The 56,883-nt window shown below is 73.9% G+C and carries 47 protein-coding genes and 3 pseudogenes (1 of these 50 cut by a window edge); 21 read left to right on the plus strand and 29 right to left on the minus strand.

Annotation, left to right across the window (positions count from 1 at the left end; genetic code table 11):
• Positions 1-86: 86 nt before the first annotated feature.
• The 5 genes from ACZ58X_RS33025 to ACZ58X_RS33045 form a co-directional block, all read right to left on the minus strand.
• Positions 87-500: a VOC family protein gene (locus ACZ58X_RS33025; RefSeq protein WP_350503315.1), complete on the minus strand. Its 414-nt coding sequence runs from the start codon at positions 498-500 to the stop codon at positions 87-89.
• 216 nt (positions 501-716) lie between these two features.
• Positions 717-1,460 carry a class I SAM-dependent methyltransferase gene (locus ACZ58X_RS33030; protein ID WP_470337263.1) on the minus strand — a complete coding sequence of 248 codons (744 nt, stop codon included), beginning with the start codon at positions 1,458-1,460 and terminating at the stop codon, positions 717-719.
• A gap of 88 nt (positions 1,461-1,548) precedes the next feature.
• A complete protein-coding gene (locus ACZ58X_RS33035; protein ID WP_470337264.1) occupies positions 1,549-2,319 on the minus strand; it encodes a class I SAM-dependent methyltransferase in 771 nt (256 codons plus the stop codon).
• Positions 2,312-2,815: an N-acetyltransferase gene (locus ACZ58X_RS33040; protein ID WP_470337265.1), complete on the minus strand. Its 504-nt coding sequence runs from the start codon at positions 2,813-2,815 to the stop codon at positions 2,312-2,314. Before ACZ58X_RS33040 ends, ACZ58X_RS33035 begins: the two co-directional genes overlap by 8 nt.
• A 120-nt stretch (positions 2,816-2,935) precedes the next feature.
• The gene (locus tag ACZ58X_RS33045; RefSeq protein WP_470337266.1) at positions 2,936-3,442 is read right to left on the minus strand and encodes a nuclear transport factor 2 family protein; all 507 of its coding nucleotides are present in this window, start codon (positions 3,440-3,442) and stop codon (positions 2,936-2,938) included.
• Positions 3,443-3,569: 127 nt separating this feature from the next.
• Between ACZ58X_RS33045 and ACZ58X_RS33050 the strand changes: the two genes are divergently transcribed.
• On the plus strand, positions 3,570-4,475 hold the full coding sequence (locus ACZ58X_RS33050; protein WP_470337267.1) for a LysR family transcriptional regulator: 906 nt from the start codon (positions 3,570-3,572) through the stop codon (positions 4,473-4,475).
• Positions 4,476-4,719: 244 nt separating this feature from the next.
• On the plus strand, positions 4,720-9,729 hold the full coding sequence (locus tag ACZ58X_RS33055; protein ID WP_470337268.1) for a glycosyl hydrolase family 18 protein: 5,010 nt from the start codon (positions 4,720-4,722) through the stop codon (positions 9,727-9,729).
• Between the two features lie 72 nt (positions 9,730-9,801).
• Here ACZ58X_RS33055 and ACZ58X_RS33060 read toward each other — a convergent pair.
• Positions 9,802-9,927: pseudogene (locus ACZ58X_RS33060) on the minus strand (IS30 family transposase); the annotation flags it as partial.
• 193 nt (positions 9,928-10,120) lie between these two features.
• Between ACZ58X_RS33060 and ACZ58X_RS33065 the strand changes: the two are divergent.
• The gene (locus tag ACZ58X_RS33065) at positions 10,121-11,788 is read left to right on the plus strand and encodes an eCIS core domain-containing protein (protein ID WP_470337269.1); all 1,668 of its coding nucleotides are present in this window, start codon (positions 10,121-10,123) and stop codon (positions 11,786-11,788) included.
• 104 nt (positions 11,789-11,892) lie between these two features.
• Here ACZ58X_RS33065 and ACZ58X_RS33070 read toward each other — a convergent pair whose 3' ends face one another.
• Complete coding sequence (locus ACZ58X_RS33070; RefSeq protein WP_470337270.1) at positions 11,893-12,786, minus strand: carbon-nitrogen hydrolase family protein; 894 nt, start codon at positions 12,784-12,786, stop codon at positions 11,893-11,895.
• Between the two features lie 380 nt (positions 12,787-13,166).
• On the opposite strand from ACZ58X_RS33070, the gene ACZ58X_RS33075 reads away from it, so the two are divergent.
• From ACZ58X_RS33075 to ACZ58X_RS33090, 4 genes are read left to right on the plus strand one after another with little or no spacing between them, the layout of a single operon-like run.
• Positions 13,167-14,879 (plus strand): acyclic terpene utilization AtuA family protein, encoded by a 1,713-nt coding sequence (locus ACZ58X_RS33075; RefSeq protein WP_470337271.1) that lies wholly within the window; start codon positions 13,167-13,169, stop codon positions 14,877-14,879.
• A complete protein-coding gene (locus ACZ58X_RS33080) occupies positions 14,876-16,474 on the plus strand; it encodes an acyl-CoA carboxylase subunit beta (protein ID WP_470337272.1) in 1,599 nt (532 codons plus the stop codon). Before ACZ58X_RS33075 ends, ACZ58X_RS33080 begins: the two co-directional genes overlap by 4 nt.
• 8 nt (positions 16,475-16,482) lie before the next feature.
• Positions 16,483-18,429 carry an acetyl/propionyl/methylcrotonyl-CoA carboxylase subunit alpha gene (locus ACZ58X_RS33085; RefSeq protein ID WP_470337273.1) on the plus strand — a complete coding sequence of 649 codons (1,947 nt, stop codon included), beginning with the start codon at positions 16,483-16,485 and terminating at the stop codon, positions 18,427-18,429.
• A gap of 37 nt (positions 18,430-18,466) precedes the next feature.
• Positions 18,467-19,639, plus strand: a complete 1,173-nt coding sequence (locus ACZ58X_RS33090) for an acyl-CoA dehydrogenase family protein (RefSeq protein ID WP_470337274.1) — start codon at positions 18,467-18,469, stop codon at positions 19,637-19,639.
• A gap of 72 nt (positions 19,640-19,711) precedes the next feature.
• On the opposite strand, the gene ACZ58X_RS33095 is transcribed toward ACZ58X_RS33090, so the two are convergent.
• Together ACZ58X_RS33095 and ACZ58X_RS33100 are read right to left on the minus strand one after the other, a co-directional pair.
• Entirely contained in the window at positions 19,712-20,404 is a 693-nt protein-coding gene (locus tag ACZ58X_RS33095; RefSeq protein WP_470337275.1) for a class F sortase, read from the minus strand.
• Positions 20,391-21,107, minus strand: coding sequence for a hypothetical protein (locus ACZ58X_RS33100; protein WP_470337276.1), 717 nt, complete (start codon positions 21,105-21,107; stop codon positions 20,391-20,393). The genes ACZ58X_RS33095 and ACZ58X_RS33100 overlap by 14 nt, the downstream gene beginning before the upstream one ends.
• A gap of 221 nt (positions 21,108-21,328) precedes the next feature.
• Between ACZ58X_RS33100 and ACZ58X_RS33105 the strand changes: the two genes are divergently transcribed.
• The 3 genes from ACZ58X_RS33105 to ACZ58X_RS33115 all read left to right on the plus strand — a co-directional run bounded on the left by ACZ58X_RS33105 (position 21,329) and on the right by ACZ58X_RS33115 (position 26,272).
• Complete coding sequence (locus ACZ58X_RS33105) at positions 21,329-22,915, plus strand: 4-coumarate--CoA ligase family protein (protein WP_470337277.1); 1,587 nt, start codon at positions 21,329-21,331, stop codon at positions 22,913-22,915.
• A gap of 125 nt (positions 22,916-23,040) precedes the next feature.
• The gene (locus ACZ58X_RS33110; protein WP_470337278.1) at positions 23,041-23,661 is read left to right on the plus strand and encodes a TetR/AcrR family transcriptional regulator; all 621 of its coding nucleotides are present in this window, start codon (positions 23,041-23,043) and stop codon (positions 23,659-23,661) included.
• Positions 23,662-23,806: 145 nt separating this feature from the next.
• Positions 23,807-26,272, plus strand: coding sequence for a SpoIIE family protein phosphatase (locus ACZ58X_RS33115; protein WP_470337279.1), 2,466 nt, complete (start codon positions 23,807-23,809; stop codon positions 26,270-26,272).
• Positions 26,273-26,334: 62 nt separating this feature from the next.
• On the opposite strand, the gene ACZ58X_RS33120 is transcribed toward ACZ58X_RS33115, so the two are convergent.
• The 4 genes from ACZ58X_RS33120 to ACZ58X_RS33135 form a co-directional block, all read right to left on the minus strand.
• The gene (locus tag ACZ58X_RS33120; RefSeq protein WP_470337280.1) at positions 26,335-27,975 is read right to left on the minus strand and encodes an MFS transporter; all 1,641 of its coding nucleotides are present in this window, start codon (positions 27,973-27,975) and stop codon (positions 26,335-26,337) included.
• Positions 27,972-28,613, minus strand: coding sequence for a TetR/AcrR family transcriptional regulator (locus ACZ58X_RS33125; protein ID WP_470337281.1), 642 nt, complete (start codon positions 28,611-28,613; stop codon positions 27,972-27,974). Before ACZ58X_RS33125 ends, ACZ58X_RS33120 begins: the two co-directional genes overlap by 4 nt.
• A 162-nt stretch (positions 28,614-28,775) precedes the next feature.
• A complete protein-coding gene (locus tag ACZ58X_RS33130; protein WP_470337282.1) occupies positions 28,776-29,168 on the minus strand; it encodes a cell division protein SepF in 393 nt (130 codons plus the stop codon).
• Between the two features lie 269 nt (positions 29,169-29,437).
• Positions 29,438-29,953, minus strand: a complete 516-nt coding sequence (locus tag ACZ58X_RS33135; protein WP_470337283.1) for a DinB family protein — start codon at positions 29,951-29,953, stop codon at positions 29,438-29,440.
• Between the two features lie 257 nt (positions 29,954-30,210).
• On the opposite strand from ACZ58X_RS33135, the gene ACZ58X_RS33140 reads away from it, so the two are divergent.
• Positions 30,211-31,743 (plus strand): TolB family protein, encoded by a 1,533-nt coding sequence (locus tag ACZ58X_RS33140; RefSeq protein ID WP_470337284.1) that lies wholly within the window; start codon positions 30,211-30,213, stop codon positions 31,741-31,743.
• A gap of 486 nt (positions 31,744-32,229) precedes the next feature.
• Here the strand turns inward: ACZ58X_RS33140 and ACZ58X_RS33145 are convergent, their stop codons facing one another.
• The 4 genes from ACZ58X_RS33145 to ACZ58X_RS33160 all read right to left on the minus strand — a co-directional run bounded on the left by ACZ58X_RS33145 (position 32,230) and on the right by ACZ58X_RS33160 (position 35,393).
• Complete coding sequence (locus ACZ58X_RS33145; RefSeq protein WP_470337285.1) at positions 32,230-32,481, minus strand: hypothetical protein; 252 nt, start codon at positions 32,479-32,481, stop codon at positions 32,230-32,232.
• Positions 32,482-32,702: 221 nt separating this feature from the next.
• Positions 32,703-33,461 (minus strand): TVP38/TMEM64 family protein, encoded by a 759-nt coding sequence (locus ACZ58X_RS33150; protein WP_470337286.1) that lies wholly within the window; start codon positions 33,459-33,461, stop codon positions 32,703-32,705.
• A 9-nt stretch (positions 33,462-33,470) separates the two neighbouring features.
• On the minus strand, positions 33,471-34,022 hold the full coding sequence (locus tag ACZ58X_RS33155; protein WP_470337287.1) for a HEAT repeat domain-containing protein: 552 nt from the start codon (positions 34,020-34,022) through the stop codon (positions 33,471-33,473).
• A 138-nt stretch (positions 34,023-34,160) separates the two neighbouring features.
• Positions 34,161-35,393, minus strand: coding sequence for an MFS transporter (locus ACZ58X_RS33160; protein WP_470337288.1), 1,233 nt, complete (start codon positions 35,391-35,393; stop codon positions 34,161-34,163).
• Positions 35,394-35,476: 83 nt separating this feature from the next.
• On the opposite strand from ACZ58X_RS33160, the gene ACZ58X_RS33165 reads away from it, so the two are divergent.
• The 9 genes from ACZ58X_RS33165 (at position 35,477) to ACZ58X_RS33205 (ending at position 44,473) form a co-directional block, all read left to right on the plus strand.
• Complete coding sequence (locus ACZ58X_RS33165; RefSeq protein WP_470337289.1) at positions 35,477-36,661, plus strand: ROK family transcriptional regulator; 1,185 nt, start codon at positions 35,477-35,479, stop codon at positions 36,659-36,661.
• A gap of 111 nt (positions 36,662-36,772) precedes the next feature.
• Positions 36,773-37,189, plus strand: a complete 417-nt coding sequence (locus ACZ58X_RS33170) for a TOBE domain-containing protein (RefSeq protein ID WP_470337290.1) — start codon at positions 36,773-36,775, stop codon at positions 37,187-37,189.
• 54 nt (positions 37,190-37,243) lie between these two features.
• Positions 37,244-37,681 carry a hypothetical protein gene (locus ACZ58X_RS33175; RefSeq protein WP_470337291.1) on the plus strand — a complete coding sequence of 146 codons (438 nt, stop codon included), beginning with the start codon at positions 37,244-37,246 and terminating at the stop codon, positions 37,679-37,681.
• A complete protein-coding gene (locus ACZ58X_RS33180) occupies positions 37,678-38,433 on the plus strand; it encodes a glycerophosphodiester phosphodiesterase (protein WP_470337292.1) in 756 nt (251 codons plus the stop codon). The genes ACZ58X_RS33175 and ACZ58X_RS33180 overlap by 4 nt, the downstream gene beginning before the upstream one ends.
• Positions 38,430-39,641: a winged helix DNA-binding domain-containing protein gene (locus ACZ58X_RS33185; protein WP_470337293.1), complete on the plus strand. Its 1,212-nt coding sequence runs from the start codon at positions 38,430-38,432 to the stop codon at positions 39,639-39,641. Before ACZ58X_RS33180 ends, ACZ58X_RS33185 begins: the two co-directional genes overlap by 4 nt.
• A gap of 89 nt (positions 39,642-39,730) precedes the next feature.
• Complete coding sequence (locus ACZ58X_RS33190; protein WP_470337294.1) at positions 39,731-40,813, plus strand: AI-2E family transporter; 1,083 nt, start codon at positions 39,731-39,733, stop codon at positions 40,811-40,813.
• Between the two features lie 78 nt (positions 40,814-40,891).
• Positions 40,892-41,764: a Vgb family protein gene (locus tag ACZ58X_RS33195; RefSeq protein ID WP_470337295.1), complete on the plus strand. Its 873-nt coding sequence runs from the start codon at positions 40,892-40,894 to the stop codon at positions 41,762-41,764.
• 287 nt (positions 41,765-42,051) lie between these two features.
• Positions 42,052-43,788 (plus strand): aa3-type cytochrome oxidase subunit I, encoded by a 1,737-nt coding sequence (gene ctaD / locus ACZ58X_RS33200; protein WP_470337324.1) that lies wholly within the window; start codon positions 42,052-42,054, stop codon positions 43,786-43,788.
• 151 nt (positions 43,789-43,939) lie between these two features.
• Positions 43,940-44,473: a hypothetical protein gene (locus ACZ58X_RS33205; protein WP_470337296.1), complete on the plus strand. Its 534-nt coding sequence runs from the start codon at positions 43,940-43,942 to the stop codon at positions 44,471-44,473.
• 83 nt (positions 44,474-44,556) lie between these two features.
• On the opposite strand, the gene ACZ58X_RS33210 is transcribed toward ACZ58X_RS33205, so the two are convergent.
• The gene (locus ACZ58X_RS33210) at positions 44,557-44,937 is read right to left on the minus strand and encodes a peptidoglycan-binding domain-containing protein (RefSeq protein WP_470337297.1); all 381 of its coding nucleotides are present in this window, start codon (positions 44,935-44,937) and stop codon (positions 44,557-44,559) included.
• Positions 44,938-45,166: 229 nt separating this feature from the next.
• On the opposite strand from ACZ58X_RS33210, the gene ACZ58X_RS33215 reads away from it, so the two are divergent.
• Positions 45,167-45,883, plus strand: coding sequence for a response regulator (locus ACZ58X_RS33215; RefSeq protein ID WP_470337298.1), 717 nt, complete (start codon positions 45,167-45,169; stop codon positions 45,881-45,883).
• Positions 45,884-46,067: 184 nt separating this feature from the next.
• Here the strand turns inward: ACZ58X_RS33215 and ACZ58X_RS33220 are convergent, their stop codons facing one another.
• The 11 genes and pseudogenes from ACZ58X_RS33220 to ACZ58X_RS33270 all read right to left on the minus strand — a co-directional run.
• Complete coding sequence (locus ACZ58X_RS33220; RefSeq protein WP_470337299.1) at positions 46,068-47,327, minus strand: FAD-dependent monooxygenase; 1,260 nt, start codon at positions 47,325-47,327, stop codon at positions 46,068-46,070.
• A 181-nt stretch (positions 47,328-47,508) separates the two neighbouring features.
• Positions 47,509-48,768 (minus strand): phenylacetate--CoA ligase family protein, encoded by a 1,260-nt coding sequence (locus ACZ58X_RS33225; protein ID WP_470337300.1) that lies wholly within the window; start codon positions 48,766-48,768, stop codon positions 47,509-47,511.
• Positions 48,769-48,817: 49 nt separating this feature from the next.
• The gene (locus ACZ58X_RS33230; protein WP_470337301.1) at positions 48,818-49,708 is read right to left on the minus strand and encodes an SDR family NAD(P)-dependent oxidoreductase; all 891 of its coding nucleotides are present in this window, start codon (positions 49,706-49,708) and stop codon (positions 48,818-48,820) included.
• Complete coding sequence (locus tag ACZ58X_RS33235; RefSeq protein WP_470337302.1) at positions 49,705-51,039, minus strand: MFS transporter; 1,335 nt, start codon at positions 51,037-51,039, stop codon at positions 49,705-49,707. Before ACZ58X_RS33235 ends, ACZ58X_RS33230 begins: the two co-directional genes overlap by 4 nt.
• On the minus strand, positions 51,036-52,262 hold the full coding sequence (locus tag ACZ58X_RS33240) for an AMP-binding protein (RefSeq protein WP_470337303.1): 1,227 nt from the start codon (positions 52,260-52,262) through the stop codon (positions 51,036-51,038). The genes ACZ58X_RS33235 and ACZ58X_RS33240 overlap by 4 nt, the downstream gene beginning before the upstream one ends.
• Positions 52,259-53,530, minus strand: coding sequence for an ATP-grasp domain-containing protein (locus ACZ58X_RS33245; RefSeq protein ID WP_470337304.1), 1,272 nt, complete (start codon positions 53,528-53,530; stop codon positions 52,259-52,261). The genes ACZ58X_RS33240 and ACZ58X_RS33245 overlap by 4 nt, the downstream gene beginning before the upstream one ends.
• Before the next feature lie 6 nt (positions 53,531-53,536).
• Complete coding sequence (locus ACZ58X_RS33250; protein ID WP_470337305.1) at positions 53,537-55,243, minus strand: class I adenylate-forming enzyme family protein; 1,707 nt, start codon at positions 55,241-55,243, stop codon at positions 53,537-53,539.
• Positions 55,244-55,378: 135 nt separating this feature from the next.
• On the minus strand, positions 55,379-55,630 hold the full coding sequence (locus ACZ58X_RS33255) for a hypothetical protein (protein WP_470337306.1): 252 nt from the start codon (positions 55,628-55,630) through the stop codon (positions 55,379-55,381).
• Positions 55,627-55,899, minus strand: coding sequence for a phosphopantetheine-binding protein (locus ACZ58X_RS33260; protein WP_470337307.1), 273 nt, complete (start codon positions 55,897-55,899; stop codon positions 55,627-55,629). The genes ACZ58X_RS33255 and ACZ58X_RS33260 overlap by 4 nt, the downstream gene beginning before the upstream one ends.
• Positions 55,889-56,443: pseudogene (locus tag ACZ58X_RS33265) on the minus strand (AMP-binding protein); the annotation flags it as partial. The pseudogene ACZ58X_RS33265 and the gene ACZ58X_RS33260, both read right to left, overlap by 11 nt.
• A gap of 64 nt (positions 56,444-56,507) precedes the next feature.
• Positions 56,508-56,883: pseudogene (locus ACZ58X_RS33270) on the minus strand (AMP-binding protein) (its annotated part continues 161 nt past the right edge of the window); the annotation flags it as partial.

Genomic DNA, 56,883 nt, shown 5'->3' on the forward strand with positions numbered 1-56,883 from the left:
TTTTTGTTTTGTTCTTTTTTTTCTTCCTCCCTCCCCCCCCCCCCCCCCCCCCTCCCCCCCCCCCCCCCCCCCCCCCCCGGGACGGCTCAGCGCACTTCGTTGAAGCGGACCATGTTGCCCGCCGGGTCGCGGAAGGCGCAGTCGCGGACGCCGTACGGCTGCAGGGTCGGCTCCTGGACGAGCTCGGCGCCGCCGGACTTCAACCGGTCGAACACCCCGTCCAGGTCGGCGGTGGCGAGCACCACCCGGGCGTAGGTCCCCTTGGCCATCATCTCGGTGATGGTACGCCGCTCGTCCTCGGTGATGCCCGGGTCCGCGAACGGCGGCTCCAGCACCAGCGAGACGCCGGGCTGGCCGGCGGGCCCGACGGTGATCCACCGCATCGGGCCGCCGCCGACGTCCTGGCGGACCTCGAAGCCGAGCAGGTCGCGGTAGAAGGCGAGCGAGGCCTCCGGGTCGGTGTGGGGGAGGAAGGTCCAGTGAATGCTGATGTCGTTCATGACTGCAACGCTAGGCGCGGCCCCCGGGCGGGCGCTTCTCGAAAACTGATCGCCTTCCCGGCCCGGACGGCCCGGACGGCCCGGACGGCCCGGGCGGCCGGGACGGATCGGACAGCCCGGCGGCGCGGACAGTCCGACGGCCCGACCCCCGTGCGGACCGGGGTCCGGGTCCGGGGGCCGGGCCGTCGGGCTCGGTCGTGCGGCTCGCGCGGCTGCTCAGGCGCGGCAGCGCAGCATCTCCAGCGGCGGGTGGGCGAGCACGTCCGCCCAGAACTCCTCGCCGTACTCGCGCAGGCCCTCCGCGGAGATCCCGAGCGGCACCCACTCCAGATCGGAGAACCCGGCCCCGCGCAGCGCATCCTCGTAGACCTCGCGGCGCGGGACGGTCCCGAGGATGCTGATCGGCTGCGGGTCGAGCAGCGCGGTGACCCGCACCCGCGGCCCGGTCTCGACGTGATCCCCGGTCGGCTCGCAGCGGAAGCCGTACTGCTCCAGGGTGGGACAGTCGAAGGCGTAGTCCGGCTTCTGGGCGAAGACGAAGAGCTCCCCACCCGGCACCAGGCTGCGGTGGATGTTGCGGCACATCCGGTCCAGCGACGCGCGGTCCTCCGCGTAGTTGAGGCACTGCACCGCCAGTGCCACATCGAACTTCCGCTCCAGGGTGCGAAGTTCGGCCACGTCGCCGACCTCGTAGCGCACCCCCAGCGGGTCGCGCTGCTCGAACGACTCGGCGGCGGCGATCATCTCGGTGGAGATGTCGACCCCGAGCACCGCCGCGGCGCCGCGCCGACGGACCTCGCGACTGTAGAAGCCCGTCCCGCACGCCAGGTCGAGGACGGCCTTGCCGTGGACGTCCCCGACCATCGCGAGGAAGCTCGGCACCTCCCCGAACCGCGTCAGCGGCAGGGCCTTGAAGCCCTCGAACGCCTCGCCGATCCCGTCGTACTGCTGCACGCCCATCGTGTCGTCCTCCCGTGTGCGCAGCCCTGTGCTGTGCTGGGAAGTCTGGCGCAGCCTGACGCACCGTCGTACTGGCGGAAGCCACGAATCAGCGGCGCCGTGCGAGGTGGGCGGTGATGTCCGCCTCCAGTCCGACGCGCTCCGGCAGTACCGCGAGGATCCGGCGGAACACCTCCGCCCGGGTGTCCTCCGGCAGCAGCAGATAGGCCGAGACCGTCGACAGATGGCCGAGGTACTCCTCCGCACTCATCGTCAACCGCCTTGGCAGCGTCCGCTGTTGCACCCGGTCGAAGCGCTCGGAGCGCTGCAGCTCGGTGCCCGGCCACTGCAGCTCCCGCTCCGGCGGCGTACCGTCCGGGGACGGCACGTCCTCGCTCGCCAGGAACGGCGCCCGCACCACCCTTACGGCCTCGGCCAGTTCGGGGTCGGCCAGCTGGACGGGCCCGCCGAAACACGCGAACACGCCGCCCGGGCGCAGCAGTTCGGCCACCCGCCGCCAGCGGCCCGCCGGGTCGGTCCAGTGCAGTGCCGCCGCCGCGTACACCAGGTCGTACGGCCCGTCCGGCGGCAGTTCCTCGAACGCGGCCCGCACCGTCCGGACGTTCCCCGGGGCGTGCCGCCGGAGCTCGGCGAGCATGGCGGCATCCGGCTCGGTCGCGGTCACGGCGACGCCGCGCCCGGCGAACAGCCGGGTGGCCTTGCCCGTCCCGGCCCCGATCTCCAGCGCCGTCCGCAGCGGCCCGCCCGCGTGCTCCGCCACGTACTCGGCGACCAGGTCGAAGAGCTCCGCCGGATACCCCGGCCGGTACCGCTCGTAGGCCTTCGCCACCGTACCGAAACTCAGCGCGCGCTCAGGCACCCGGAGCCTCCGGCAGGGCCAGCCACTCCTCCCAGCTGAGGTCGCGCCCCAGGAACCGCGGCTGCCGGAACGGCCACTCCGCGGCGATCCACCGCGGCACCAGCGCGTCGAAGGCCCGCTCCACCGCACTGCCGACCAGGCCGTCCACCACCCACCAGGAGACCTCGCCGTCCGCCCCGGCCCGCTCCGGCGGATCGATGTACACGCACCCGTGCACGGCCGTCTCCGCGGCGTCCAGCAGCACGTAGTTGAACGACTGGTGCGCGGCGATCTCCCGCTCGTGCCGGGCGAGGTCCACCCGGTTCGCCTCGGCCGTGATCGTCTCCGCCGGCCACCCCCAGGCCGGGCCGAAGATCCCGAACAGCCGCTCCCGCGACCCCATCACCGCCGGATAGTCCATCGGCGCGTCCGCCTCCCGGATCGGCCGCAGGTGGTACGCCCCGTCCAGCAGCGGCACGTGGACGGGGTGGACGAAATCAACAGGAAGCCAGGTCATGCCGCCGAGGCTATCCATCGCCACCCCGCGCCCGCACCGAATATCCGGCCCCACCGGAGCGCCGCCCGCCCGGGCGCCCCCAGGACCCCTGACCCGCCGCCGCTCATGACCCGCCACCGCTCAGCCGAAGATCGCCCGGGGCTCACCGGTGAGCCACACGTTGTCGATCCGCACCCGGTGCAGCAGCCAGCGCCCGCCGTCGCGGTGCAGCTCGACGTCGTAGCGGTTCTTCAGCAGTGCGTGCGTCGCGGGGGCGGCCGTCAGCAGGTGCTGCGCCTCGACGAGGGCGGTGAGCCGGGCGCGGTCGCCGTCCACGGTGATGCGGGGGTTGGTGACCTGGTGGGTAGTGGTCACCCGCCCGGCGAACATGCCGAGGATGGTCGTCACGATGTGGTCCCGCCCGGTCATCAGGGGCGGTTCGGCGCCCCACGCGGCGGCTGCGGGCCGGAAGTCCAGTTCGGCGTCCGGGGTGAAGGAGGAGGCGAAGAGCTCGCGGTCGTGGAGGTCCTGACCGAGGCCGAAGCGGAGCAGGGCGTCCAGGATCTCGGTCCGGTCGCGCAACTCGGCGACGACGGCGGCCGGGTCGGTGGCCGGTGCGGTGAGGGCGCGGTCGGTGGTGATGTACATGGCGGAACTCCTGGTCGGGTGGCTGTCGGTCGGTGACTCGTCCACCCTCCCGCCGGAACGGCCGGACGATCAACGGGTGACTGTGCAACGATCGTGAAGCGACACTTAACGAAGTGGCTGGGGAGAGGTGGCAAGGGTGCTGGAGCGGCACGAGATCGAGGCGTTCCTGGCGCTCACCGAGGAACTGCACTTCGGGCGGACGGCCGAGCGGCTGCACGTCTCCACCGCACGGATCAGCCAGACCGTACGGAAGCTGGAACGCCGGGTCGGCGCACCGCTGTTCGTCCGGACGAGCCGCCGGGTGGAGCCGACCGCGCTCGGCGCCCAGCTGGCTCAGGAGCTGCGGCCCGCGTGGGAGGCGGTCGGCGCCGCCCTCCGGCGGGTCGCCGACGCCGGGCACGGTCGCATCGGAACGCTGCGGGTGGCGTTCGCGGGCCCGGCGGCGGGGCAGCTGCTGGTCGGCGTCGCGGAGCGCTTCCGGGAGCGGCTGCCGGGCTGGGACGCGACCCTCCGGGAGGCCGAACTCGTCGACCGAATCGGCCTGTTGCGTGCGGGCGAGGTGGACCTGGTGTTCGCGGAGTACCCGCTGCGCGAGCCCGACCTGGTGCCGGGTCCGGTCCTGGTGAGCGAGCCCCGGATGATCGCCCTGCCCGCCGGCCACCCGCTCGCGCGGCAGGACGCCGTCACGCTGGAGGAGCTGGCCGGGATCCCGCTCGTCCGACTGCCCGCCGCCGTGCCGGAGTCCTTCCGCGCCGACCGCACCCCGGCGCGGACACCGGCCGGGCGGCCGATCCCGTCCGGCCCGGAGGGCGGCACCCTGAACGAGATCCTCACCCTGGTGGGCGCCGGCCGGGCCGCCTTCCCGCTCGGCGCCCAGGCCCGCCGCTACCACCCCCGCCCCGACATCACCTACCGCCCGCTGACCGACGCACCCCCGGTCCGGTGGGGCCTGCTCCACCACCGCGACCGTGCCACCCGCGCCACGGAGGCGTTCCACCGCGCGGCCCAGGACCTCCTCGGCGCCGAGGGCTGACCACCCCTGCCCGGACAGTCCCTTCCGGTCGGCCCACTGTGCTCGCGCACCACGGCGCCCTCGCCGGCGCCCTGTCCGCCGGTGACCACCCCTCAGCAGCGCTCTGGCCGGCCGCCGCACCCGATGTGAAAGCCCGACGGCACGATCCGCACCGGGCTCGCGGCCGGCCGACGGGCCGTTGATCGGGTGTCTACCGCCTTCGGTGATGCTGCTCCCTCCAAGGTTCGTCCACAGGAGGGATGGCATGAACACCACGCGCCCGCAGCGTCCAGGACCCGCACCGATCGCGGCGAGACTCCTCCCGGCGCTGCTGGTCCTCACCCTGCTCGCCGAACTGCTGGCCGTGGTGGCGGCAAAGCCCGCCAAGGCGGCGGTGCGGGAGTTCCGGCCTGCGACATGGAACATGCAGGCCACCGGGAGGCGCTGGAGGGACGTCATACCGCGGTTGCTGGCGACAGGCGAGAACGTGTTGGCCCTTCAGGAGCATCCCGACACGGACCCCGGGGTGGGCACCTGGGACGATCCCCATCAGCGCCCGGACGACTTCACGCTGCTCGGTCATGACTTCCTGCGGCCGGGAACGGAGACCCGCCCCGGTGCCCCGTGGGATCCCGATGCGGTCGAGGGCCAGACCCTCAACCGGTTCCGCTGGGCCGTGCCCGACCGCGCGAACCCCCGCACCTACTACGTCGCCCAGACCACCAACGACATGGCGAACCGCGCTCTGGCCTTCGTCACCGAGCAGGAGCCCGAGGCCTACCTCCTCCTGCACCCGCCGGGGAGTGAGCGCCCCGTCCTGGGAGTCCGGTTCCGTGACACCTGGTTCTTCAACGTCCACGCGAACAACGAGCAGGGCGGTCGCAACGACACCGGTCGGATCCTCCAGGCGGTGGCCACGGCACCGGCCGTGCAGGGCCGGAGCTGGGCGGTGATGGGGGACTTCAACACCCCGCCCGCGACCACGATGCGCCAGGCCCGGGAGGCGATGGGCGACGCGGCGGGCGACCTGCACCTGGTCCGCACGAACGAGGCCACCCAGGTGCAGGGCCGCGAACTCGACTACATGGTCACCAACGACGAGGCCATGGTCCTGGCCATCGGGCAGGAGGTCACCGGCTGGATGACCGACGGCACCAGACGGGACCACGACGCGGTGTTCTTCTCTCCCATGGTCGCGGGGGGCGAGCGCGCTCCGATCCATTCGCTCCAGCACCGGGGCGACGGGCGGCTCGTCGTGCCCGTGTACGAGAACCAGACGTACTCGCGGTTCCGGGAGAATCCCGACAACGAGATGACCATGTCGGGCCTGTTCGTGGAGCTCTCGCCGTTCCGCGAGTCGGACGGCCTGCTGTACACGGGGCTGATGGATCTCCACTCGAAAATGTGCCTGTCCGCGACGGCCCCGGACGAGACCGGGCCCTCGGACCGTCCGGAACTCGTCCAGACGCGCTGCGCGCAGGGGAAGCCCCCGAAGGAACAGCTCTGGCGGTTCGACGCCAACGGGACCCCGTGGAACGCCACGGACCGCGCCGTGTTCACCGATCACCTCAGTGCCGTCCTCCACCTGGGACCGGAGGGCACCGAGCCGCCCTCCGACCAGTGGCGGCACTGCGCGTGGAAGCTCCACAGCCGCGCGCCGGATGCGGTGCTGTTCGACGAGGTGTCCTGCAACGTGGACGGCCCGCGCGAGCCGACGCAGTTGACGCTGCGGTCGTCGTCCGGCATCGACGCCGCGGTCTCCCTGGACAGCCGCGGCTCCGGTCTGGCGAGCGTGGAACTGCAGAAGGGCAACCTCACCACGACGATGACCTTCGGCCCGGGCCGGCATCAGGAGGCCGAAGCCGGGGCCACGTCGATCGCCTCGGGCGAGATCCCCGGCGGGGCTTCCGACGCCCTGACGACGCTGCCCAGCAGCGGGGGGACGGTCCTGGGCTTCACGCTCCCGTCGTACTCCACCAAACTGCCGAGCTACTGGCGCTTCAAACCCGTGGACGGCCTGCGCAAGGTGGAGCGGGTGGTGCAGCCGCAACCGGTCGAGGACGCGTTCCTGCCCTTGGCCGGGCCGCAGTTCGCGGCGTTCCGCTCCAAGGTCGACGCGGTGCTTCCGGTCCCGGGCACCCGCGACGAGATGTACATGTTCAGCGGGGACAGCTACCTGCGCATGAAGGTCGCCATCGACGGGACGAAGGACCAGGTCGTCAACGGGCCCAAGCCCATCCGCGACAACTTCGGCGAACTCGCCCAGAAGGCAACCGCGTTCACCGAGAACATCGACGCCGCGTTCAGTCTCCCGCGCGATCCGGGGACGGCCTACCTGTTCAAGGGCAACGAGTACGTGAAGCTCGCCCTGGACCCGGGTGGCACCCACGACCGCGTCCTCGAAGGACCGGAGCGGATCTGCGCCGGCTGGCAGGGGCTTTGCGGGACGGTCTTCGACGGTGAGGTGCCGACCAGCACCGCCGCCGCCGAGTTCTCCGTCCTGGCCTCCGACGGGGGGAACGCCACCGCGGCCGCGGACGCCGGCTCGCCCGTCGACACCGCGCCGGACGACCGCGGTACCAAGCCCGCGTCCAGCGGGGACTGCCGCCCGGACGGCCTCACCCCGGTGGACGGCACCAGCCCGCGCTACTGCGACGTCTACGACGGATCGGGCCGGGAGTGGGTCGGCCAGGGCCGCAGCCGCCGGACGGTCGGTTACTTCACCGGCTGGCGCACCGGTGCCGACGGCTCCGCGCCGTACCTGGTGAAGAACATTCCCTGGTCCAAGGTCAGTCACGTCAACTACGCGTTCGCGCACGTCGAGAACGACCGGATCTCCGTCGGCGACACCGCCGACCCGAGGAACCCCGCCACCGGGATGACCTGGCCCGGCGTGGCCGGGGCCGAGATGGACCCCGCCCTGCCCTACCAGGGCCACTTCAACCTCCTCACCCGCTACAAGCGGGAGCATCCGGCGGTCAAGACCCTGATCTCGATCGGCGGCTGGGCGGAATCCTCCGGCTTCTACACCCTGACGACCCGCGCCGACGGCTCGGTGAACCAGCCCGCCATCGACACCTTCGCGGCCTCCGTGGCGGAGTTCCTCGACCGGTACGGCTTCGACGGCGCGGACATCGACTACGAGTACCCCACCGCGCTCCCGCAGGCCGGCAACCCCCAGGACTGGCCGGTCGCCGACGCCCGCCGCAAGGGGCTCGGCGCCGGATACGAGGCGCTGATGAAGGCCCTGCGCGGCGCCCTCGACCGGGCCGGCACCGCCAAGGGCCGCTACTACCAGCTCACCTCCGCGGTCTCCGGCTCCGGCTACCTCGTCCGCGGCCAGGAGGCCCAGGCCGCGCTCAAGTACCAGGACTTCGTCAACGTCATGACCTACGACCTGCACGGCTCCTGGAACGACTTCGTCGGCCCGCAGGCCCCCCTCTACGACGACGGACGGGACGCCGAACTCGCGGCCGCCGGCATCTACGACGACCAGGCCCCCAATACCAAGGACTTCCAGAAGCACGGCTACTTCAACACCGACTGGGCCTACCACTACTACCGCGGCGCACTGCCCCCGTCCCGGATCAACCTCGGCATCCCCTACTACACCCGCGGCTGGCAGGACGTCACCGGCGGCACCGACGGGCTGTGGGGCCGCGCCACGATGGCCGACCAGCAGGCCTGCCCGCCGGGCACCGGCGGCAAGGGCAACGGAGCCCAGGGCAGCGGCGCGAGCGCGCCCTGCGGCGAGGGGGCCATCGGCATCGACAACCTCTGGCACGACACCGACAACGGCCGCGAGGTGCCGGCCGGCTCCAACCCGCTGTGGCACGCGAAGAACCTCCAGGACGGCCGCACCCCCGGCTACCTCGCCGCGTACGGACTCGACACCACCCGGGCGTCCGTCCAGCTGCGCGGCACCTACCAGGAGAAGTACAGCGACGCACTGGAGTCCTCCTGGCTGTGGAACCCCGACAAGAAGGTCTTCCTCTCCACTGAGAACGACCGCTCCATCCGGGCCAAGGCCCAGTACATCGGTGACCAGGGCATCGGCGGCGCCATGATCTGGGAACTCGCCGGGGACTACGCCAAGCGCCCCTCCGGCGAGTGGGGCATGGGATACGACCTCACCACCACCCTGGACACGGCGCTGCGCCAGGCCGGCCCCGCTAAGGCCGAACGAGCCGACACCGCACTGCCGCAGCAGGTCCTCGACGTGACCGCCGAACTCGTCGACTACCCCACGGACGTCAAGGACATGTGGCCGATCCAGCCGAAGCTGCGGATCACCAACAACACCGCCGCCACGCTGCCCGCGGGCACCCGGATCTCCTTCGACATCCCCACCTCGACGACGCCCCTGCTCAAGGACGAGGCCTGGAAGGAGCTGACCGACGCCGTCCATCCGGGCCGCACCGGCCCGAACGCCGGCGGGCTGAAGGCCGACTTCCACCGCGTCACCCTGACCCTCGGCACCTGTGAGGAACTCCCGCCGGGCAAGGCACGCGACATCGGCGTCAAGTACTACCTGCCGATCACCGGCCCGGCGAACTTCACCATCACGCTCAACGGGACGGAGTACGGCCTGACCCAGGACCACCGCCGCGGCACCACGGCCGCCGAGGCCCCGCAGGGCAACGGCGCCCGCTGCCAGGCCGACGCCTGGAACCCCGCGAACACCTACAACCCGGCGTGGGCCCCGTTCACCCTGTGGCAGACCGGGGACCGGTACAAGGTCGAGGACGTCAACAGCGGCAACCTCCTCGACCACCCCGGCGGCTGGGACACCGCGCACCTGGTCGAGAAGCAGGCCGACAACCCCAACCAGCTGTGGACCGTCGCCGCGGAGTGGCCCGCCTTCCCGGGCTGGTACCGGATCAAGAGCACCACCAGCGGCCACGAGCAGTGCCTCGACGCCCGCGCCCCCCAGGCCGCCCTGAGCGTGCGCGACTGCGACATGTCGGCGGGCCAGTGGTGGCACCTGCGCGACGACAAGGGCCACGTCGTCACCTCGATCACCCACGGCGCCTCGTACGGCCTGGAGTCCTTCGCCCCCGGCAGTGACTACGGCAAGGCGGACTACGTCGCCGAGCCCCGCAACAGCGGCACCGCACCCGGCACCCCGGTCGTCGCGGGCGATCCCGGCGGCAGCACGCGGACGGTCGTCTCGTACGGCGGCTACTACTGGAGGGCCAAGTACTGGACCAAGGGCGACACGCCGAACGCGTCCGACCCGAAGAACCCGTGGACCCGCCTGGGCCCCACGGCCTGAGCCGCTGACCGCCGAGCCCCGGTCCGGCAGGGCGGTTTCCAGGGGTCGTTGCAACACGTGGTCGGTTGTCCAGGCCGCGACGAGTTCGTGCAGGCGCTCGGCCGGGGTCTCCCAGCCGAGCGTTCTGCGCGGGCGGCCGTTGAGGTCGGCGGCGACGGCGGCCGGGCGCTCCGGGGCGTGGACGGTGAGGTCGGTGCCGGTCCGGCCTGGTGGTTCCCGCCGATCGCGCCGGGGTGGTTCCTCCGCACCCTGCTGCCGTGCCTCCTGTACGGAAGTGCCGCGGGAGACCGTCACTCGGACCCCCGAGCTCTGCCCTGACGTACCTTCCGCCGCGCCGTGGCCATCGGGTTGAGTGGGACGTTGCCGATGATCCCAGAAGGGGCGGAGCCCGATGCGCAAGCGGGAGAACGAGGAAGCCACCGCGGCCAAGGCCGGCCGGGAGGCGAGGCACGCGCCCGCCCAGGCCGGGCACCCGCGGTCACCACTGCTCGCCCTCCAGGGCACCGTGGGCAACGCGGCGGTCGTCCAGATGCTCCGCCGGGCCGGCCACGGCCTGGACGAGGAGGAGCACCGGCACGGGGGCGGCTGCGGTCACGAGGGCTTCGATGGCCCCGCCGTCCAGCGTGCCGCGGCCCCGGCCGTTCAGCGCTCCTCCGTCCACGATGTCCTGCGCGGCCCCGGCCGGCCCCTGGACCAGGCCACCCGTACGGACATGGAGTCCCGCCTCGGCGCGGACTTCTCCGACGTACGCATCCACACCGGCGACGCCGCGAAGGCCTCCGCCGCCGAGGTCGGCGCGCGTGCGTACACCTCCGGCAACCACGTCGTCATCGGTGAGGGCGGGGGCGGCGCGCACACCCTCGCCCACGAGCTCACCCATGTCATCCAGCAGCGCCGGGGACCGGTCAGCGGTACCGACAACGGCAACGGGCTGAGGGTCTCCGACCCCTCCGACCGCTTCGAACGCGAGGCCGAGGCCAACGCCCGCGCGGTGATGAGCCGTCCGGCCCCCCAGGCCTCCTCCGACGTGCAGCGTTCGGCCGGCCACGAGACCGGGACGGCCGTTGCGGCGGAGGCGCCCGTGCAGCGCACCCTCGCGGCGGGCCTCCCGAAGGGGACCCAGGTCGTCAAGCACACGGACGAGCGGGACATCCCGGGGCAGACGATCCTCAGTTTCGGCTTCGGGTCCTATCTGATCTCCGCGGGCGAGGACGGCAAGAAGCCCCGGGCGTCCCTCAAGGACAAGTCGTGGGGGACGGTCGAGGGTCGGGCGGCCTCCCGCGCGGAGTACGAAGCGGCTCGCGCCGTGGAGTTGGACCCGGCGGTCCTCGCGGCCAAGCAGAAGCAGAAGGACCTCGACCTCGGCGAGAACTACCTCAGCGCCGACTACCGCCGGATCAACCCGCTCCTGGCGGCCCTCGGGCAGGTCGGCTTCACCCCCGGCGAGATCGCCGCCCCCGGCTTCTCCTACAAGGCGAAGGAGCGCGAGGTGCTCGACACGTGGCGCAGTGTCGCCATGGCGCGGGGCTACGCGGACGAGCAGACCACGGAGGCGTGGGACGAGAAGCACCTCGCGGACACCTTCGACATCTTCGCCCGGATCAACGGCGTGTGGGACGACTTCACGACGCCCCGCGCGAACGACGAAGGCAACGTGGTGCGGGGCGACAGCAAGCACATGTACGAGTCGTTCGGCGGCATCCTCAAGCAGCAGGAGAGCCACCCGGAGGGCGGCTACGTCTCGGTCGACCAGACGATCGAGTGGCCGGCGATCCTGTCGACCACGTACGGCGATCCGTTGACCCACACGTACGTGGCCGGCAAGGAGATCGTCTGGGAGTTCGGCCTCCCGCAGGACCACCGGGGAAGGGCGCTCGGCAGGAACAACCAGTCCGAGGAGGAGATGACCTTCCCCATCGGCACCAAGATCCACATCCGCCAGATCCTCGTGCGCAGCGGCGATTTCCGGCAGGAGCGGTCGGCGAAGTACGGCGAGAGCGCGGTCGTGATCGTCTTCGCCGACATCGTGGCGGGACAGGGACCGAATCAAGGGGCCTAGCAATGCCTTGTCAGGTGGTGTCGTAGGTCTGCCCCAGGCCGCCGTGCGACGGAACCTCATGTTGACAGGTGGTGAGTCCGGTCGGGGCCGGCAGCTGGGCGGACTCAGAACGCTGTGCGGGTGTCGCTGCGGGGGTCGTCGACTGGGCGCCGCTCGTCGTAGAGTCCGTCTCGGGCCGAGCGGCGCCACGGACGGGCGTAGCGAAGGGCCATGGTGATGTCATCGTCCTGCGAGTCGAGGTCGATGTCCGCGATCGCCAGGGCGGGCTGTCCGTCTGCGGGACAGCGTGCCAGCCACCGACCGCCGGGTGCCACGATCCCGGACGGCGCGGTGGCGCTGAACTGGGCCGGGACCGAGTAGCCGAGCCAGTAGTTGTGGAGCGTCCCGTACGCCTGGGCGACGCGGGCCCGGGGCGCGTCGTCGACCATCACTGACAGCAGGACGCAGTCGGCGTCCAGGCGCTCGTACTCGGCGAACACCTCCGGAAAATTGGCCTCGATGCACAGTGCGAAGCCGACCCGGATGCCGTCCACCTCGACGATGACCGGCTGGTGTCCCGGGGAGTACAGGTAGGAGATCTCGGTGTGTGACAGGTACCGCTTGTCGTACCGGGCGACCAGCTGGCCGTGGTCGGAGACGATGTAGAGGCTGTTGTGCGGCCGGTTCGGCGGTGTGAGCGGGTGGATCGATCCGAACACGGTCCACAGCCCGAGCTCCCCCGCCAGCGCGGTGATCGACTCTGCTTCCTCGCGCAGGACGTCCCACGCGGCACGGGTCCAGTCAGCCGGTACCAACTCGCCGGCCGGGCCCGCCGCCATCACGTGCTTGCTCGGATAGGTGACCGCACCTTCGGGGAACTGCACCAGCCGCGCACCCGCTCCGGCGGCTTCGACCATCAGGGCCCGGATCTCCTGCCCTGCCGCCCGCAGCGCTCCTCGATCAGTGGGGTCCTTCGGCACCGTGCTCTGTGCGACCGCCAGCCGCAATGTCCTCGCCACGCCGTGGACGGTATGGCATACCCGGTTCCAACACCAGCGCCTTGTCGACCCCAGGCCGGGCCCTGGCCGGATACGAGCGGGTCTTGGTCCGACGACGCATCAGGCGGGAGCGAGCCACGGGCAGCGCGGTAGGGCGCCACCAAAGCGACCGCCGGTCCGTGTCACTCGACGTGGCGAGAATGGGGGAGCCGCCGGCCAGCGGTTCCAACCGCCACCTATCGGTTCCAGTCACATCCAGTCACACGAAAGCCGGCCCGGAGGCTTCCGCGCGGCGGAGAAACAAGCAGGCATGATTGCTTTTTTCTGCGGCCGGTGCCACGCTGCTGCGCGGCGGTGCTCGTGTCGGGTGGCGCCAACAGGCCGGTAGGGGAGGCGCTTTGGTGCGCGGAGGATCGGTGCTGCGGGTCGGCAATGCCTCGGGGTTCTACGGGGACCGGTTCGCGGCGGTGCGGGAGATGCTGACCGACGGGCCGTTGGACGTGCTCACCGGGGACTACCTCGCCGAGTTGACCATGCTGATCCTGGCGCGGGACCGGCTGCGGGATCCGTCGCTCGGGTACGCCCGCACGTTCCTGCGGCAGATGGAGGAGTGCCTGGGCCTGGCCCGGGACCGGGGTGTGCGGGTCGTGGTGAACGCGGGCGGCCTCAATCCGGCCCGGCTCGCCGAGCGTTTGCGGGAGCTGGCGCAGCGCCTGGGGGTGCCGGCCGCCGTCGCCCACGTCGAGGGTGACGACCTGCTCTCGCGACGGGAGGAACTCGGCCTGCCCGAGGGCTTGTTGGCCGCCAACGCCTACCTGGGCGGGTTCGGCGTCGCCGCCTGTCTGGACCAGGGGGCGGACGTGGTGGTGACCGGGCGGGTGACGGACGCCGCGCTGGTGGCCGGGCCGGCGATCGCCCACTTCGGCTGGGGCCCTGGAGAGTTGGACGCGCTCGCCGGGGCGGTGGTGGCCGGGCACGTGCTGGAGTGCGGGGCGCAGGCGACCGGCGGCAACTACGCCTTCTTCGGCGAGCACGACGTGGACCGCCCGGGCTTCCCGTTGGCCGAACTGCACGCCGACGGCTCCAGCGTGATCACCAAGCACCCCGGGACGGGCGGGGCCGTCACGATCGGCACGGTCACCGCCCAACTCCTGTACGAGACCGGCGGAGCGCACTACCTCGGCCCCGACGTGACCGCCCGGCTGGACTCCGTGCGGCTCACCGAGGAGGGCCCGGACCGGGTGCGGATCGCGGGCGTGCGCGGCGAGGCCCCGCCGCCGACCCTCAAGGTCGGCCTGAACCGGCTCGGCGGCCACCGCAACGAGGTGGTCTTCGTCCTGACCGGCCTGGACGTCGAGGCCAAGGCCGCCCTGGTGCAACGCCAGTTCGCCGCCGCCCTGCCGCCCGAGGTCCGCCCGGCCGAGCTGCGGTGGACCCTCGCCCGTACCGACCACCCGGACGCCGACACCGAGGAGGCCGCGTCCGCCCTGCTCCGGCTGACCGCCCGGGACCGGGATCCGGCCAAGGTCGGTCGTGAACTCGGCAAGGCCGCCGTGGAGTTGGGCCTCGCCGGGTACCCGGGCTTCCACCTCACCGCCCCGCCCGGCCCGGGCGCCCCGTACGGGGTGTTCACCGCCGCGTACGTGGCCGCCGAGCTGGTCGAGCACACCGCCGTCCTGCCGGACGGCCGCCGGATCACCGTCCCACCCGCCCCCGTCACCGGCCGAGTCGCCTCCGCGCAGGAGGAGTCGGACGAGTTGCCCGCCCCCCTGCCCCCGGGCCCGACCCGCCGCGCCCCGCTCGGCCTGGTGCTCGGCGCCCGCAGCGGCGACAAGGGCGGCGATGCCAACCTGGGCGTCTGGGCCCGCACCGAGGACGCCTGGCGCTGGCTGGCGCACACCCTCACCGTCGACCGGCTGCGCGACCTGCTCCCCGAGACCGCCGACCTGCCCGTCACCCGGCACCTGCTGCCGAACCTCAGGGCGGTCAACTTCACCCTCACCGGCCTGCTCGGCGAGGGCGTCGCCGCCCAGCACCGCTTCGACCCGCAGGCGAAGGCCCTCGGGGAGTGGCTGCGCTCGCGCCACCTCGACCTTCCGGAGGCCCTGCTGTGACCGTCCTGCCCACCTGTGTCGACCCGGCCGGGCCCGAGTACGCGGAGCACCGTGCCGCGATGATCGCCAAGTTGGCGGAGCTGGACGCCGAGCACGCCAAGGCGCTGGCCGGCGGCGGCCCCAAGTACGTGGCGCGCCACCGCGAGCGGGGCAAGCTGCTGGCCCGGGAGCGGATCGAGCTGCTGGTGGACCAGGACTCGCCGTTCCTGGAACTGTCCCCGCTGGCCGCCTGGGGCAGCGACTACCCGGTGGGGGCCGCGCTGGTCACCGGCATCGGGGTGGTCGAGGGCGTGGAGTGCGTGATCACCGCCAACGACCCGACGGTGCGCGGCGGCGCCAGCAACCCGTGGACGCTGCGCAAGGCCCTGCGGGCCAACGAGATCGCGCTGCAGAACCGGCTCCCGGTGGTGAACCTGGTCGAGTCGGGCGGGGCGGACCTGCCCAGTCAGAAGGAGATCTTCATCCCGGGCGGCGCCCTGTTCCGCGACCTGACCCGGCTCTCGGCGGCCGGGATCCCCACCGTGGCCGTGGTGTTCGGCAATTCGACGGCCGGCGGCGCCTACGTGCCGGGGATGTCGGACCACACCGTGCTGGTCAAGGAGCGCGCCAAGGTGTTCCTCGGCGGCCCGCCGCTGGTGAGGATGGCGACCGGCGAGGAGGCCGACGACGAGTCGCTGGGCGGCGCCGAGATGCACGCCCGCACCTCCGGTCTGGCCGACCACTTCGCGGTGGACGAGGCGGACGCGCTGCGGATCGCCCGCCGGATCGTCGCCCGGCTGGAGCACCGCAAGCCGGGCCCGGACCCGGACCGCGCCGCCGAGCCGCCGAAGTACGACGAGGAGGAGCTGCTGGGCGTCGTCCCGGGTGACCTCAAGGTGCCCTTCGACCCGCGCGAGGTGATCGCCCGGATCGTCGACGGCTCGGACTTCGACGAGTTCAAGCCGCTGTACGGCGCCAGCCTGGCCACCGGCTGGGCCCGGCTGCACGGCTACCCGGTCGGCGTCCTGGCCAACGCCCAGGGCGTGCTGTTCAGCGCGGAGTCCCAGAAGGCCGCCCAGTTCATCCAGTTGGCGAACCAGCGGAACACCCCGCTGCTGTTCCTGCACAACACCACCGGCTACATGGTCGGCCGGGACTACGAGCAGGGCGGCATCATCAAGCACGGCGCGATGATGATCAACGCCGTCTCGAACTCGAAGGTCCCGCACCTGTCGGTACTGCTCGGCGCCTCCTACGGGGCGGGCCACTACGGCATGTGCGGCCGGGCGTACGAGCCGCGCTTCCTGTTCTCCTGGCCGAGCGCCAAGTCCGCGGTGATGGGCCCGCAGCAGCTCGCCGGGGTGCTCTCGATCGTGGCCCGCCAGTCGGCCGCGGCGAAGGGACAGCCGTACGACGAGGACGCGGACGCGGCGATCCGGGCGATGGTCGAGCAGCAGATCGAGGCGGAGTCGCTGCCGGTCTTCCTGTCGGGCCGGCTGTACGACGACGGCGTGATCGACCCGCGTGACACCCGTACGGTGCTGGGCCTGTGTCTGTCCGCGATCCACAACGCGCCGGTCGAGGGCGCGCGTGGCTACGGCGTCTTCCGGATGTGAGAGGTCAGATGATCACCAACCTGCTGGTCGCCAACCGCGGCGAGATCGCCCGCCGGGTGTTCCGCACCTGCCGGGAGCTCGGCATCGCGACCACCGCCGTCCACTCGGACCCGGACGCCGCCGCCCCGTACGTACGGGAGGCGGACGCGGCGGTCCGGCTGCCCGGGGCCGCGCCCGCGGACACCTACCTGCGCGGTGAGCTGATCGTCCGGGCCGCCCTGCGGGCAGGGGCGGACGCCGTCCACCCGGGGTACGGATTCCTGTCCGAGAGCGCGGAGTTCGCCCGGGCCGTGCTGGAGGCCGGCCTGCTGTGGGTCGGCCCGCCACCGGCCGCGATCGCCGCGATGGGCTCCAAGACGGCCGCCAAGCGGCTGATGGCCGAGGCCGGGGTGCCGGTGCTGGGCGCGCTGGCCGAGCCGACCGAGGCCGACCTGCCGGTGCTGGTGAAGGCCGCGGCGGGCGGCGGCGGCCGCGGCATGCGGGTGGTCGAACGGCTGGCGGACCTGCCCAGCGAGCTGGCGGCGGCCCGGGCCGAGGCGGCCAAGGCCTTCGGCTCGGACGAGGTGTTCTGCGAGCGCTACCTGCCCAGCGGCCGGCACGTGGAGGTGCAGCTGCTGGCCGACGCCCACGGTACGGTGTGGGCGGTCGGCGACCGCGACTGCTCCTTGCAGCGGCGGCACCAGAAGGTGATCGAGGAGGCCCCGGCCCCCGGCCTGCCGCCGCAGGTGCGGGCCGAGTTGCACGCGGCGGCGGCGGACGCCGCCCGGGCGATCGGCTACGTCGGCGCCGGCACCGCCGAGTTCCTGCTCACCGGGGACGGCCGGTTCTACTTCCTGGAGATGAACACCCGGCTCCAGGTCGAGCACCCGGTCACCGAGGCGGTCACCGGCCTGGACCTGGTCGCGCTCCAACTCGCCGTCGCCGAGGGCGAGCAGCTGCCCGCGGGCGGGCCGCCGCCGAGCACCGGCCACGCGATCGAGGCCCGGCTGTACGCCGAGGACCCGGCGAAGGACTGGCGGCCCGCGACCGGCACCCTGCACCGCCTCGAACTGACCTCGGATCACCAGGAGTTCGGCGGCAGCGGACCGCGCCCCGACTCCGGGTTGCGGCTGGACTCGGGGGTGGAGTCCGGCAGTGAGATCAGCCCGCACTACGACGCGATGCTCGCCAAGGTGATCGTCCGGGCGCCGACCCGCACCGCCGCCGCCCGGAAGCTGGCCGACGCGCTGGCCCGCGCCCGGATCCACGGGCCTTCCACCAACCGGGAGTTGCTGGTCCGCGCGCTGCGGCACCCGGCCTTCCTGGCTGGGCGGCTGCACACCGGCTTCCTGGCCGAGCACGCGACCGAACTGCTCGCCCCCGACACCGGAGGCGCCGGGCGGGCCGCCCTGGCCGCCGCCCTCGCCGACGCGGCCGAGCACGGCACCGCGCTGCCGTCCGGCTGGCGCAACCTGCCCTCCCAGCCCCAGTCCAAGCGCTACCGGGCCTCCGACGGAGGCGAGTTGGAGGTCCGCTACCGCCGGACCAGGGGCGGCCTGGAGGCCGCCGGCCACCCGGACGTCGAACTCGTCCGGGCCGAGCCCGGGTTCGTCCTGCTGCGCGAGGGCGAGGTGCAGCGGCGCTACGACGTGGCCCGCTACGGCGACCAGGTGTACGTCGACTCCCCGACCGGCGGCACCGCGCTCACCGCGCTGCCGCGCTTCCCCGACCCCACCGCCCAGAACGACCCGGGCGCCCTGCTCGCCCCGATGCCCGGCACCGTCCTGCGCATCACCGCCGCCGTCGGCGACACCGTGACCGCCGGCCGGCCGCTGCTGGTGCTGGAGGCGATGAAGATGGAGCACCGCGTCACCGCCCCGGCCGACGGCACCCTGGTGGAACTGCGCGTCACCCCGGGCCAGCAGGTCCGGCTCGGCGCCCTGCTGGCCGTCGTCAAGTCCCCCGAAGAGTCCTGAGTACCGCCCGACCACCCGCACCGCGGAAGGACCACGCATGTCGTCCATCGGCAGTCAGCTCCTCGAAACCCCCGAACGCACCGCCCTGCGCAAGGCCGTCGGCGACCTCGGCCGCCGCTACGGATCCGCCTACTACCTGGCCAAGGCCCGGGCCGGCGAGCCCGCCGAGGAGCTGTGGGCGGAGGCCGGCAAGGCCGGCTACCTGGGCGTCAACCTGCCCGCCGAGTACGGCGGCGGGGGCGGCGGCATCAGCGACCTCGCCATCGTCCTGGAGGAACTCGGCACCGCGGGCTGCCCGTTGCTGCTGCTGATCGTCTCCCCGGCGATCTGCGGCACGGTGATAGCCCGGTACGGCACCGAGGAGCAGAAGCGGCACTGGCTGCCCGGACTGGCCGACGGCAGCCGCACGATGGCCTTCGGCATCACCGAGCCGGACGCGGGCAGCAACTCGCACCGGATCTCCACGGTCGCCCGCCGGGACGGCGAGGACTGGCTGCTGACCGGCCGCAAGGTGTTCGTCTCCGGCATCGACCACTCCGACGCCGTGCTGTTCGTGGCCCGCACCGAGGACGCCCGTACGGGCAAGCTCAAGCCCTGCCTGTTCGTCGTCCCCCGGGACACCCCCGGTTTCGAGTACCGGGCGATCCCGATGGAGCTGGTCGCCCCCGAGAAGCAGTTCCAGGTCTTCCTGGACGACGTCCGGCTGCCCGCCGACGCCCTGGTGGGCGACGAGAACGCGGGCCTGCTCCAGCTGTTCGCGGGCCTCAACCCGGAGCGCATCCTGACCGCCGCCTTCTCCCTCGGGCTGGCCCGGCAGGCGCTCGGCAAGGCGGTGGAGTACGCGAAGACCCGCACCGTCTGGTCCACCCCGATCGGCGCCCACCAGGGCCTGGCGCACCCGCTGGCCCAGTGCGCGGTGGAGATCGAGCTGGCCCGGCTGATGACCCAGAAGGCCGGGCTGCTCTACGACGCGGGCGAGGACATGGCCGCCGGGGAGGCCGCCAACATGGCCAAGTACGCGGCCGGGGAGGCCGCCGCCCGGACGGTCGACCAGGCGGTGCAGACCCTGGGCGGCAACGGCCTCACCCAGGAGTACGGCCTGGGCGCGCTGCTGGCCGCCACCCGGGTCGGCCGGGTCGCCCCGGTGAGCCGGGAGATGGTGCTCAACTTCGTCGCCCAGCACACCCTGGGCCTGCCCAAGTCCTACTGAGCAGTCCCGCCGGCCAGTCCCGCCGGGCGCCGGTACGGAGGGGCGCGCGGCCGTCACGGCAGCGCGCCGCCGTCACCGCACGCCGGTCAGGTGCGCGAACACCACCGTGTTGGCCTCGTACCCGGTGCGCCGGTCGAACTTCCCGCCGCAGGTGATCAGCCGCAGCTCGGCCCGCTCGGTGGGGCCGTAGACCAGGGCGTCCGGGAAGCCCTGCTTGGGGAAGACCCGGACCTCGTCCACGGTGAACACCGCGGTGCGCCGGTCCTTGCGGGTCACCTCGACGGTGTCGCCGTGGCGCAGCAGCCCGAGCCGGTAGAAGACGGCCGGCCCGGTGTGGTTGTCGGCGTGGCCGACGACGAGCGCGTTCCCGGCGGCGCCGGGCGTGGCGCCGTCCCGGTACCAGCCGGCCAGGTTGCGCTGGTCCATCGGCGGGCTGTTCAGCTGCCGGGCGGCGGTCAGCCCGAGGCCGGTGACCGGGGCGTCGACCTTGATCGAGGGGATCCGGATCCGGGTCGGCACCGAGGCCGCCATCGGCGGGTGGGCGGGTGGCTCCGGGGTCGGCCGGGCGGTCGCCGACGGCGCCGCGGGTGCCGGGGCGGCGGGCGCGGCGGCGGGGGCGGGCGGCAGCGGCGGCCCGTCCCGGCCGGTGGAGCCGTCGTGCACCAGCCAGGCGCCGCCCGCTGCCAGCGCGAGCGCGGCGACCCCGGCCCGCCAGGGGCCGGAGCCGCCGCGCGGCGCGCGGGTGGCGCGGTCAGGACTCGGCATTGCGCCCGGGCCGGCGGCGCATCGCGCGGAGGCCCAGTCCGCCGGCGCCGACGACCAGCGCGAGGCCGCCGAGCACCTCGGCGGTGTCGGTCCCGGAGGTGCCGCCGCCACCGGTGCCCACCCCGCCGTGCGGACCGCCGCCGGGCGAGTGGCCGGGCGAGTGGCCGGGGGAGACCGAGGGCGAGTGCGAGGGGGAGGTGCTGGGTGACGCGGACGGCGACGAGGACGGCGACGGCGAGGAGGAGGGCGAGGGTGACGGGGACGGTGACGAGGTGGCGCAGGAGACGTCGAAGACCTTCTGCTTCGCCGCGCCGTTCTCACCGACGAACGTCCATTCGAGCTTGTAGTGCCCGTCCGGGAGGGTGAAGTCGCCGGTGTGCCCGGTGCCGCCGACCAGGGTGATCGACCCGGTCAGCACCTGGGCGGTGCCGGTCGGCGGCTGCTGCTCGACGGTCCAGTTGACCTGCTGGACGGTGTCGAAGTTGAAGGCGTCGAAGTAGAAGCGGCAGACCTTGGGGTCGTCGCGGGTGTCAGCCACCGGGGTGGTGCTGTCGTGCACCTTGACGTCGCCGTTGTCGCCCGGCGCGGCCAGTGCGACGGGGGCTCCGCCGAGGGCGAGCACGGCCGCGACGCCGGCGGTGGCGAGCAGGCGGCGGGCGGACGGCAGGGATGCGGACGGCACGGGGGTGGAGGTCGGTCTCACGGGGGCGCTCCAGGTTCCGGGGGGCCGCACCCGGGCGGGCGGCCGAGGTGCACACCGTCCGTTCGAGCGCCCTCCGGAGCAACCGCGCCACGCCTGCCCCGGCCCCGGTTCCCCACAATGGCCCAGCCCGGACCCGCACTGTCCGTATGCTCCTCAACGCGCCCCGTACCACCCGCTCGCCGATTTGGTTGCTGCATCAACTTCCTTACTGGAGGCATGCCTTGGTGTTCCGTAGCGAGTTCCCGGACGTCCCCGTCGTCGACCTGCCGATCCACGACGCGGTGCTCGCCGCCGCCGCCGAGTACGGCGACCGGCCGGCCCTGATCGACGGCCTCACCGGGGAGCAGGTGAGCTACGCGCGGCTGGCCGCCTCCGTCGAGCGGGTCGCCGCCGGACTGGCGGCGACCGGGGTGGGCAAGGGCGACGTGGTGGCCCTGTTCAGCCCCAACTCGGTCACCTACCCGATGGCCTACTACGGCGCCAGCCGGGCCGGCGCCACCGTGACCACGGTGTCCTCCCTCAGCACCGCCCGCGAGCTGGCCGGCCAGCTCGCGGACAGCGCCGCCCGCTGTCTGATCACCGTCTCCCCGTTCCTGCCGACCGCCCGCGCCGCCGCCGAACTGCTGGCCGCCGACGGCCGCCCACCGGTCGAGGTCATCGTGCTGGACGGTGCCGAGGGCCACCGCTCGCTCGCCGACCTGCTGGCCGCCACCGGCCCCGCCCCGGAGCCCGCGATCGACCCGGGCGAGGACGTCGCCGTGCTGCCGTACTCCAGCGGCACCACCGGACTGCCCAAGGGGGTGATGCTCACCCACCGCTCGATGGCCACCAACCTGGCCCAGACCGACGCCCTCTACCGCCCCTCCGTCGGCGAACGGGTGCTCGCGGTGCTCCCCTTCTTCCACATCTACGGCCTGACGGCCCTGCTCAACCAGCCGCTGCGGTGCGGCGCCACCGTGGTGGTGCTGCCCCGCTTCGACCTGGAGCAGTTCTGCGGCGCGGTCGAGCGGCACCGGGTGCAGGGCCTGGTGGTCGCCCCGCCGATCGTGCTCGCGCTGGCCAAGCACCCGGTCGTGGCCGACTTCGACCTCTCCTCGGTCGAGTACCTGCTGTGCGCGGCCGCCCCGCTGGACCAGGAGCTCGCCGAGGTCTGCGCCCGCCGACTGGGCCTGCCGCACCTGCTCCAGGGCTACGGGATGACCGAGCTGTCCCCGGTCACCCACGTCGTCTCCCCGACGGAGAGCGACCCGGTGCCCGGTTCGGTCGGCCGGATGGTCCCCTCCACCGAACTGCGGGTGATCGCCCTGGACGGCTCCGGCGCGGACCTCGGCGCGGGTGAGCCGGGCGAGCTGCTGATCCGCGGCCCCCAGGTGATGAAGGGCTACTTCGGCCGCCCCTCCGACACCGCCGCCATGGTCGACGCCGAGGGCTGGCTGCACACCGGCGACATCGGCTACGTGGACGGGCGCGGCTACCTCTTCGTGGTCGACCGGGTGAAGGAGCTGATCAAGTACAAGGGGTACCAGGTCGCCCCCGCCGAGCTGGAGGCCGTCCTGCTCGGCCACCCGCAGATCGCCGACGCCGCCGTGATCGGCGTCCGGGACGCCGACGGGACGGAGTGCCCCAAGGCCTTCGTGGTCCGCGCCCCCGGTAGCGAGCTCACCGCCGAGGAGGTCACCGGGTACGTCGCCGGACACGTCGCCCCCTACAAGAAGGTGCGCGCGGTGGAGTTCGTGGACGCCGTCCCCAAGTCGGCGGCCGGCAAGATCCTCCGCCGCGAACTGCGCGCCCGCGAGGCCGCCCGCTGAGACCCGCCGACCGGGACCCGGGCGGCCGGCCGGCGCGGCCCGTCTGTGAAGATCGACCCGCGGCGCCCCGACACGCCGCGCCCCGACCGGAACAGACCCCATCGATCCAGGAACCGCCACCCGCCATGACCAGCCACCCCGCCGTCCGCACCCCCCAGCAGGACCGCAGCCGAGCAACCCGGGCCCGGTTGCTCGCGGCCGCCGTGGACTGCCTGGCCGAGCTCGGCTGGCAGGGCTCCACCGTCACCGTCGTCGCCGAACGGGCCGGCGTCTCCCGGGGCGCCGCCCAGCACCACTTCCCGACCCGAGAGGACCTCTTCACCGCCGCCGTCGAGCACGTCACCGCCGAGCGGCTGGCGGCCGTCCGCGCCCACGCGGACGAGCTGCCGGCCGCCGGCCCCGACCGGACCCGGGCCGTGGTCGACATGATCGTCCGCCTCTACACCGGCCCGCTGTTCCGGGCCGCCCTGCACCTGTGGACCGCCGCCGCCACCGAGGACGGGCTGCGCGAGCGGATCGTCGCGCTGGAGGGCCACGTCGGCCGGGAGGCCCACCGGGCCGCCGTGGAGTTCCTGGACGCCGACGAGACCCGCCCGGGCGTGCGCGAATCGGTGCAGGCCACCCTCGACCTAGCCCGCGGACTCGGCCTGGCCAACCTGCTCACCGACGACAGCCTTCGACGTTCCGGAGTGATCCGGCAGTGGGCGGGCGTTCTGGAGAGTACGCTGCGGCCGGTACGCCCATGACGCCCGTACAACCGAGCGACCGGACGGCCCCTGACCAAGGGGTCGCCGGGCGGCCGATGTCCGTGCAGTCTGGAGAAGAACCCCGGCCGGCACCGACCGCGAGGCCCACCCGGCCGGGCACGAGCCGAACCGGGGTGCTGCCTGAATGCACGGACACGAGTGGGACGCGACCGCCGCCGCCGGCCCCGCGCCGAGCGGCGATCCCGTACGTCCGGACGGCCACCGCCTCGTCCCGCTCGCCACGGCCCTGCTGCAGAGCGACGGCCTGATCCTGCACTGGAGCGAGGACGCCGAGGCGCTGCTCGGCTACTCGGCCGAGGAGGCCGTCGGCAGCTACGCCGCCCGGCTGCTCACCGACGAGACCGACCGGCCCGCGGTGCTCGGCCTGTTCCAACGGATCATGTCCGGCAGCGGCGCCTCCTTCGTCTTCCCGGTCCGCCACCGCGACGGCCACCGGGTCGAGCTGGAGTTCCGCACCTACCCGATCGCCGGACCGGCCGGCACCCTGCTGCTGCTCGCCACCGCCTCCGACACCCGGGCCCTGCACGCCGTCGAGGCCGACCTCGCGGTGCTGGACGGCGTCTTCGGCCGCTCCCCGATCGGCATGGCCGTCTACGACAGCGACCTGCGCTACGTCCGGATCAACGAGGCGCTGGCCCGGATGAACGGCGTCCCGGTCTCCGCCCACCTCGGCCGCCGGATATCCGCCGTCCTGCCCGGCATCAACAGCGGCGAGATCGAACAGACCATGAGACAGGTCCTCAAGACCGGCAAGCCCGTGGTGGACGCCCGCTCGCACGGCCGCGTCCCGGGCGACCCCAAGCGGGACCGCGCCTGGTCCGCCTCCTACTTCCGGCTGGAGGACTCCACCGGCCGGGTCTTCGGCGTCTGCTCCTCGATCATCGACGTCACCGAACGCTTCCAGGCCGAGGCCCGGGCCGCCCGGGCCCAGGAACGGCTCGCCACCATCGCCGAGGCCACCGCCCGGATCGGCACCACCCTCGACCTCCAGCGCACCGCCGAGGAACTCATCGAGGCCGTCGTCCCCCGGTTCGCCGACTTCGCCACCGTCGACCTGCTGGAACCGGTGCTGCGCGGGGCCGAGCCCACCCCGATCCCCTCCGACCGCTCCGTCACCCTGCGCGCCGTCGCCGTCGGCGAGAACTACGACACCGGCCTGGCACACGCCGTGGACGTCGTCGGCGAGACCTCCGAGTACGCCCCCGACCGCAGCTACACCCAGTGCCTGCGCAGCGGGCGGCCGCTGCTGCGCGCCCACGTGGACGAGGAGGTGCTGCGCGGCCTGGTGTCCAGCGAGGACCGGGTCGCCCCCGGGATGGCCGCCGGCATCCACTCGTACCTGATGGTGCCGATCACCGCCCGGGGCATGGTCCTCGGCGGCTCCGAGTTCATCCGGATGCGCAACCCCGAGCCGTTCAACGACGCCGACGTCGCGCTCGCCGAGGAACTCGTCGCCCGCACCGCCCTGGCCCTGGACAACGCCCGGCTCTACCGCCGGGAGCGGGAGACCGCCCTCACCCTCCAGCGCAGCCTGCTGCCGCAGGAGATCCACCGCACCCTCGGCCTGGAGATCGCCTACCGCTACCTGCCCAGCAGCGTGGTCAGCGAGGTCGGCGGCGACTGGTTCGACGTGGTGCCGCTGTCCTGCGGCCGGGTCGCCCTGGTGGTCGGCGACGTGATGGGCCACGGCATCCGGGCCGCCGCCACCATGGGCCAGCTGCGCACCGTAGCCCGTACCCTGGCCACCCTGGACATGCCGCCCGAGCAGGTGCTCACCCGCCTGGACGAGACCGCCTCGGGGATCGGCGAGGGCCAGTTCGCCACCTGCATCTGCGCCGTCTACGACCCGTTGGAGCGCACCGTCCAGGTCGCCTCCGCCGGGCACCTGCCGCCGGTCTGGGTCGGCACCGACGGCATCGCCCGCAGGATCGAGGTGCCGCCCGGCGTCCCGTTGGGCGTCGGCGGGGTCGCCTTCGAGTCCATCGGCTTCACCCTCCCCGAGGGCGCCCTGCTCGCCCTCTACACCGACGGCCTGGTCGAGCGGCGCGGCCAGGACCTGGACGACGGCATCGACCTGCTGGCCCGCACCCTGGCCGGGCCCGGCCGGACGCTGGAGGAGAGCTGCGATGCCGTGATCGGGGCCCTGGTCACCGACGGCACCGAGGACGACATCGCGATGATCATGGCCCGGGCGCTGCCGGTGCCCGCCGACCGGATCGCCACCCTCCCGCTCACCGGCGGCGGCAAGCTCCCCGGCAGGGCCCGCCGCTTCACCCGCGCCACCCTGGACGCCTGGGGCCTGAACGCCGTCTGCGACTACGCCGAACTGCTGGTCAGCGAGCTGGTGACGAACGCCCTGCTGCATGCCGAGGCACCGCGCCGACTGCGGCTGTTCCGCGACCGGGTGCTCACCGTCGAGGTCTCCGACGCCGGCGGCGCGACCCCGCAGCTGCGCCCCTTCGCCGAACAGGACGAGGGCGGACGCGGGATGTTCCTGGTCAGCGAACTCGCCCAGCGCTGGGGCAGCCGGCTGACCCGGGACGGCAAGGTGGTCTGGGCCGAGCTGGAGCTGCCCTTCGGGGTCTCCTAGCCGCCGCCCGACGTGCGAGAACGGTCGTTCCCCTCATGGGGAACGACCGTTCTCGCGCTTCTTTACACCGGCACCTGCGGCTTCTCCGCCCGCTCCTGCCGCGCCGCTCGCTGCGGTTGCTGCGGTTGCTCCGGCCCGTCGGCGACCGGCCCGTCGGTGACCGGCCCGTCGTCGGCGACCGGCTCGGCCGCCGTCGGCGCGGACAGCCCGCGCAGCAGCAGCCAGGCCAGCACGCCCGCGCCGACCAGCAGCACCCCGGCCAGCAGCCCGGCGCTGTTCATCCCGTGCACGAAGGCGTCCCTGGCGCTCGCCAGCAGCGGCTGGGCGAGGTCCGGTGCCAGCCCGTCCGCCGTCTCCACGGCCGCGCCCAGCGACTCCCCGGCCCGGGCGGCGGCCTCCGGGGAGGCCCCGGCCGGTACGGACAGCCCGTTCGCGTAGATCGAGCCGACCACTGAGCCGACCAGTGCGATGCCGAGCGCGGTGCCCAGCTCGTACGCCGTCTCGGAGACCGCCGAGGCGGCCCCGGCCTTGTCGGCGGGCGCGGCGCTCAGCACCAGGTCGGCGCCGAGGGTGTAGACCACGCCCTCCGCGGTGCCGGTGACCAGGAAGGAGACCGCCAGCAGCAGGTAGGTGGTGTCCTGCTGGAGCCAGCCCAGCGCGCCCGCCGCCAGACCCATGGCCAGCAGGCTGACGGTCAGCGCCTTGCGCGCGCCGAAGCGCCGGGCGATCCGGGCGGTGAGCAGACCGCCCGCCACCGAGCCGGCGAAGGCCGGCAGCTCCGCCAGGCCCGCCTGGAGCGGCTCGTAGCCGCGCACCAGCTGGAGGTACTGGGAGACCACGAAGATCACACCGGACAGGCCGACCAGGGAGATCAGCGAGGCCGTGACGGCGGCGGTGAACCGCCGGTCGCGGAACAGCCGGACGTCCAGCAGCGGGGTCTCCAGCCGCAGCTGGCGGCGGACGAACAGGGTGAGCGCGGCGGCGCCGAGCAGGAAGGTGACCGGGACGTCCCAGCGGGCCACGCCGTGCGCGGCGGCCTCCTTGATCGCGTAGACCACGCCGATCACCCCGGCCATCGACAGCCCGACGCTCAGCACGTCCCAGCGGCCCGGCTCCGGGTCCTTGGACTCCGGCAGCAACCAGGCGCCGAGCACCAGCAGCAGGAGCAGCACCGGAATGTTCAGCAGGAACACCGAGCCCCACCAGAAGTGCTCCAGCAGCAGCCCGCCGACCACCGGCCCGAGCGCGGCACCGGCCGTGGCGGCCGCGCCCCAGATGCCGATCGCGGTGGCCCGCTCCCGGTCGTCCGGGAAGAGGCTGCGGATCAGCGACAGGGTGGAGGGCATGATCGTCGCCCCGGCGACGCCGAGCAGCGCGCGGGCCAGGATCAGCCAGCCCGGGCCCGGTGCGTACGCGGCCAGCAGGGAGGCCGCGCCGAAGGCGGCGGCACCGGTCAGCAGCAGCTTCTTGCGGCCGATCCGGTCGCTCAGGGCGCCCATGCTGACCAGCAGGCCGGCCAGCACGAAGGAGTAGGAGTCGCCGATCCAGAGCAGCTGGGTGCCGCTGGGGCGCAGCGTCTCGCTGATGGACGGAATGGCGAGCGACAGCACGGTCGCGTCGAGGGCGACCACGGTGACGGCCAGCACCAGGACGGCGAGGCCGGTCCAGCGCTGGCGGACGGTCAGGGCGGGGGTACTGCTCATGGAGTATCGGTTTCCGGTTTCCGGTCCGAGGTGCTGTGGGTCGTGGCGACGGGGGTGGGGGTGGTGACAGGAGCGGGGGAGGGGGCGGGGGCCTCCGGCCGGCGCAGCGCGCCGCCGAGGAACAGCTCGGCGAGCGAGAAGGCGGCGTCACGGGGGGCGAGACGGCCGTCCTGGATGGCCCAGCCGATGCCGGCCACCAGGTCGAAGAAGGCCTCGCTCAGCCAGGCGGCGCTCAGCTCGATCCGGAAGACGCCCTCGCGCTGCCCGCGCAGGAAGAGCGCGTGCAGCCGGTCGATCTGGACCTCCCAGAGGTCGTTGATGTCGGCGTGGTCGTAGAGCTGGTTCTCGCCGGCCAGGAAGGCGCAGAGCATGGCGTCCGGGACGGCGGCGTCCACCAGGCGGCGCAGCGCGGCCTGGGCGTCGCCCTCCTCGGTGGCGGCGGTGTCCAGGGCGGCGGCGAAGCGCTGGAGGCCGAGCAGGCCGACCTCGCGGATCAGTGCGTCGCGCCCGGGGAACAGCCGGTGCAGCGTGGCCCGGCTGATGCCCGCGGCGCGGGCGATCTCGTCCAGGTGGGCGGTGGGGCGGCGGGACAGCACGCCGACGGCGGCTTCCAGAACGGTGTCGCGGTCGGTGGCCATGCAACGAGTGTAGGCCACGTGAGACATCCATGTCTCACTTTTACGGTGGGGATCTCATCTGCGAGGTCGGTGACCGACCGGTGGGCAGCAAAAAACCGGAGACGGCGGGTGTGCCGTCCCCGGTCGGGGTGGCGCGGACCGTACGGGCCCGCGCCGCTGCGCTCAGCTCTGGTTGTAGAACCCGGTGTCGTCGATCGGCCGGTCGATCACCATCACCTCGACGTCCGCCGGGGTGAGCAGGAAGACCCGGCGGGCGATCCGCTCGATGCCGCCCCGAGTGCCGAAGATCAGCCCGGAGGCGAAGTCGACCATGCGCTTGGCCTCGGCCTCGTCCATCTCGGTGAGGTCCATCACCACGGGGATGGACGCCCGGATGTGCTCACCGACCGTGCGGGCCGCCTCGAAGCCCGTCGGCCGCAGGGAGACGATCTTCGCGGGCGCGGGGACGGCCGACACCGTCTCCTGATCCACCCACTCGTCGTCGTACACCGCGGCCGGGTAGTTCCCGGAGGGCATCAGCCACCCGTTGTGGTGCTCGTCGCGAAGTGCTCCCATGCCGCGCCTCCCTGCCTCGTCCCGTCTGGTCCCCCGGGGGTGAGTGTCCTTCTTGACACGTCATCCACTCGACGGAACTGTCCGAGTATCGCACTGTTCACCGGTCCCGTGCCCGCTCGCGGCCCCCGTAAGAGTCGTGCCGTGCCGGAAACCCGGGCGGACCCGGGCAAAGAGAGCGACGCGGCGCAGCTCCGTACGGTTGCGCGCGTAGACCATATCGGTAGCGGTCACCGCCCAATTGACCTTCTGTCAACAATGCGGAAACGATTTCACTCGCCGGTCGAACCGTCCACCAGTTCGCGCAACAAATCCGCGTGACCGTTGTGTCGCGCGTACTCCTCGATCATGTGGACCAGGATCCAGCGGAGCGTCACCTCCTGGTCGTGGCGCGGCCGCTTGCCGACCGTGTCCAGCGGCAGACCGGACGCGGCCCGGCGGGCGGCCTCGATCTCGGCGCGCCAGGTGGCGAAGTCCGCCGCGACGTCGGCGGTGGCCACGTTGTCGAAGTCGCCGTCCGGGTCGGCCTCGGTCCAGTAGTGGCCGGTGGCGACCTCCGCGCCCAGCAGGACGCCCTGGAACCAGTGCCGTTCCACCTCGGCCATGTGCCGGACCAGGCCGAGCAGCGAGAGCGTGGACGGCGGGACGGAGCGCAGCCGCAGCTGGTCGTCGGTCAGGCCCGCGCATTTCAGCGCGAGCGTGCTGCGGTGGTAGTCGAGCCAGGAGGTGAGCATGGCGGCCTCGTCGGCGGCCATCGGCGGGTCCACCCGCGGGGTGAGTTCGGTCATGCCGGACATCCTGGTCGCCGACGGCCCGCCGGTGCGACCGAATTGTCGGCCGGAGGGTGGCGACGGCGGCGGGTGGCGACGGCGGCGGAGGAGGCCGGTCCGGTGTTGGCCTTCTGCCCTGCGGCACGGGCTCGTTGGTGGATTTTCCGCCGAGATCACCCCGGGCCGTTGACCGCCGGCCCTCCCGACCGATTGGCTCGGTGGAGAGCCCGCCGCCGGGAGGGAGCCCGGCCGGGCGAGCAGAGGGGACTGAGCTCATGACACGCACCACCCCGACCACCCGCGCCACCCGGAGGACCCGGACCACCCGTGACCGCCGGCTGCTGGGCGCCGGCAGCGTGCTGGCGGCCGGCGTCGCACTCGCCGTCACCGCCGCCCCCGCCCAGGCCGACCCGGAGCCGCGCGGCACCGTTCGGATCAGCACCGGGGTGAACGGCGCCGCCCCCGACGGCCAGTCCTGGAGCCAGGGCGTCAGCGCGGACGGCCGCTACGCCCTGTTCACCTCCTGGGCCAAGAACCTGGTGCCCCAGCCCACCGTCGGCGGGCGCGACGCCTATGTGCGGGACCTGCGCACCGGCCGCACCGAGCGGGTCAACCTCTCCGACTCGGGCGAGGCACTGAACGGCTGGACCGACCAGGCCGCGATCAACGCCGACGGTCGCTACGTCGCCTTCGAGAGCAACGCCGACAACGTGGTGCCCGGCATGCAGGTCAAGGGCCGCACCGAGGTGTACCTCCGGGACCGCAGGACCGGCCGCACCGAGCTGGTCAGCGGCGGGCTCACGGCCACCGACACCGACCAGTTCCACGCCTCCTACGCGCCGCAGATCAGCGCCGACGGCCGGTACGTGGTCTACGTGTCCTCCCGGACGGACCTCGACCCGACGGTGGTGGACCCCACGCCCGGAGCGGCTCCCGGGGCCGCGCCCTCCTTGGCCAGGCCGTACACCTGGAAGATCAACGTCTACCTCACCGACCGCCGCACCCACACCACCCGGCTGATCTCCCGGGACACGGCCGGCAAGCCGGGCGAGAGCACCTCCTTCCGCCCGACCATCAGCGCGAACGGGCGCACCATCGGCTTCGGCTCGCTCTCCGAGCTGCTGCCGACCGGGCCGACCCCTGCCCCCGCCGCACCCGGCGCACCCGGCGCGGCGCCGGAGCTGGCCCTGGCCCGGCCGACCACCGCCGTCTACTACACCTGGGACGCGGCCTCCGGGACGCTCGCGCCCGCCAGCTACGACGTCGACGGCAAGGTCGCCGACGCGGACTTCGACGCCACCGTCAGCCCGGACGGGCGGTACGCCGTCTACTCCCTGCCCGAGCCCGGCGGCTCCACCGGCGGCCACCGGTACCACACGGTGCTGCACGTCCGGGACCTGCGGACGGGCGCCGTGCGGAAGGTGAGCGGCGGCCTGCCGGGGACCACCTCGGTCGGCTCCTCCGGGCACGGCTCGATCACCGCCGACGACCGCTGGCTCTACTTCGACTCCGCCGCCGACAACCTGGTGCCGGGCCCCCAGCACCCGGGCTGGGACGTCTACCGCCAGGACCTGCGCACCGGCCGCACCGAACGGGTAGCCACCGCGCCGGACGGCTCGGCGGGCAACGGCTCGTCCAACGCGCCGTTCGTGTCCGCCGCAGGGAACACCGTGGTGTTCGACTCGACCAGCGGCAACCTGGTCGCCGGCACCGACACCCCGGCGGCCGAGGGCTACCAGGCCTTCGCCCGGCCGACCGGGAGCCGGGCGGGCGACGGCGACGACCAGGGCGAGGACCAGGACGACTGACCGGGCACCGCGGGCGGGGGTGCTCCCCCCCCCCGCGGCGCGGGTCAGGTGGCGCGGGCCCGGAGCTGCGCCCGTTCGCCCTGCTGCCCGAACGGCACCAGGAGTTCGACCGTCCGGCACGACCTGGCGCGGACCGTCCCGACGGGCTCGTCCGACCTCGTCAGCGCCTGCTACTTCCACACCCCGGTCGACCTGCCCCGCGTCGAGGTGCTGCGCCGCCCCGCGGCTCGCCGGGCACCCGATCGCATTCCGGAATTCGTGCACGGAACGCTGATCGGCGTGCGGGGAGCGGCTCGTAGGGCGTGTCTGACAATTCGCGTCGGATCAGCGTGCGGCGTTGGGGTGCGTGCATCGCAAGGCGGAGGAGGGAGTCCATGCGGTGGGGGCACCTCCCGGCCGAAGGCTGGGGGCCATCGGCGACTGACGACAACGCGGCGAGGTGCGTGCCCCGGCGTCGCGCGCCCGGCGGGAATTGTCAGACACGCCCTAGCAGTTACCGACCTGCACGGCCCGCCAGGGCATTCCGCACGGGTCCTGGGTCGGTCCCTGCGGGCGGACGAATCCCCACAGCGTGTGGTTCTCGCACTTCTGGACCTGGGAGAGGTCCAGGCAGGCGTTGGGGTCGAAGGTCATCGCGCCGGCCTGCGGGGCGTTGACGGTGGTGACGCCCAGGAGCGGGATGGCCATGGCGGCCCCGCCGAGGAGCAGGGAGACGGCCTTCGACGTCTTCGACTTCATGAATTGCTGCCTTTCCGCTTGCACATGAACGGCCGAAAGGCTTCGCCTCCCGGCCGGTCGAGAATGGCACGGTCAATTCGGCGAGATCAACATGGTGCACAGCGGGGCAGGGCTGGGCGAAACGGACGTGTTTCCGTGCACTAACTACGGAGTGAGGCGGGCTCGCCGTGGGCGGTGACGCTCCGTCATGTTGTAAATCTCATGGTTTAGCGGAGAAAGGGTCAGTCGGTGCGCGCACGACGGCGGGCGGCGTACGCCCGCCAGGCGCCGACCAGGCTGCCGACCACCAGCAGGGCGATCACCCCGGCCGAGACCAGGAAGGCCGCCGAGCCGGGCTGGTCCGCGCTGGCGGCGGCGGTCACGTAGACGGCGGTGGTCGGCACCACGCCGATCGCGGTGGCGAGGAGGAAGGGGAGGAAGCGGACTCCGGAGAAGGCGGCGCCGTAGTTCCCGGCCTGGAAGGGCAGGCCGGGGAGCAGCCGCAGCACCAGGACGCTGCGGAAACCCTGGTCGGTGAAGCGCTGGTCGAGGGCGCCGAGCACCTTGCCGCGCAGGTACGGCTTGAGGGCCTCCCGGCCCAGGCCCCGGCCGAGGCCGAAGGCCAGGGCCGCGCCCAGGGTGGTGCCGAGCACGGCGAGGAGCACGCCCTGCTGGATGCCCAGCAGCAGGCCGGCCACGGCGTTCAGCGCGGGGCGCGGGACGAAGGCGAGGGTGCCGACGGCGTAGACCAGGGCGAACAGCGGGGCGAACCAGTAGCCGGGCAGCCGGTCCGCCAGGCCGCCGGAGAGCAGGTCCGTCGGGCTCCACAGCAGCAGCGACCCGGCGCACGCCCCCAGCAGGACCACCAGCAGGCCGAACCGCCACCAGGGTGAGCGGCCCGAGGCCCGTTCGGCGGCCTCGTCGGGCTCGGTGACCTCGGCGGGTTCGACCGGTTCGGCGGGGGCGGCGGAGTCGGCGGGCGTGGTCAGGGCTGCGGGCACGCGCCGAGCCTAGCCGGTTCCCGCCACCGGCCGGCCCGGGGTACGCGGAGCGGTCCGCCGGTGGATCGGCCCGCCCGGGGCGTACCGGCCCGCCTTCTTCCGCACGGCTGGGCTCGGGTCCCCGGTGCGGGCCGCCGCCAGGGCCTCGGCGGCGCGGGTGTCGGTGTGGACGAATGTGCCGACCGGTTCGGCGGCCCGCGCCCGGACCCGGGGGTCGGGGTCGTCGGCGAGGTGGCGGAGGGCGGGTGCGAGGACGAGGCCCGCGCCCGGTGCGCAGGCGTCGTCCTCGCAGCGGTCGCAGGCCAGGGCGTGGAACGCGGCGATCCTGACCTCGGCGTCCGGGTCGTCGGCCATGGTGATCAGCCGGCCCATGGAGTCGGTGTCGACGAGGTGGTCCAGGAGCCGGCAGCAGCCCTCCCGGACGGCCGCGCGCTCGTCGGCCAGGCCGGCCCGAACGGCATCGAGCGCGTCCGCCCCGCGCCGGAGCAGCTCCCGGTAGGGGGCCACGGTGCGCTGGGGATCGCCCAGGCGGGCGACCAGGGCTTCGTCGTCAGTCCGCACGAATCCGAGGACGGCCCCAGTGTCGGCCCGCAACACCCGCCCGGGCAAAGGGCTTTCGCCCAGGGACGGCGGACCGCCGGGCGCTGGAGTGCGCCCGGCGGTCGGCGGCATGGGCGGGGAATCCCTGGGGAGTTCCCGTCATGTCGTGGAGAGGTCCTTTCCGGAGGCGCTCCCCGACGGTCGAGCGGTCACGTTCTCCCCGGGGGAGTTCGGCTCGGCCCGGCGCAGGGCGCCGGCGCTCAGCAGGAGGGCGAGGGCGAGCAGGGTGACCAGGCCGAAGGAGACGGTCAGGGAGGTGGCCTGGGCGAGGGCGCCGATGACGGCGGGGGCGATCAGGCCGGAGGTGTAGGTGACGGTGGCGACGCCCGCGATGGCCTGGCTGGGGTTGGTGCCGATCCGGCCGGCGGCCGCGAAGGCGAGCGGGACGATCACCGCGACGCCGACGCCGATCAGGGCGAAGCCCGGGACGGCCAGCGCCGGGGTGTCGGCGGCGACCACCAGCACGCCGCCTAGGGTGGCGACGGCGCCGCTCAGGCGGCTGGTGCGGACGGCGCCGAGGCGGCGGACCACCGCGTCGCCGGCCAGCCGGCTGACCGCCATGGTGAACGCGAAGGCGGTGTACGAGGCGGCGGCCACGGTGGCCGAGGCGCCGGTGACGTCCTTGAGGTAGACGCCGCTCCAGTCCATCGAGGCGCCCTCGCCGAACACCGCGCAGAAGCCGACCAGGCCGATCACCAGCGAGCTGCGCGGCGGCAGGGCGAAGCGCGGCGGGGCCTCGGCCTCCTCGGGGGAGCGGAGGTCGGGCAGTCCCCGGCAGATCGGCTGGGCGAGGGCGAGCAGCACGACGGCGGTGACGGCCAGCTGGAGCCGGGCGTCCAGGGCGAGGTGGGCGGCCAGGATGCCGAAGCCGGAGGCCACCAGGCCGCCCGCGCTCCACATCCCGTGCAGTCCGGACATGATCGACCGGCCGAGGCGCTGCTCGATCTCCACGCCCTGGGCGTTCATCGCGACGTCCGCCGTGCCGGCCGTGGCGCCGTACAGCAGCAGCACCGCGCACAGCGCGGGCAGCGAGGGGGCGAGTGCGGGCAGGGTGAGGGCCAGGCACCAGAGCGAGAGCAGTCCGCGGACCGCCGCCCGGCCGCCGTGGCGGTGGACGACGCGCCCGGCGAGCGGCATCGCGAGGGAGGAGCCGATGGCGGGCATCACCAGGGCGAGGCCGAGCTGCCCGGGGGAGAGGTCCAGGCGGTCCTGGATCCACGGGATGCGGGTGACGAAGGTGCCGCCGACGGCGCCGTGCACGCCGAAGACCAGCGCGATGCTCCGGCGGGCGCGGCGTGGTTCGGTGAGTGGTTCGAGGGGCGTGACGGTCATGATGCGGTTCCCTCCCGGTCCTGGTCGTCGATAAACTATCAGGAAGGGACCCTGATAGAAACACTCTGGAAGGATGATCCGCCATGACCACCGCGCGTACGGCCACGCCGAGCACCGCCCGGGCGATCAACGACCGGTTGGCGCTCAACCTCCTGCTCGAACAGGGCCCCCTGACCGCGACCGAACTGCGCGACCTCACCGGCCTCTCCCGGCCGACCGTCGCCGACCTGCTCGACCGCCTCCAGCGCACCGGCCTGGTCGCCGTCGTCGGCGAGCGCGGCGAGCAACGGCGCGGTCCCAACGCGCGGCTCTACGCGCTGGTCGCCTCCCGGGCCCACATCGCCGCCTTCGACGTCCGCGAGGGCGGCGCCAGCCTGGTCGTCGCCGACCTCGCCGGACACACCCTCGGCACCGCCGAGATCCCCGTCGAGGGCGACGGGCCCCCGGACACCGCCGCGGCGATCGTCCGCACCCTGCGGGAGACCGCGCGCGGCGCCGGCGTCGAGCGGCTGCACACCGTCGCCGTCGGCGCCCCCGGCCTGGTCGACCCCGCCACCGGCCGGCTGCACAGCACCGGCCAGCTCCCCCGCTGGCACGCCGAACTCCTCACCGCGCTGCGGGAGTTGCCCGACACCGAGGTGATCCTGGAGAACGAGGTCAACCTGGCCGGCCGGGCCGAGTACCGGGTCGGCGCCGCCCGCGACCGCGACACCTTCGTGCTGATGTGGCTCGGCCACAGCGTCGGCGCCGCCGTCATCCTCGACGGGCGGCTGCGCCGCGGCTTCTCCGGCGGCACCGGCGAGATCTGCTTCCTGCCCGTCCCCGGCGCCACCGGACTGCCCAGCGCCGACAGCTGCGAGGGCGGTTTCCACGGCCTGGTCGGCAGCGCGGCCCTGTGCGCGCTGGCCCGCGCCCACGGACTGCCCGCCGACCCGGCCGACGACGCGACCGCCGCCGAGGCCGTCGTGCGCGCCGCCCTGGCCGGCGGGGCGGCGGGCGCGGCCTTCCTGGACGAGCTGGCCGAACGGATCGCGCTCGGCGCGGCCAGCGTCTGCGTGGTGCTCGACCCCGGCTGCGTGGTGCTCGGCGGCGAGATCGGCCGGGCCGGCGGCGCCGAACTGGCCGGCCGGGTGGAGCGGTGCCTCGCCGGGCTCTCCCCGCTGCGCACCGAGGTGCGGGCCGGCACGGCGGGCGGCGGTGCCGTCCTCGCCGGGGCGGTGCTCACCGCCGGCGACGCCGTACGGCGGGACCTCTTCGGCGAGCCATAGGGCCTGTTTTCCGTCCGCGTCCCCGGTACGGCAGGATGGCCGCCGGGGGGCGCGCAACAACCCACCGGGGGGCGCGTACCCCGTCGCTCGAACCACCGTCAGGAGTCGTACATGGGCCAGCCCGAGGTGCCGGTCAACCCGTACCGGATCGGCGAGGCGGCCGCGCTGCTCGGTGTCAGCGCGGACACCATGCGGCGCTGGGTGGACGCCGGGAAGCTCGCCGCGGTGCGGGACGAGCACGGGCACCGGATCATCCCCGGCGCCGAGCTCGCCGCCTTCGCCCGGGAGCTGGCCCGGCCGGAGAACGCCGAGGCCGAGGGGCGCCCCTCCTCGGCGCGCAACCGCTTCCCCGGGATCGTCACCGAGGTGCGGCTCGGCGACGTGGCCGCCCAGGTGGAGGTGCAGGCCGGGCCGTTCCGGGTGGTGTCGCTGATCAGCCGGGACGCGGCGGAGGAACTGAACCTCGTCCCGGGCGCACCCGCGACCGCGGTCATCAAGTCGACCAATGTGATGATCGAACGGCGCTAGTGTCGGTCTGCTGACGAGACCTCGGACCCTCGGACCCTCGAAGGAAAGGCCCGGATGAACCACCCGAACCTGCCGACCACCCAGGCCGCCGTCCTGGCGATCGAGGCGGTCGCCGCCCGGCACGGCCGCACCGTCCACGCCGAGCACGACATCGGCAGCGACCGGACCTTCGCCGGGCTGGTCGGCCAGGAGGGCGAACCGGGCGCCATCCCGCACGAGGCCCTGCTGGAGTTCGACGGCAGCCCGCGCACCGCCGTCCGGCTGTTCACCCACGACGAGGCCGCCGTCACCGTCGAGGGCATCGCCTTCGACGTCCCGCGCGACAGCGTCCCGGCCTTCCTGAACTCGGTCTGGTCCGGCCTGGTGCACGTCAAGGTCCGCACCTTCCCGCCGTCCAGCACGCTGATCGTCACCGTCCCCGGGGAATCCGGCTACCGCGAGGCCCTCGGCGTCCACGACCTCACCCCCTGGCTTTCCGGAAAGATCCGATGAGCATCCCCGCCGCTGCCCCCGCGTCCGCCCCCGCCGACGTTCCCGCCCCCGCCGACCGCCGCCCGGTGCTCGCCGTCGCCCACCGCGGCGACCCGTACCGCCACCGCGAGAACACCCTGCCCTCGGTGGAGTCCGCGCTCGCCGCCGGCGCCGACGCCGTCGAGGTGGACGTCCAGCTCACCCGCGACCGGGTGCCCGTGCTGCTGCACGACACCACCCTCGAACGACTCTGGGGCGACCCGCGGTCGATCGGCCGGGTCACCACCGAGCAGCTCGCCGAGCTGCGCCAGGGCCACCTGGCCGTCCCCACCCTCGCCGAGGCGATCAAGGCCGTCGCCGCGGCCGACGGCCCCAGGCTGCTCATCGACCTCGACGAGCCCGGCCCGGCCGCCGCCACCTGGTCCGTCGTCACCGGCCAGGGCGCCGAGGACCTCGTCGCCTTCTGCGGACCCGCCACCGCGATGCTCGCCGTCCGCGAACTCAGCCCCGACGCCGAGATCGCGCTCACCTGGAAGCAGCCGCGGATGCCCGCCCCCGCCCTCCTGCGCGACCTGCGCCCGCGCTTCCTCAACCCGCCGTTCGGCCTGGTCACCCCCGACTTCGTCCGGGCCGCCGCCGACGAGGGGCTCGCCGTCTCCACCTGGACCGCCGACCTGCGCCGCACCATGCGCCGACTGCGCGACACCGGGGCCGCCTCCATCACCACCAACCGGATCTCCGTACTGCGCTCGGTCCTGGACGGCCGCCGGTGACGGTGCGCGGTCCCCAGGCGCCCGGCCCCCGGGTGCTCGGCCCCCGGGCCCTGGGCCGCGCCCTGCTGGCCCGCCAGCACCTGCTCGTCCGCACCGACCGGGCAGCCGACGAGGTCGTCCACCACCTCGTCGGACTCCAGGCCCAGGCCGTACCGCAACCGCCCTACCTCGGGCTGCTCGCCCGGCTCGACGGCTTCACCCCGGACGCGCTGAGCGCCCTGCTCGAACAGCGGGCGGCGGTCCGGATCGCGCTCCAGCGCGGCACCATCCACCTGGTCACCGCCCAGGACTGCCTGACCCTGCGCCCGCTGCTCCAGCCCGTCCTCGACCAGGCGCTGCGCACCACCTACGGCCGACGGCTCGCCGGGCTCGACCCGGCCGCGCTCGCCGCCGAGGCCCGCACGCTGGTCGAGCGGGAACCGCGCACCTTTCAGCAGCTCGGCACCCTGCTGGCCGCCACCCGCCCGGACCGCGACCCGGCCGCGCTGGCCCAGGCCGCGCGCTGCCTGCTGCCGCTGGTCCAGGTGCCGCCGCGCGGGCTGTGGGGGCGCAGCGGCCCGGCCGCCCACACCACCGCCGAGGCCTGGCTCGGCCGCCCGCTGGAGCCGGCGCCGGAGCCGGCTCCGGGCGGGGCGGACGCACCGGGCGGCTCGGACGGGCTGGACGGGCTGGACGGGCTGGACGGGCTGGACGGGCTGGACGGGCTGGACGGGCTGGTGCTGCGCTACCTGGCCGCCTTCGGCCCGGCGAGTGCGGCGGACCTGCGGAAGTGGTCCGGCCTCGGCGGCCTCGGCCCGGTGCTGCGGCGGCTCGTGCCGCGGCTGCTCACCTTCCGGGACGAGCAGGACCGGGTGCTGTACGACCTGCCCGGGGCGCCCCGGCCGGACCCGGACGTCCCGGCGCCGGTGCGGCTGGTCGCGCCCTTCGACAACCTGCTGCTCTCGCACGCCGACCGGAGCCGGGTCCTGCCGGAGCGGTACAAGGACCGGGTGATGACCCGGAACGGCCTGGTGCTCGGCACCCTGCTGGTGGACGGGCTGGTCGCCGGGACGTGGCGGTACGCGGGGCCGGAGGAGGGCGTGGTGGTCGAGCCGTTCGTCCGGCTGGCGCGGGCGGACCGCGCGGCGGCGGAGGCCGAGGCGGAGCGGGTGCTGGCCTTCGCTGGCGCGGGCGGACGGGTCCGGATCGAGGCGGCCGGCGAGGGGTAGAACGGGCGGATCGTCAGATTCTCTGCTGAGCTGGGTCGGGTCCGGACTCGTCGCCGCCGGACCCGATGACGATCCCGGCGGAGGTGGCCGTGTCCGTGGAGCGCCCGTCCGGTGGCCCGCCCGACCACCGCAGGCCGTACCTGATGCTGCCGCCCGCCGTGCGGCAGGCGGCCGCCTGGTCGGTGGCGGTGATCCTGCTGATCACCGTGGGCTCGCTGGTGGTGTTCGCGCTGGTCGAGCTGCGGGCCGCGACCGTGCCGTTCATCCTGGCGCTGCTGGGGGCCTCGCTGCTGTACCCGGTGGTGCCCTGGATGGTCCGGCGGGGTGTCAGCCGGAGCCTGGCGGCCGGGCTGACCTGCGTCCTGCTGGTCGCGGCGGTGGCCGGGGTGATCGTCCTGCTGGTCAACTCCCTGGTGCACAGCGCCCCGCAGATCGCCGGCTCGCTCCCGGCGGCCGGCCGCCGGCTGGCCGAGTGGCTGGGGCCGTTCGGGGCGAAGGTCGAGCACGCGCTGACCAACGCCAAGGGTGAGACCAACTCGCTGGTCTCGACGCTGACCAACGGCGTGCTGTCCGGCCTCGGCCTGCTCACCCAGCTGATCACCGGCGCGGTGCTGGCCCTGGCCCTGGTGTTCTTCTTCCTGCGGGACGGCCACCGCACCGGCGACAGCATCCGCGCCCACCTGCCCGGGCGCGGCGCCGAGACGGTGGTGGCCTGCGCCGAGCGGGCCTTCGAGGCGATGGCCGGCTTCATGCGCGGCACCACCCTGATCGCCCTGATCGACGCGGGCTTCATCACCGTCGGCCTGCTCGCCCTGGGCGTCCCCGGCGCCCCGGGCCTGGGCGCGCTGGTCTTCATGGGGGCGTACATCCCCTTCGTGGGCGCCTTCCTGTCCGGCACCGTCGCGGTGCTGGTGGCCCTCGCCGACGGCGGTCTGGGTACGGCACTGTGGGCGCTCGGGGTGGTGCTGACGGTGCAGATGATCGAGGGCAACATCCTGCAGCCGATCATCCAGAGCCGGACGGTCGAGCTGCACCCGGCGACCATCATGGTCGCCGTGGTGGCCGGCTCCGGCATCGCGGGCATCATCGGCGCCCTGCTGGCGGTGCCGGTCTGCGCGGCGGGCATGGGCGTGATCTCGGTGCTGCGGGGGCTGGGCACCGATCCCGGGTGAATGCGGTTGCCCGGGGTGAGGCGGGCGTGCGAGCATCGCTAATGCGACGGAGTTCGCGATAGCTTGAGAGGGGTACGGGTGGAACTGATCGACGTGGCCGAGGCGGGGGACGGGCCGTACGGGATCACGATGGGGCCCGACGGCGGGGTGTGGTTCACGCTCATCCGCGCCGGGGAGATCGGGCGGCTGGCGCCGGACGGCTCGGTGCGGCGGTTCGGGCTCGGCGCGCCGCGCTGCGCGCCGTCGGTGATCACCGCCGGCCCGGACGGCGCGCTCTGGTACGCCGAGATGAACGTCGGCCGGATCGGACGGATCACGGTGGACGGCGAGGTCTCCTCCTTCGCGCTGTCGGCGACGGGCGTCGGGCCGGGCGGGATCGTCACCGGGCCGGACGGGGCGCTCTGGTTCACCGAGGTCAACGCCGACGTGGTCGGACGGATCACCGTGGACGGGGAGGTGACGGAACACCCGCTGCCCGTGGAGGGGGCGTTCCCGGCGCACATCACCGCCGGGCCGGACGGCGCGCTGTGGTGCTCGCTCAACCAGGCCGATGCGATCGCCCGGGTGAGCACCGACGGCGCGGTGACCGTCCACCGGCTGCCCACCGCAGGCACCGCGCCGGTCGGGATCACCGCCGGTGCGGACGGCGCGCTCTGGTACGTCGGGATCGGCGGCGGGCTGGTCGGGCGGATCACCGTGGACGGGGAGGTGACGGAGTACCCGCTCGCCGACCGGGAGGCCAGACCGCACGCGATCACCGTCGGCCCGGACGGGCGGCTCTGGTTCACCGAGTGGGCCGCCGGCCGGATCGGCGTGCTCACCCCCGACGGGCGGCTGGACGGCCACGCCATCCCCGGCCGGGGCGCCGAGCCGCACGGGATCGCCGTCGGCCCGGACGGCGTGGTGTACGCGGCGCTGGAGCGCGGACAGATCGCCCGACTGACGGCCTGACGGCCTGACGGCCTGACGGCCTGACGGCCTGACGGCCTGACGGCCTGACGGGCTCGCGTGTCGACGGGCCGAATCGGCCCGGGGTCCGGGCCGGTCCCGGCCGGGAGGTCCCGGTCACGGCCGGGAACTCGGGCCCAGCGACCCCGGGCGGGCGGGCCCAACGGCCCTGGGGTGCACGGGGCGTGCGTTCGGATCATGGATCGCCATCCATTCGCACGACGTTCCGAAGGAGCGCGTCCTTGAGCGCCACCCAGGCACCGGGCGACCCGTCCCCGCCGCCAACGCCCGTGTCGGCGGGGCCGGTTCGGCCCCGCCGACCCGGCTCGGCCGTGATCAGGCTGCTGACCACCACCGACCACAAGACGATCGGCACCATGTACCTGGTGTCCTCGTTCGCGTTCTTCCTGATCGGCGGCATCCTCGCGCTGGTCATGCGCGCCGAACTCGCCCGCCCCGGAACGCAGATCCTCTCCAACGAGCAGTTCAACCAGGCCTTCACCATGCACGGCTCGGTGATGCTGCTGCTGTTCGCGATGCCGCTGTTCACCGGCTTCGCGAACTGGATCATGCCGCTGCAACTCGGCGCCCCCGACGTGGCGTTCCCGCGTCTGAACATGCTCTCCTACTGGCTGTTCGTGTTCGGCTCGCTGATCGCCGCCGCGGGCTTCGCCACCCCGCAGGGGGCCGCCGACTTCGGCTGGTTCCTCTACGCGCCGCTCTCCGACGCCGTCCACTCGCCGGGCGTCGGCTCCGACATGTGGATCATGGGAGTGACGCTGTCCGGCTTCGGCAGCATCTTCGGCGCGGTCAACTTCATCACCACGATCATCTGCATGCGCGCGCCCGGCCTGACCATGTTCCGGATGTCCATCTTCTGCTGGAACGTACTGCTCACCTCGGTGCTGGTGCTGCTGGTCTTCCCGGTGCTGGCCGCCGCACTGCTCGCCCTGGAGTGCGACCGCAAGTTCGGCTCGCACGTCTTCGACCCGGCCAACGGCGGGGCGATGCTCTGGCAGCACCTGTTCTGGTTCTTCGGGCATCCCGAGGTGTACATCCTGGCGCTGCCCTTCTTCGGGATCGTCTCCGAGGTCATCCCGGTGTTCAGCCGCAAGCCGATGTTCGGCTACGCGGGCCTGATCGCCGCCACGGTGGCCATCGCCGGGCTCTCGGTGACGGTGTGGGCGCACCACATGTACGTGACCGGGCAGGTGCTGCTGCCCTTCTTCTCCTTCATGACCTTCCTGATCGCGGTGCCGACCGGCGTCAAGTTCTTCAACTGGGTCGGCACCATGTGGAAGGGCTCACTGAGCTTCGAGACACCGATGCTCTGGACGGTCGGCTTCCTGGTCACCTTCCTGTTCGGCGGGCTGACGGGCGTGCTGCTCGCCGCGCCGCCGATCGATTTCCACGTCTCCGACTCGTACTTCGTCGTCGCCCACTTCCACTACACCCTGTTCGGCACGGTGGTGTACGCGATGTTCGCCGGCTTCCACTTCTGGTGGCCCAAGATGACGGGCAAGAAGCTCGACGAGCGCCTCGGCAGGATCACCTTCTGGACGCTCACCGTCGGCTTCCACGCGACCTTCCTGGTGCAGCACTGGCTCGGCGCCGAGGGCATGCCGCGCCGGTACGCCGACTACCTGGCCTCGGACGGATTCACCACGCTGAACACCGTCTCGACCATCGGGTCGTTCCTGCTCGGCCTGTCGATCCTGCCGTTCCTCTACAACGTCTGGAAGACCGCCAAGTACGGCGAGCGGGTCGGCTCGGACGACCCGTGGGGCTGGGGCCGCTCGCTGGAGTGGGCCACCTCCTGCCCGCCGCCCCGGCACAACTTCGTCACGCTGCCCCGGATCCGCTCCGAATCCCCGGCCTTCGACCTCCACCACCCGGACATCGCCGCCCGGGACGTGCTGGTGCACACCGGGAAGCCGGCGTCGCACCTGGGCGACGTGGAGCCGGTGAAGTACGACCGCCCGCTGAGCCGGGCGGAACGGGCCCGGGCCTCGACCATCGACGACTGAGGCCCCGCCCCCTCGAACGCCGTTCCCGCCCGCGCCGCTGCCCCCGGGCGGGCGGGGACGGCTCCCCGTGCCCCGTCATCCCGTCGTCTTCGTCAGTTTCGTCAGCTCCGTCAGCTCCGTCACTCCCCGTGCGACACCGGAAGGTCGGCCCATGACCCACACCGTCCTCGCCATCGGCACCGCCGCGCTCACCGCGAGCGGCTGCGTCTGGTACCTGCCCGCCATCGCCGACCTCCGGGCCGGAGTCGACCGGCCCCGCTCCACCCGGACCGCCGCGGCGGCCTGCGTGCTCTGGTGGGCCGCGCTCGCGCTGGCCGGCGGGCTGCTGCTCGCCTGTCCCGACTGGCGCCCCGCCGCCCAGGTGGCCCTCGCCGGGCTGGTCGGCGGCACGGCCCTACGGGTGCGGGCGCTGTGGGACCGACGCGGCGAGCAGCGGGAGACCGCGGCCCGCTGGGCCGCGCTCGACGCCGGGCCGGTACCGCGGAGCGGGCGGTCGACGGCCGTCGTCCTGGCGGGTCGGCTGCTGGTGGGCGCGGCCGTGGCCGCGCTGGGCGCGGTGGCGATCCTGCTCACCGACGGCGGCGGCTCGGCCGCGAAGGCGGCCCTGGCGGCGTTCGGCGGGGCGGGCGTGGCGCTGGCCTTCCTCCTGGTGGGCCTGGGGAACGTCCGGCGCCGGGAGCGCTGAGGTGCCGTCAGGACCGCCCGCCCGACGACGGCGTCCGGCCCGCGCCGGAAGGGGACGGCACGGGCCGGACGGGTTCGGCGGGATCAGTAGAAGGTCGGGATGTACTTGTAGCAGGGCTGGGTGTTGCTGTAGATCATGATGTCGCCGGTGATCTTGCCCACGATGCCGTCCGGGACGACACTCGGGTTGCTGTGGCTCTGGACCGTCTGGTAGCGGACCACCAGGGCCTTGGTCTTCGGGCCCCAGATGCCGTCCTCCTGCACCCGGCCGCCCGAGTCGCCCGCGACGTTGACGACCCAGTCGTTGAGGAGCGTCTGCACGCAGTGGACGGAGTTGTAGCCGTTCGGGTAGCCGTCGCCGATGTAGGAGGCGCTGGGCGAGGCCTGGGCCGGGGCGGCCAGGGTGAGCGTCGCGGCCGCGGTGGCGAGGGCGAGGGTGGTCCTGAGGGCGAGCTTCGTCCGCATGACGGGGTTCCTTCCCGGATCGGCCCGGTACGGAGTCCGGGCGGGCGGTCCTCAGCCAAACAGCGCGCCGGACGTCCCACCAGCGCGGGACGTCCCGGGACGGCGGAAGGGACGGGGGACGGTGACCGGCGAATGGGGTCCTTGGGCCCTGGGCCACCGGGGGAGGGCGGGGGATGATGCGGTGGACCCCGCCGGGAGTGTGCGGGGGTGACGAAGGTGGAACCACGTGATGGCGACCGAGGCGGAGGGCGTCGGGGCATCGGCGCCGGTCCGGGTGTTCCTGCTGGACGACCACGAGGTGGTGCGCCGCGGAGTGCACGACCTGCTGGACGGTGAGCCGGACCTGGAGGTGGTCGGGGAGGCCGCGACGGCCGAGCAGGCCCTGGTGCGGGTGCCGGCGCTGCGGCCCGACGTGGCGGTGCTGGACGTCCGGCTGGGGGACGGCGACGGGGTGTCCGTCTGCCGTGAACTCCGGTCGAGGATGCCCGACCTGGCCTGTCTGATGCTGACCTCCTTCGACGACGAGGAAGCGCTGCTGGACGCCGTGATGGCGGGCGCCGCCGGGTACGTGTTGAAGCAGATCAGCGGCACCGACCTGGTCGCCGCCGTTCGTACCGTGGCCTCCGGCCGGTCGATGCTCGACCCCGGCGCGGCCACCCGGCTGCTGAACCGGCTGCGCAGCGACGCCGAGCCCGCCCGGCCGGTGACCGCCGGGCCGGGGCTGACGGCGCGCGAGCAGGAGGTGCTGGCGCTGATCGGGGAGGGCCTGACCAACCGGCAGATCGGTGAGCGGCTCTACCTCGCGGAGAAGACGGTGAAGAACCACGTGTCCCGGCTGCTGGCCAAGCTCGGCGTCGAGCGCCGGGTGCAGGCGGCGCTGATCGCCACCGAGCTGCGGCAGTCGGCCGCCGCCCAGCCGTCGCCGCTGCGCTTCGGCCGGGGCTGACGGCCCGGCCGGGGTGGGTCGCTCGGCGGGACCACCGGCCCTCGCGAGGGGGCCCGGCCCGGGTCCGGCCCCGTGAGCTCGACCGGAAGCGGGCGCCGGAGCTGGTCATCGGCCGGTGCCTGGTCCAGGGCGTCCCGGTGCCGGGAGGCCGGACCCCCGAGCGGTGCCGTCCACGTCCTCAGGGTCAGGCGTAGGCGGGCAGGTCGAAGGCGGTGGCGGCCCGGAAGACCGCGTCCAGTTCCGGGCCGGGCCGGTCGAAGCCCGGGACGCCGTCGGCGTCCGTGTCGCCGAGCGGCCCCGCGTCGTCCCCGTCGTGGTCGCGGTTCAGGTCGAGGATGGCCTGGTTGGCCGCGACGTGGCCGCGCAGCCGCTGCTCGTAGGCGGGGAAGGCGGTGCGGTGGTCGCCGTCGGCCGCGTGCAGTTCCCCGGCCAGGACGTAGGCGGCGGTCAGCGCCACGCTGGTGCCCTGGCCGGTGAACGGGGAGCAGCAGTAGCCGGCGTCGCCGAGCAGGGCGACCCGGTCCTGGGACCAGCGGTCCATCCGGATCTGGGCCACGACGTCGTAGTGGAAGGCCTCGGTGTCCCACATCCCGGCCAGGAAGCGCGGCACCTCCCAGCGCAGGTGGGCGGCGCGCTCGGCGATCAGCTCGCGCTGTTCGGCGCGGTCGCGGGGCAGCATCCGCTCGAGCGGCTCGTCGGTGGAGAAGTCGACGAAGACCCGCAGTTCGGTGTTGTCGCGGACGGTCATCACCATGCAGCCCCAGCCGTCCTCGCCCCGGTGGACGACCTCCCAGCGGTCGAGGCCGAGGTGGTTGGGGACGCTCCAGCCGGCCACGTAGCAGCCGACGGGGTGCAGGTAGTCGCGCTCCGGTCCGAAGACCAGGCGACGGGTGTTGGAGTGCAGGCCGTCGGCGCCGACGACCAGGTCGAAGGACCGCTCCTCGCCGTTCCGGAAGCGGACCTGGACGCCCTCGCCGTGCTGGACCAGGGTGTCGACGGTGTCGTCGAAGCGGTACTCGACGCCCGGCCCGGCGGCTGCGGCGATCAGCTCCGCCAGTTCGTCGCGCAGGATCTCCACGTCGGGGCCGCCGACCGGCCCGCCGCTGACCGTCCACTCGGTGGTGCGGCGCAGCTCGCGCCCGTCCCCGTCGACCAGGGACATGCCGCGCAGGCCGGTCCGGCGGGCCCGGATCTCCGTGAGCAGCCCCATCCGGTCGACGACCTCCAGGGCGTTGCCGCGGATGTCCACGGCCTGACCGCCGCCGCGCAGGCCGGGGGCGCGCTCCACGACGGTGACGCGGAAGCCGTAGCGCCGGAGCCAGTAGGCGAGTGCCGTGCCGGCGATGCCGGCGCCGGACACCAGGACCGAGGCGCGGGGTTCGGCGGCGCCGGGGTGCGCCGGGGTGATGTGCGGGAGGGGGGTGGTCGTCACGGTGGTCGTCATGGTGGGCCTCCGGTGGGTGCGGTGCTGCTGTCGACGACCAGACTGCGCGGCGTCACCCACAGGACACGGACAGACCGCTGACAGCACCGGCGGCCCACCGGCGGCCCACCGGCAGGGCACCGGCGGGCCGCCGACAGGGTGCTGACAGCGCGTCGCCCTGCTCCCGCTCCCGTTGCTCCCGCTACTCCCGGGGCCGCTCGTCCAGGACCTGCTGGAGCTTGCCGGTCCGCGGGTTGGTGACCAGCTCCGAGCGCGGCACCCACTCCACCGTGAGCGGGTGGATGCTGCCGAGGGCGGCCTCGGACGGGTAGAGCGGCAGGGCCCGGTGCACGGCGTCGACCAGTCGGTCGGCGAGGTCGGCGGGCGGCGGCTGGCCGATGTGGCCGAGCCGCAGGATGACCCCGTCGCGGCCGTCCCAACGGCGCTGAACCAGCTGCATCCCGGCGATGTGCCGGTCCGGGTCGGCGGCGACCAGCACGCTGCGGATCTCCTCGGTGGGCAGGGTGACGGTGCCCACCCGGGCGCCCTCGGTGGTGCGGCCGAGCAGGCGGAAGCGGCGGCACTCGCCGTCGACCCAGGCGGCGCGGTCGCCGGTGGGGTAGCGCAGGATCGGCATCAGGGTGCGGAACAGGTTGGTGACCACGACGCGGCCGGGCGTGCCGGGGGTGGTGACGGGCTCGCCGGTGACCTCGTCGAGCAGCTCGACCACGGTGCGGTCGGCGAAGGCCTCGTGCACCCGGACGTCGTCGCCGGGGACGGGCGCGCCGACCAGCCCGGCGTCGTTGGAGGCGTAACCGACCGAGGCGACGGCCGCGTTGGGGAAGGCCCGGGTGAGCAGCGGGCGCAGGTCGGCGAAGAGCAGGTCGCCGCCGAACAGCAGCAGTTCGACGCCGTCGGCGCGTTCGCCGCGGGCGACCAGGCACTCGGCCACGGCGCTGAGCTTCATCGGCTCGCCGGCCAGGACGTGCACGCCGAAGCCGGTGATCAGGTCGGCGATGTAGCCGTCCGGGGCGGCGCCGCCGACGCCGAGGCGCACGTTGTCGACCGGTGCGTGGTGCAGGGCGTTCTCGATGTAGAGGAAGCCGCCGTAGAGCTCGCCGGCGGTGAACAGGTTCGCCACCCGGTGCCCGGGCCGCAGGCCGGCCCGGACCAGGCCGGCGCCGAAGGCGGTGACCGAGTCGGCGTGTTCGGTGCGGGTCCAGGGCGAGAACTTGGGGACGCCGGTGGTACCGCCGGTCTTGTAGACGCCGGCGTCGGTGAGCGGGCCGGTCAGCACGCGGTTGTCGGGCCAGGTGTTGGCGGCCCAGAAGGCGGTCTGGTCGATCACCGGGAGCTGGTCGAGCCGGTCGGCCGTCTCGGGCAGCTCGCGGTAGAGCTCGGCGTAGAAGGGCGAGTTGGCGCGGGCGAAGCGGATCAGCTCGGCCAGGGGTTTGGCGGGCATGGCGGGACTCCGTGGGGCTGGAAGCGGGTCGGTGGCGGGGTTCGGGAGCTCAGTGGGCGGCCGCGGGCCGCCCGAGCCAGCCGCGGGCGAGGGCCTGGACGGTGGAGCCGTCCGGGTCGGCGAGCTTGGCGGCCAGGTAGTCGGCGGCCCAGGCGTTGGTGGGCACCCGGAAGGGCGGCCGCGGCTCGCGCAGGGTGCGGAGCACGACCTCGGCGACCTCCCGGGCGGGCTGGCCGGCCGACTCCCAGCCCGCGCCGCCGACCCAGTCCAGGTAGTCGGCGAAGGTGTCCGCGTACGGGCCGGAGGCGGCGTGCAGGGTGGCCCGGTTGACGTCGGGGAAGACGCCGAACCCGGTGTCCGGGACGAAGCCCGGCACCACCACCGAGACCCGGACCCCGTGCGCCGCCGCGACCGGGGCGAGCGCCTCCATGAAGCCCTCGACGGCGAACTTCGCCGCGCAGTACGCCTCGTTGAAGGGCTGCCCGACCACGCCGTGCACGCTGCCGACGGTGACCAGCCGGCCGCCGGCGGCGCGGAGCAGCGGCAGGGCGGCCCGGCTGACGGTGGCGACGCCGAAGAAGTTGACGTCCAGGTTGGCGCGCAGCGCCGCGTCGGTGGACATCTCCAGGGTGGGGTCGGAGTTGGAGACGCCGGCGTTGTTGACGACGGCGTCCAGCCGCCCGTACCGGCGGTGCACGGCGGCCAGGCAGTCGGTGACCGAGTCGGGGTCGGTGACGTCCAGCCGGCGGACGTCCACCGCTACCCCGGCGGCCTCGGCGGCGGCCCGCAGCGGACCGGCGCGCTCGGGCGCGCGCAGGGTCGCGACGGTGGTGTAGCCGGCCCGGGCGGCGGCGAGGGCGGTGGCCAGGCCGATGCCGGAGGAGGTGCCGGTGATCAGCAGGACCCGTCCGGCAGGGTCCACGGCGTCGGGCTCGTTCACGCGGCGCCCTGCTCCGTCGTGGTCCCGGTGACCGCCCTGGCGCCCGCCGCCTCGGTCCTCGCGCGCTCGGCGGCGTCCAGCAGCGGCTGGAGGCCGAGCGCGGGGACGAAGGAGCAGGCCGCCAGCAGGGTGCCGCCGGCCATGGTGAGGCGGGCGGCGTCCAGGACGCCGAGCGGTCCGGTGAGCAGCGAGACGGCGAGGCCGCCGACCAGGGCGGCGAGCGGGATGACGCCCCAGGTGACGGTCCGGAAGGCGGCGTGCATCACGCCCTGGTTGCGCGCGGACATCCGGGACTGCCGGGCGGGGGCGCTGCACACGTTGATGCAGGACATGAAGAAGCCGTAGCAGCCCATGGTCACGGCGATCACCGGGCCGGGCGGCAGCGCGGGCGCGGCGAGCACGCCGAGGCCGACCAGGCAGTGCAGCAGCAGCGACCAGGCCATCGTCCGGCCGAGGCCGAACCGCCGGGAGAGCCGGGGGGCGACCACGGCCCCGAGCAGGGCGCCGAGCGCCGCGACCGACATGGCGGCGCCGAAGACGCCGACCTGGACGCCCAGGCCACGGTAGGCGAGGACGGGCAGCACGGTGACGTACACCGGCCCGCCGCAGTTCAGCACCACGGCCGCCAGCACCACCCGGCGCAGCACCGGGTCGGCCCAGTTGAGCCGGAAGCCGCGGGTCAGCCGCTCCCGGACCGAGCCCTCCTCGACGGTCCGCTCGCCCCAGGGGCGCATCCGGCGGAAGCAGGCCGCCGAGACCAGGTAGCTGGCCGCGTCGACCAGCAGCGCGGCCACGCCGAGCGCGCTGTAGAGGGCGGCGGCGATGGACGGCCCGGCGACCTCGGCGACCGAGCCGCTGCCCTCCAGCCGGGAGTAGGCGCGGACCATGCCGTCCTCGGGGACGACGGCGGGGACGGCGACCAGGTAGCCGACGTTGAAGAAGATGGTCGCGCCGCTGATGACGGCCACACAGGCGAACAGCAGCGGGGTGGACAGCGCGTCCAGGGCGTAGGCGAGCGGGACGGCGGCGACGGCGGCCAGCCGGACCAGGTCGCAGACCAGCATGGTGAGGCGCTTGTCCCAGCGGTCGACCAGCACTCCGGCGACCGGCCCGAGCAGCGGGATGCCGAGGTACTGGGCCATCGCGACCACGCCGACCTGGAGGGCGGAGGCGTGCAGCACGAAGATCATCAGGGTCGGGACGACGAAGACGGTGACCTTGTCGCCGACCAGGCTGACGGTCTGCCCGGCCCAGAACAGGGCGAAGCTCCGCCCGAGCGGCGCGGGCCGGCCCGACTCCGCCGGACGGGCCCGGGCGGTGTCGGCCGTCATGACTCCTCCCGGACGACCAGGGCGGCGGTCTTGCCGGTGCGGCCGTTGCAGACCAGTTCGTCCACCGGGCGCACCCGGAAGGAGCCGGGGTCGTGCTGGAAGGCGGTGCCGAGGGTGATGGTGGCGGTGAACAGCTCGGTGCGCAGCCGTTCGACGTCCGGGGCGGGCGCCGGGCCGGCGGCCACCACCAGGAGTTCCACGCCGGTCGCCCGGCCGCCGCGCTCGGTGAGCACCACCTGGGCGCGGGCCACGCCCGGGGTGCGCTCCGCGCGGGCGACCAGCTCGTCCACGTCCAGTCCGAGGCCGCGCACCTGGACGACGCTGTCGCGCCGGCCCAGCACGCGCATGGCGGGCCCGGGGCGCCCGCACGGGCAGCCGGTCAACTCGCCCGCGTCGCCGGTGCGGTAGCGCAGCACCGGGTTGAGCATGGCGGGGTCGAGGGTGGTGAAGTCCAGCAGCCCGTCGTCGGCGGTGTGCACCAGTTGGTGCGGCAGCGGGTGGAAGACGTCGGCCCGGCAGTCCGGGGTGTTGGTGCCCACCACCCAGGTCTCGGTGCTGCCGAACATGCCCCAGCGGCGGGCCCCGGGGGCCACCTCGGCCAGGTCGTCGTCCAGTTGCGGCTGCCAGGCCTCGCCGAGCCAGAGCACCTTGCGCAGCGAGGGGAGCCGCAGCCCGGCGGCCCGGGCGTGGGCGAACCAGAGCCGCAGCACGCTGGGGGTGCCGCCGATGGCGGTGACCTGCCGGGCGGCGAGGAACTCCAGCCAGGCGCCGTACTCGTCCTTGGTGACCGAGCCGAGGGCGATGATCCGGCAGCCGGAGAGGTCGGCGAGGGCGGCGGCGAGGAAGTGCGCGCCCCACATCCGGCCGGCGCCCCAGGCGTTGACGAAGACGTCGGTGCGGTCGAGCGGCTGCCAGTGGGCGTGCACGCCGGCCATGTAGAAGCCGGTGGGGGCGTAGCCGATCTTCGGGGCGCCGGTGCTGCCGCCGCTCTGGAACAGCCAGGTGGCGGACTCTTCGGCGGCCGGTTCCAGGTGGGCCAGGGCGGTGTTGAGGTCGTCCCGGGCCAGTGGGGGGAGCTGGGCGAGCCGGTCGAGCGAGTCGGCGTCCAGGTGCCGCGGGTAGCGCCCGGCCAGGGCGGGCACGGCGCGCAGCCGGTCCAGGGTGCGCCGGGCCACGTGCAGCCGGGGCGCGGCGGCCTCGGGGGACAGCGAGAAGGCGGTCATCGGGGGTCCGTCCGGAGGGCAGGGGCGGGGACGAGAACGGGCGAGGGGGCGGTCCGGGGGGCGGGGGCGGTGCGCGGGACGGCGTCGAGGGTGAGCGGGCGGGCGCCGTCGGCGAGCCACCGGGCGTGGCCGTCCCGGTAGGCGGCGAACCGGGCGCGGGTGACGTCCCGTTGCAGGGTGCGGTGCGGGTCGGTGCGGTCCGGGGCGATCACGCCGTCCGGCTCCAGCTCGGAGAACCAGTACCGCTCGCCGTCGTACAGGAAGTCGACGCAGAAGAACGGGATCGGCAGCCGTTCGGCGAACCAGGCGGTGGCGGCGGCGAGTTCGGGCGGCACCGGGGGGAACTCCATGGCCCCGCCGCGGCTGGCGTTGGCGACCGGGGAACCGGGCTCGGGGGTGCGCTTCATCACCGCGTACGGCCGGCCGTCGACCACGTACACCCGGTAGTCGATGGTGCCGTCGCCCAGGTAGGGCTGGATCACCAGGGTGGTGTCGCCGCCCTGGGCGAGGCTGGCCAGGCCGCGGACCTCCTCCGGGTCGCGGGCCAGGTTGATCCCGCCGCCGCCGCACCAGCCGGCCGGTTTGACGATGGCCGGGTAGGTCATCCGCCCGAGCGCGACCTCGTAGCCGTACTTGGCGGTGTCCCGCCCGGTGCCGATCCGCACGGTCGGGATGGTCGGCACGGGGGAGTCGGCCAGGAACAGCAGGGTGGCCAGCTTGTCGTTGCCGATCAGCGACACCTGCGGGGGGAACGGCAGGTAGAAGCCCGCCTGTTCGAGCACCGCGTAGAGCGCGTACTGGTTGAAGACGTCCATCGACTGGTACGGCAGCGAGTAGAGCGCCGTGATGAAGAGGGTGTCCTCGGGGGTCACCAACTCGTCGTCGACGTACACCCGGGGGCGGCCGGGGCCGGTGGCGTCCACGCTGACGGCGTCCGGGGCGTGCCTGGTCCAGCGCAGGCCGAGGTCGGCGGCGCTCTCGGCGTAGAGGTCCCAGAAGAAGCCGTGCCACATCTCGGCCATCCGGGAGGACTCCCGGTCGGGGAAGATCCAGCACAGCCGGCGCAGCGGGCCGGCCGGGGCGGGGGTGGTCATCGTGCTCCTCGGGGTGCGGTGGCGGCGGACTGCCCGGCCCGCCGGTAGGCGGCCGGCCTCGGGGAGGGTGTCCACCGGGTCGTAGGAGGGGTGGCGCCGGGCCGGGGCGCCGGACGCTGCGGGGGTGTCGGGGGTGTCGGGTGGTTCGGGCCGGCGGAGGACGGGGTGGTCCACGGCGGCTTACCGGCCGGTGAGGAGGGTGGCGTAGCGGGTGCGCAGTTCGCGCTTGAGCACCTTGCCGGTCGGGCCGAGCGGGAAGTCCTCCGCGGTGCGGGCGATCCGGACGGCGGCGAGGGCGGCCAGCCCGGCCCCGGCCAGCGCCGCGTTGGCGGCGGCCCGTACGGCCTCGGTGTCGGCATCGGTCGCGTCCGGCTGCAACTGCACGACAGCGATGGGGTGTTGGCCGGCGCCGGGGCCGGCCGGGACGCCGACCACCGCGCAGTCCCGCACCAGGTCGGCGCAGTCCGCCAGCAGCACCTCCTCGATCGGCAGGCTGTAGACCGGGCCGGCGGCGGTGTCGATGACGTCCACCGTGCGGTCGAGGTGGTGGAAGCGGCCCTCGGCGTCCCGGCGGGCGACGTCGCCGGTGAGCCAGTAGCCGGCCAGTTCGAAGCTGGCGGTCAGCCGCTCGTCGTGCCAGTAGCCCGGGGTCAGCGAAGGCGTGTCGACGGCGAGCAACCCGACCGTGCCGTCCGGGAGTTCGGTGCCGTCGTGGTCCAGCACGGCGGCCCGGCGGACGACTTCGAGCGGCTTGCCGACACAGCGGTCGTCCCGTTCGCTCTCCGGCGTGGTCACCTGCCCGAACAGGGCCATGCCCAGCTCGGAGGAGCCCAGTCCGTCGATGAACTGCGAACCGGGCAGGGCGGGGTGCTCGGCCCGCTCGCTCGGCAGCAGCCAGGGGCGGATCAGCCCGGCGGGCCGCTCGCCGAGGGTGACCAGTCGACGGACGTGCCCGTGGTGGGCGCTGTCGCCGGTGTTGAACCAGGAGTGCACCCGGGCCGCGCCGCGCACCGGCAGCTCCCCGGTGGCCAGTTCGACGAAGGTCCGCGGGAAGGAGGCGACCATGGTCGGCTGGAAGGCCTCCATCACCGGCTCCACCACGGCGCGCCGCCAGTCGGACATCACCACCGTCGGCAGGCCGAGCAGGACGGCGGTGAGGAAGTAGCTGAGGCCGCCGGCGTGGGTGTGCGGCATCAGCGACATCAGCCGGTCGTACGGTTCGGCGGGGAAGCGCACCATGCGGGGCTGCTTGCCGTCCCAGAAGCCGCGGTGCGCCAGCATGGTGGATTTGGGGGTGCCGGTGGTCCCGGAGGAGTGGATCAGCGCCACCACGTCCCGGTCGGCGTGCCGGTACGGGTGCTCGGCGGGCAGCTCGACGGCGGCGGCGTCGAAGGCGCGCACCTCGGCGGCGAGGGCGAGGAAGCGGGGGCGGCGCTGCGGGTCGGCGCGGTAGGCGGCGGCCAGTCGGGTGGTGTCGTCGGCGACCACGCCGACCACGCCCACGTGGTCCAGGTAGCGCACCATGACGTCGTGCCGCATCGCGTCGTTGACCAGCGCGGGGACGGCGCCGAGCGAGGTGAGCGCGAGGAAGTGCAGCAGCGGCTCCAGCCCCTCGCCGATCACCACGGCGACCGGCTCGCCCGGGCGCACCCCGTTGGCGTGGTACCAGGCGGCGTAGCGGTCGCGCAGGGCGACCAGGTCGAGCAGGCTGTGGCCGCGCAGCACCACCTGGCCGCGGTGGTCGGTGCGGTGGGTGAAGACGAACGGCACCGCACGGTGGGGGTTCGCCGCGACCGCGTGGTCGAGGAAGTTGCCGGCCCCGAGGGCGGGTTCGGTCATCAGCCGCTCGCGGGCGGCGAGGGGGGCGATGGGACTCTGGTCGCTCATGGCGGTCTCCGGACGTGGGGTGCCGGGCGCGCGGCCTCTCGGGCGGGCGCCTGGGCGTGGTGACGGGTGCGGGGTGTGCTGCGGAATGCGCTACGAGGTGTGCTGCTGGGTGTGCTGCGGGGCGTGGTGCGGGGCTCAGCCGCGGGCGCCGCCCGCGCTCCGGTCCTGCGGGGCGCCGCCGGCGAAGGCGTTGAGGTGGCGCAGGCCGCCGCCGGAGCGCAGGGAGAACGCGAGGCGCCGGACGGAGATCACGGCCGGGTCGGCGGCCAGGGCGAAGCGGCTGGCGCCGAGCATCCTGGTGGGGGTGGTCTTGAGGCCCAAGCCGCCTGCCGGCGGGTGGAGTTCGGCGTGCCGGCCTTCCCCGGTGCGTCTGTGGTCCTCGTTCATGCGGTGGCCGCGATGCGTCGGGCCAGGCCGGCCGGGGTGGGGGCGAGCAGGAAGTCCTCGAAGGTCAGCTCGACGCCGTGGGTGCGGGCGACGGCGCTGAGCACCCGGGTGGCGACCAGGGAGTCCCCGCCCAGCTCGAAGAAGTCGGAGTCGGCGGTGACGTCCTCGCGTTCCAGGATCCGCCGGAAGACGGCCGCCAGGGCCTCCGTACCGGCGGGGGCGGGGGTCGTGGAGGCCGGGGTCGCGGAGGTGGTGCGGTCAGTGCTCATGGGAGGTCTCCTTCGACCTGTCGGGGGGAGCCGCGTACCGCAGGTGGCAGCCGGCCCGGTCGACCTCCGGGTGGCCGGTGAGGTGGTGCTCCACCTCGGCCGGGTCGACCCGGATCCCGCGGACCTTCAACTCGCCTTCCAGGCGCCCCTGGTGGGTGAGGGTGCCGTGCGGCTCGCGGGCCACGCGGTCGCCGGTGCGGAAGAACCGCTCGCCGTCCAGGGTGGTGAAGCGGGCCGCGGTGGCCTCGGGCAGGCCGAGGTGGCCGAGCGCGAGGGCCGGGCCGCCGATCAGCAACTCGCCCTGCTCGTCGAGGCGTTCGACGACGTGCGGCAGGGCGCGGCCGATCGGCGCCCGGCGGGTGCCGTCCCAGGCCCGCCCGGGCGTCGCCGCTGGGCCGGTGAGGTCCACGGCGTGGGTGAGCCGGGTGGTCTCGGTGCAGCCGTAGGTGTTCAGCAGCCGGATCCCGCCGGTCGGCAGCCGGGCCCGGTCGGCCGGTCGGGCGGGTGCGGGCGCCTCCCCGCCGATCACCAGCAGGCGCAGGCAGGAGGGCGGCCGGTCGCCGGAGGTCCTCGGGGGTGAGCCGGAACAGCCCGCCCAGCGCGTGGGCGACGGCCGTGACGGCCCGGCGGGGAGTCAGGACGGGTTTCGGCTGCCCGGTCGAACCCGACGTGAAGAGAATGCAGGCCGGTTGTTCCGGTGCCACCGCGGACGGGTGCGCCGGGGGGTCCCCGGGGATATTCGGAGGTTCTACGGTCGGCTTCGGTAACTCCACTAATCGGATTGCGAGTTGGAGGCGGTCGCCGGTGCTTCCGGAGACCGTGGTGCGGCACTGTGCGGCCGCCGCCATCGCCTGTCGGCGGGCCGGTGGGAATGCCGGGTCGACGGGGCAATAGGTGCCCCCGGCGGTCAGCACGCCGAGTAGTGCGACCACCGTTTCCGGTGCGTGGACGGCCGGCACGGCGACCATGCCGGGGTTCGGTCCC

It is taken from the genome of Kitasatospora sp. NPDC040550, from assembly GCF_055594965.1.

What these genes read in the sequence shown, in the direction of transcription:
- ACZ58X_RS33025 (WP_350503315.1), bottom strand. Translation starts at nt 500, where the DNA reads ATGAACGACATCAGCATTCACTGGACCTTCCTCCCCCACACCGACCCG.
- ACZ58X_RS33030 (WP_470337263.1), bottom strand. Translation starts at nt 1,460, where the DNA reads ATGGGCGTGCAGCAGTACGACGGGATCGGCGAGGCGTTCGAGGGCTTC.
- ACZ58X_RS33040 (WP_470337265.1), bottom strand. Translation starts at nt 2,815, where the DNA reads ATGACCTGGCTTCCTGTTGATTTCGTCCACCCCGTCCACGTGCCGCTG.
- ACZ58X_RS33045 (WP_470337266.1), bottom strand. Translation starts at nt 3,442, where the DNA reads ATGTACATCACCACCGACCGCGCCCTCACCGCACCGGCCACCGACCCG.
- ACZ58X_RS33055 (WP_470337268.1), top strand. Translation starts at nt 4,720, where the DNA reads ATGAACACCACGCGCCCGCAGCGTCCAGGACCCGCACCGATCGCGGCG.
- ACZ58X_RS33065 (WP_470337269.1), top strand. Translation starts at nt 10,121, where the DNA reads ATGCGCAAGCGGGAGAACGAGGAAGCCACCGCGGCCAAGGCCGGCCGG.
- ACZ58X_RS33085 (WP_470337273.1), top strand. Translation starts at nt 16,483, where the DNA reads ATGATCACCAACCTGCTGGTCGCCAACCGCGGCGAGATCGCCCGCCGG.
- ACZ58X_RS33090 (WP_470337274.1), top strand. Translation starts at nt 18,467, where the DNA reads ATGTCGTCCATCGGCAGTCAGCTCCTCGAAACCCCCGAACGCACCGCC.
- ACZ58X_RS33095 (WP_470337275.1), bottom strand. Translation starts at nt 20,404, where the DNA reads ATGCCGAGTCCTGACCGCGCCACCCGCGCGCCGCGCGGCGGCTCCGGC.
- ACZ58X_RS33110 (WP_470337278.1), top strand. Translation starts at nt 23,041, where the DNA reads ATGACCAGCCACCCCGCCGTCCGCACCCCCCAGCAGGACCGCAGCCGA.
- ACZ58X_RS33115 (WP_470337279.1), top strand. Translation starts at nt 23,807, where the DNA reads ATGCACGGACACGAGTGGGACGCGACCGCCGCCGCCGGCCCCGCGCCG.
- ACZ58X_RS33120 (WP_470337280.1), bottom strand. Translation starts at nt 27,975, where the DNA reads ATGAGCAGTACCCCCGCCCTGACCGTCCGCCAGCGCTGGACCGGCCTC.
- ACZ58X_RS33125 (WP_470337281.1), bottom strand. Translation starts at nt 28,613, where the DNA reads ATGGCCACCGACCGCGACACCGTTCTGGAAGCCGCCGTCGGCGTGCTG.
- ACZ58X_RS33130 (WP_470337282.1), bottom strand. Translation starts at nt 29,168, where the DNA reads ATGGGAGCACTTCGCGACGAGCACCACAACGGGTGGCTGATGCCCTCC.
- ACZ58X_RS33135 (WP_470337283.1), bottom strand. Translation starts at nt 29,953, where the DNA reads ATGACCGAACTCACCCCGCGGGTGGACCCGCCGATGGCCGCCGACGAG.
- ACZ58X_RS33140 (WP_470337284.1), top strand. Translation starts at nt 30,211, where the DNA reads ATGACACGCACCACCCCGACCACCCGCGCCACCCGGAGGACCCGGACC.
- ACZ58X_RS33145 (WP_470337285.1), bottom strand. Translation starts at nt 32,481, where the DNA reads ATGAAGTCGAAGACGTCGAAGGCCGTCTCCCTGCTCCTCGGCGGGGCC.
- ACZ58X_RS33160 (WP_470337288.1), bottom strand. Translation starts at nt 35,393, where the DNA reads ATGACCGTCACGCCCCTCGAACCACTCACCGAACCACGCCGCGCCCGC.
- ACZ58X_RS33165 (WP_470337289.1), top strand. Translation starts at nt 35,477, where the DNA reads ATGACCACCGCGCGTACGGCCACGCCGAGCACCGCCCGGGCGATCAAC.
- ACZ58X_RS33170 (WP_470337290.1), top strand. Translation starts at nt 36,773, where the DNA reads ATGGGCCAGCCCGAGGTGCCGGTCAACCCGTACCGGATCGGCGAGGCG.
- ACZ58X_RS33175 (WP_470337291.1), top strand. Translation starts at nt 37,244, where the DNA reads ATGAACCACCCGAACCTGCCGACCACCCAGGCCGCCGTCCTGGCGATC.
- ACZ58X_RS33180 (WP_470337292.1), top strand. Translation starts at nt 37,678, where the DNA reads ATGAGCATCCCCGCCGCTGCCCCCGCGTCCGCCCCCGCCGACGTTCCC.
- ACZ58X_RS33205 (WP_470337296.1), top strand. Translation starts at nt 43,940, where the DNA reads ATGACCCACACCGTCCTCGCCATCGGCACCGCCGCGCTCACCGCGAGC.
- ACZ58X_RS33210 (WP_470337297.1), bottom strand. Translation starts at nt 44,937, where the DNA reads ATGCGGACGAAGCTCGCCCTCAGGACCACCCTCGCCCTCGCCACCGCG.
- ACZ58X_RS33215 (WP_470337298.1), top strand. Translation starts at nt 45,167, where the DNA reads ATGGCGACCGAGGCGGAGGGCGTCGGGGCATCGGCGCCGGTCCGGGTG.
- ACZ58X_RS33220 (WP_470337299.1), bottom strand. Translation starts at nt 47,327, where the DNA reads ATGACGACCACCGTGACGACCACCCCCCTCCCGCACATCACCCCGGCG.
- ACZ58X_RS33225 (WP_470337300.1), bottom strand. Translation starts at nt 48,768, where the DNA reads ATGCCCGCCAAACCCCTGGCCGAGCTGATCCGCTTCGCCCGCGCCAAC.
- ACZ58X_RS33235 (WP_470337302.1), bottom strand. Translation starts at nt 51,039, where the DNA reads ATGACGGCCGACACCGCCCGGGCCCGTCCGGCGGAGTCGGGCCGGCCC.
- ACZ58X_RS33240 (WP_470337303.1), bottom strand. Translation starts at nt 52,262, where the DNA reads ATGACCGCCTTCTCGCTGTCCCCCGAGGCCGCCGCGCCCCGGCTGCAC.
- ACZ58X_RS33250 (WP_470337305.1), bottom strand. Translation starts at nt 55,243, where the DNA reads ATGAGCGACCAGAGTCCCATCGCCCCCCTCGCCGCCCGCGAGCGGCTG.
- ACZ58X_RS33255 (WP_470337306.1), bottom strand. Translation starts at nt 55,630, where the DNA reads ATGAACGAGGACCACAGACGCACCGGGGAAGGCCGGCACGCCGAACTC.
- ACZ58X_RS33260 (WP_470337307.1), bottom strand. Translation starts at nt 55,899, where the DNA reads ATGAGCACTGACCGCACCACCTCCGCGACCCCGGCCTCCACGACCCCC.